This window comes from Lysinibacillus sp. NPDC094403 (assembly GCF_050278745.1).
Taxonomy (GTDB): Bacteria; Bacillota; Bacilli; order Bacillales_A; family Planococcaceae; genus Lysinibacillus.
In genome coordinates this window covers 171661-229331 of sequence record NZ_JBNNTL010000005.1, presented here as the reverse complement: position 1 = coordinate 229331, position 57671 = coordinate 171661, and the positions used below count along the sequence as shown (strand labels likewise).

Annotated in this window: 53 protein-coding genes, 1 pseudogene, 1 riboswitch and 1 other annotated feature (1 of these 56 running past the window's edge); of the genes and pseudogenes, 44 read left to right on the top strand and 10 right to left on the bottom strand. The window is 38.6% G+C overall.

Translation table 11 applies throughout. From position 1 onward, the window contains the following. Positions 1-763, top strand: partial view of an ornithine carbamoyltransferase gene (argF, locus tag ACQKMV_RS11030; RefSeq protein WP_427503922.1) — the 3' portion only. Its footprint begins 203 nt before the window's first position; 763 of the gene's 966 nt are visible here — the last part of the coding sequence; the start codon falls outside the window, past its left edge; it ends in the stop codon at positions 761-763. Between the two features lie 382 nt (positions 764-1145). Next, the gene (locus ACQKMV_RS11025; RefSeq protein WP_427503921.1) at positions 1146-2045 is read left to right on the top strand and encodes a LysR family transcriptional regulator; all 900 of its coding nucleotides are present in this window, start codon (positions 1146-1148) and stop codon (positions 2043-2045) included. Between the two features lie 169 nt (positions 2046-2214). Here the strand turns inward: ACQKMV_RS11025 and ACQKMV_RS11020 are convergent, their stop codons facing one another. Continuing rightward, positions 2215-2376 (bottom strand): hypothetical protein, encoded by a 162-nt coding sequence (locus ACQKMV_RS11020; protein WP_427503919.1) that lies wholly within the window; start codon positions 2374-2376, stop codon positions 2215-2217. A 351-nt stretch (positions 2377-2727) separates the two neighbouring features. Here ACQKMV_RS11020 and ACQKMV_RS11015 point away from each other — a divergent pair, with 351 nt between their 5' ends. The 7 genes and pseudogenes from ACQKMV_RS11015 to ACQKMV_RS10985 all read left to right on the top strand — a co-directional run bounded on the left by ACQKMV_RS11015 (position 2728) and on the right by ACQKMV_RS10985 (position 8348). Next, complete coding sequence (locus tag ACQKMV_RS11015; protein WP_427503918.1) at positions 2728-4056, top strand: LLM class flavin-dependent oxidoreductase; 1329 nt, start codon at positions 2728-2730, stop codon at positions 4054-4056. 46 nt (positions 4057-4102) lie between these two features. Next, complete coding sequence (locus ACQKMV_RS11010) at positions 4103-5110, top strand: LLM class flavin-dependent oxidoreductase (protein WP_427503916.1); 1008 nt, start codon at positions 4103-4105, stop codon at positions 5108-5110. A 229-nt stretch (positions 5111-5339) separates the two neighbouring features. Beyond that, positions 5340-5519 (top strand): annotated as a pseudogene (locus tag ACQKMV_RS11005) (glutaredoxin family protein); the annotation flags it as partial. 15 nt (positions 5520-5534) lie between these two features. After that, complete coding sequence (locus ACQKMV_RS11000) at positions 5535-6359, top strand: transporter substrate-binding domain-containing protein (protein ID WP_427503915.1); 825 nt, start codon at positions 5535-5537, stop codon at positions 6357-6359. Positions 6360-6385: 26 nt separating this feature from the next. Beyond that, positions 6386-7090, top strand: a complete 705-nt coding sequence (locus ACQKMV_RS10995) for an amino acid ABC transporter permease (RefSeq protein WP_427503913.1) — start codon at positions 6386-6388, stop codon at positions 7088-7090. Positions 7091-7101: 11 nt separating this feature from the next. Further along, positions 7102-7809, top strand: a complete 708-nt coding sequence (locus tag ACQKMV_RS10990) for an amino acid ABC transporter permease (RefSeq protein WP_427503912.1) — start codon at positions 7102-7104, stop codon at positions 7807-7809. A 26-nt stretch (positions 7810-7835) separates the two neighbouring features. Continuing rightward, a complete protein-coding gene (locus tag ACQKMV_RS10985) occupies positions 7836-8348 on the top strand; it encodes an N-acetyltransferase family protein (RefSeq protein WP_427503911.1) in 513 nt (170 codons plus the stop codon). Positions 8349-8408: 60 nt separating this feature from the next. Here ACQKMV_RS10985 and ACQKMV_RS10980 read toward each other — a convergent pair whose 3' ends face one another. Further along, positions 8409-9788, bottom strand: a complete 1380-nt coding sequence (locus tag ACQKMV_RS10980) for an FAD-binding oxidoreductase (protein WP_427503909.1) — start codon at positions 9786-9788, stop codon at positions 8409-8411. A gap of 78 nt (positions 9789-9866) precedes the next feature. After that, entirely contained in the window at positions 9867-10076 is a 210-nt protein-coding gene (sspI, locus tag ACQKMV_RS10975) for a small acid-soluble spore protein SspI (protein ID WP_132357157.1), read from the bottom strand. 547 nt (positions 10077-10623) lie between these two features. Between sspI and ACQKMV_RS10970 the strand changes: the two genes are divergently transcribed. Both ACQKMV_RS10970 and ACQKMV_RS10965 read left to right on the top strand, forming a co-directional pair. Beyond that, complete coding sequence (locus ACQKMV_RS10970) at positions 10624-11142, top strand: sigma-70 family RNA polymerase sigma factor (RefSeq protein ID WP_427503908.1); 519 nt, start codon at positions 10624-10626, stop codon at positions 11140-11142. A gap of 264 nt (positions 11143-11406) precedes the next feature. Further along, complete coding sequence (locus tag ACQKMV_RS10965) at positions 11407-13491, top strand: bifunctional diguanylate cyclase/phosphodiesterase (protein ID WP_427503970.1); 2085 nt, start codon at positions 11407-11409, stop codon at positions 13489-13491. Between the two features lie 234 nt (positions 13492-13725). Here the strand turns inward: ACQKMV_RS10965 and ACQKMV_RS10960 are convergent, their stop codons facing one another. The 3 genes from ACQKMV_RS10960 to ACQKMV_RS10950 all read right to left on the bottom strand — a co-directional run bounded on the left by ACQKMV_RS10960 (position 13726) and on the right by ACQKMV_RS10950 (position 15692). Continuing rightward, entirely contained in the window at positions 13726-13917 is a 192-nt protein-coding gene (locus ACQKMV_RS10960; RefSeq protein ID WP_427423493.1) for a small, acid-soluble spore protein, H family, read from the bottom strand. Positions 13918-13929: 12 nt separating this feature from the next. Next, a complete protein-coding gene (locus tag ACQKMV_RS10955) occupies positions 13930-14091 on the bottom strand; it encodes a YfhD family protein (RefSeq protein WP_427503906.1) in 162 nt (53 codons plus the stop codon). Between the two features lie 185 nt (positions 14092-14276). Beyond that, the gene (locus ACQKMV_RS10950) at positions 14277-15692 is read right to left on the bottom strand and encodes a LysM peptidoglycan-binding domain-containing protein (protein ID WP_427503905.1); all 1416 of its coding nucleotides are present in this window, start codon (positions 15690-15692) and stop codon (positions 14277-14279) included. 253 nt (positions 15693-15945) lie between these two features. On the opposite strand from ACQKMV_RS10950, the gene ACQKMV_RS10945 reads away from it, so the two are divergent. After that, on the top strand, positions 15946-16737 hold the full coding sequence (locus ACQKMV_RS10945; RefSeq protein WP_427503904.1) for an alpha/beta fold hydrolase: 792 nt from the start codon (positions 15946-15948) through the stop codon (positions 16735-16737). Positions 16738-16761: 24 nt separating this feature from the next. Then, on the top strand, positions 16762-17757 hold the full coding sequence (locus ACQKMV_RS10940) for a sensor domain-containing diguanylate cyclase (protein ID WP_427503903.1): 996 nt from the start codon (positions 16762-16764) through the stop codon (positions 17755-17757). Here the strand turns inward: ACQKMV_RS10940 and ACQKMV_RS10935 are convergent. Beyond that, complete coding sequence (locus ACQKMV_RS10935) at positions 17754-18191, bottom strand: (deoxy)nucleoside triphosphate pyrophosphohydrolase (protein WP_427503902.1); 438 nt, start codon at positions 18189-18191, stop codon at positions 17754-17756. The genes ACQKMV_RS10940 and ACQKMV_RS10935 overlap by 4 nt on opposite strands. A gap of 236 nt (positions 18192-18427) precedes the next feature. Between ACQKMV_RS10935 and ACQKMV_RS10930 the strand changes: the two genes are divergently transcribed. The 5 genes from ACQKMV_RS10930 to ACQKMV_RS10910 all read left to right on the top strand — a co-directional run bounded on the left by ACQKMV_RS10930 (position 18428) and on the right by ACQKMV_RS10910 (position 25925). After that, positions 18428-19192: a TrmH family RNA methyltransferase gene (locus tag ACQKMV_RS10930; protein WP_427503901.1), complete on the top strand. Its 765-nt coding sequence runs from the start codon at positions 18428-18430 to the stop codon at positions 19190-19192. Positions 19193-19990: 798 nt separating this feature from the next. After that, positions 19991-20263, top strand: a complete 273-nt coding sequence (locus ACQKMV_RS10925) for a hypothetical protein (protein WP_427503900.1) — start codon at positions 19991-19993, stop codon at positions 20261-20263. A 17-nt stretch (positions 20264-20280) separates the two neighbouring features. After that, a complete protein-coding gene (pheS, locus tag ACQKMV_RS10920; protein ID WP_197144733.1) occupies positions 20281-21318 on the top strand; it encodes a phenylalanine--tRNA ligase subunit alpha in 1038 nt (345 codons plus the stop codon). A gap of 12 nt (positions 21319-21330) precedes the next feature. Then, positions 21331-23748 carry a phenylalanine--tRNA ligase subunit beta gene (gene pheT, locus ACQKMV_RS10915; protein ID WP_427503899.1) on the top strand — a complete coding sequence of 806 codons (2418 nt, stop codon included), beginning with the start codon at positions 21331-21333 and terminating at the stop codon, positions 23746-23748. A gap of 209 nt (positions 23749-23957) precedes the next feature. Beyond that, positions 23958-25925 (top strand): methyl-accepting chemotaxis protein, encoded by a 1968-nt coding sequence (locus ACQKMV_RS10910; RefSeq protein ID WP_427503898.1) that lies wholly within the window; start codon positions 23958-23960, stop codon positions 25923-25925. 293 nt (positions 25926-26218) lie between these two features. Here the strand turns inward: ACQKMV_RS10910 and rnhC are convergent, their stop codons facing one another. Beyond that, positions 26219-27145 carry a ribonuclease HIII gene (gene rnhC / locus ACQKMV_RS10905; RefSeq protein ID WP_427503897.1) on the bottom strand — a complete coding sequence of 309 codons (927 nt, stop codon included), beginning with the start codon at positions 27143-27145 and terminating at the stop codon, positions 26219-26221. 124 nt (positions 27146-27269) lie between these two features. Between rnhC and zapA the strand changes: the two genes are divergently transcribed. The 15 genes from zapA (at position 27270) to ACQKMV_RS10830 (ending at position 46759) form a co-directional block, all read left to right on the top strand. Next, the gene (gene zapA, locus ACQKMV_RS10900) at positions 27270-27530 is read left to right on the top strand and encodes a cell division protein ZapA (protein ID WP_427503896.1); all 261 of its coding nucleotides are present in this window, start codon (positions 27270-27272) and stop codon (positions 27528-27530) included. 5 nt (positions 27531-27535) lie between these two features. Beyond that, positions 27536-28075 carry a CvpA family protein gene (locus ACQKMV_RS10895; protein ID WP_427423483.1) on the top strand — a complete coding sequence of 180 codons (540 nt, stop codon included), beginning with the start codon at positions 27536-27538 and terminating at the stop codon, positions 28073-28075. A 59-nt stretch (positions 28076-28134) separates the two neighbouring features. Then, positions 28135-29844 (top strand): DNA polymerase/3'-5' exonuclease PolX, encoded by a 1710-nt coding sequence (polX, locus tag ACQKMV_RS10890; RefSeq protein ID WP_427503895.1) that lies wholly within the window; start codon positions 28135-28137, stop codon positions 29842-29844. An 18-nt stretch (positions 29845-29862) separates the two neighbouring features. After that, on the top strand, positions 29863-32229 hold the full coding sequence (locus ACQKMV_RS10885; RefSeq protein WP_427503893.1) for an endonuclease MutS2: 2367 nt from the start codon (positions 29863-29865) through the stop codon (positions 32227-32229). Between the two features lie 21 nt (positions 32230-32250). Continuing rightward, positions 32251-32664 carry a DUF350 domain-containing protein gene (locus ACQKMV_RS10880; RefSeq protein WP_427503892.1) on the top strand — a complete coding sequence of 138 codons (414 nt, stop codon included), beginning with the start codon at positions 32251-32253 and terminating at the stop codon, positions 32662-32664. A 1170-nt stretch (positions 32665-33834) separates the two neighbouring features. Beyond that, positions 33835-35526, top strand: a complete 1692-nt coding sequence (locus ACQKMV_RS10875; protein ID WP_427503891.1) for an AMP-binding protein — start codon at positions 33835-33837, stop codon at positions 35524-35526. A gap of 216 nt (positions 35527-35742) precedes the next feature. Then, a complete protein-coding gene (locus tag ACQKMV_RS10870) occupies positions 35743-36324 on the top strand; it encodes a TetR/AcrR family transcriptional regulator (RefSeq protein WP_427423514.1) in 582 nt (193 codons plus the stop codon). A gap of 15 nt (positions 36325-36339) precedes the next feature. Continuing rightward, complete coding sequence (locus ACQKMV_RS10865) at positions 36340-37113, top strand: enoyl-CoA hydratase (RefSeq protein ID WP_427423477.1); 774 nt, start codon at positions 36340-36342, stop codon at positions 37111-37113. A 117-nt stretch (positions 37114-37230) separates the two neighbouring features. Continuing rightward, positions 37231-38004: an electron transfer flavoprotein subunit beta/FixA family protein gene (locus ACQKMV_RS10860; RefSeq protein ID WP_427423476.1), complete on the top strand. Its 774-nt coding sequence runs from the start codon at positions 37231-37233 to the stop codon at positions 38002-38004. Positions 38005-38055: 51 nt separating this feature from the next. After that, positions 38056-39033: an electron transfer flavoprotein subunit alpha/FixB family protein gene (locus tag ACQKMV_RS10855; protein WP_427503890.1), complete on the top strand. Its 978-nt coding sequence runs from the start codon at positions 38056-38058 to the stop codon at positions 39031-39033. A 148-nt stretch (positions 39034-39181) separates the two neighbouring features. Then, positions 39182-39415: a binding site (T-box leader), on the top strand. A gap of 192 nt (positions 39416-39607) precedes the next feature. After that, on the top strand, positions 39608-40957 hold the full coding sequence (locus ACQKMV_RS10850) for an amino acid permease (RefSeq protein WP_427503888.1): 1350 nt from the start codon (positions 39608-39610) through the stop codon (positions 40955-40957). A gap of 128 nt (positions 40958-41085) precedes the next feature. Further along, a complete protein-coding gene (gene trxA / locus ACQKMV_RS10845) occupies positions 41086-41397 on the top strand; it encodes a thioredoxin (protein WP_004226420.1) in 312 nt (103 codons plus the stop codon). Between the two features lie 301 nt (positions 41398-41698). Beyond that, complete coding sequence (uvrC, locus tag ACQKMV_RS10840) at positions 41699-43489, top strand: excinuclease ABC subunit UvrC (protein WP_427503887.1); 1791 nt, start codon at positions 41699-41701, stop codon at positions 43487-43489. Between the two features lie 137 nt (positions 43490-43626). After that, positions 43627-43805, top strand: a riboswitch (Lysine riboswitch). Positions 43806-44148: 343 nt separating this feature from the next. Continuing rightward, entirely contained in the window at positions 44149-45375 is a 1227-nt protein-coding gene (locus tag ACQKMV_RS10835) for an aspartate kinase (RefSeq protein ID WP_427503886.1), read from the top strand. Positions 45376-45499: 124 nt separating this feature from the next. Then, positions 45500-46759, top strand: coding sequence for a methyl-accepting chemotaxis protein (locus ACQKMV_RS10830; RefSeq protein ID WP_427503885.1), 1260 nt, complete (start codon positions 45500-45502; stop codon positions 46757-46759). A 260-nt stretch (positions 46760-47019) separates the two neighbouring features. On the opposite strand, the gene ACQKMV_RS10825 is transcribed toward ACQKMV_RS10830, so the two are convergent. Next, positions 47020-47454, bottom strand: coding sequence for a YslB family protein (locus tag ACQKMV_RS10825; protein ID WP_427503884.1), 435 nt, complete (start codon positions 47452-47454; stop codon positions 47020-47022). A gap of 272 nt (positions 47455-47726) precedes the next feature. Here ACQKMV_RS10825 and ACQKMV_RS10820 point away from each other — a divergent pair, with 272 nt between their 5' ends. The 11 genes from ACQKMV_RS10820 to ACQKMV_RS10770 all read left to right on the top strand — a co-directional run bounded on the left by ACQKMV_RS10820 (position 47727) and on the right by ACQKMV_RS10770 (position 57189). Further along, the gene (locus ACQKMV_RS10820) at positions 47727-48341 is read left to right on the top strand and encodes a succinate dehydrogenase cytochrome b558 subunit (RefSeq protein WP_427503883.1); all 615 of its coding nucleotides are present in this window, start codon (positions 47727-47729) and stop codon (positions 48339-48341) included. A 66-nt stretch (positions 48342-48407) separates the two neighbouring features. Next, positions 48408-50162, top strand: a complete 1755-nt coding sequence (sdhA, locus tag ACQKMV_RS10815) for a succinate dehydrogenase flavoprotein subunit (RefSeq protein WP_427503882.1) — start codon at positions 48408-48410, stop codon at positions 50160-50162. Between the two features lie 5 nt (positions 50163-50167). Next, positions 50168-50947: a succinate dehydrogenase iron-sulfur subunit gene (gene sdhB / locus ACQKMV_RS10810; protein WP_427423466.1), complete on the top strand. Its 780-nt coding sequence runs from the start codon at positions 50168-50170 to the stop codon at positions 50945-50947. Between the two features lie 395 nt (positions 50948-51342). After that, entirely contained in the window at positions 51343-51801 is a 459-nt protein-coding gene (locus ACQKMV_RS10805; RefSeq protein ID WP_427423465.1) for an acyl-CoA thioesterase, read from the top strand. Between the two features lie 215 nt (positions 51802-52016). Further along, the gene (locus tag ACQKMV_RS10800) at positions 52017-52238 is read left to right on the top strand and encodes a helix-turn-helix domain-containing protein (RefSeq protein WP_004226437.1); all 222 of its coding nucleotides are present in this window, start codon (positions 52017-52019) and stop codon (positions 52236-52238) included. A 75-nt stretch (positions 52239-52313) separates the two neighbouring features. Further along, on the top strand, positions 52314-52766 hold the full coding sequence (locus ACQKMV_RS10795) for a MarR family winged helix-turn-helix transcriptional regulator (RefSeq protein WP_053484913.1): 453 nt from the start codon (positions 52314-52316) through the stop codon (positions 52764-52766). A gap of 10 nt (positions 52767-52776) precedes the next feature. Next, the gene (racE, locus tag ACQKMV_RS10790; RefSeq protein WP_427503881.1) at positions 52777-53574 is read left to right on the top strand and encodes a glutamate racemase; all 798 of its coding nucleotides are present in this window, start codon (positions 52777-52779) and stop codon (positions 53572-53574) included. A 132-nt stretch (positions 53575-53706) separates the two neighbouring features. Beyond that, positions 53707-54456: a ribonuclease PH gene (gene rph, locus ACQKMV_RS10785; protein ID WP_427503880.1), complete on the top strand. Its 750-nt coding sequence runs from the start codon at positions 53707-53709 to the stop codon at positions 54454-54456. A gap of 1 nt (position 54457) precedes the next feature. Continuing rightward, positions 54458-55051 carry an XTP/dITP diphosphatase gene (locus tag ACQKMV_RS10780; protein WP_427503879.1) on the top strand — a complete coding sequence of 198 codons (594 nt, stop codon included), beginning with the start codon at positions 54458-54460 and terminating at the stop codon, positions 55049-55051. A gap of 12 nt (positions 55052-55063) precedes the next feature. After that, complete coding sequence (locus tag ACQKMV_RS10775; protein WP_427503878.1) at positions 55064-55567, top strand: metallophosphoesterase; 504 nt, start codon at positions 55064-55066, stop codon at positions 55565-55567. Between the two features lie 161 nt (positions 55568-55728). Continuing rightward, positions 55729-57189, top strand: a complete 1461-nt coding sequence (locus ACQKMV_RS10770; protein WP_427503877.1) for a protein adenylyltransferase SelO — start codon at positions 55729-55731, stop codon at positions 57187-57189. Positions 57190-57402: 213 nt separating this feature from the next. On the opposite strand, the gene ACQKMV_RS10765 is transcribed toward ACQKMV_RS10770, so the two are convergent. Then, positions 57403-57671 (bottom strand): hypothetical protein (locus ACQKMV_RS10765; RefSeq protein WP_427503875.1); only part of this gene is annotated, 269 nt, incomplete at its 5' end.

The window sequence follows — 57671 nt, the reverse complement described above, 5'->3', positions numbered from 1 at the left end:
TCGTACTCGTATTTCTTTTGAAGTAGGTATGAACCAATTGGGTGGAAAAGGTATGTTTATGCATGCTCGTGATTTACAGATTGGTCGCGGTGAATCGATTTATGATACAGCACATGTGTTATCAGGGTATTTAGATGGTATTATGATTCGCGCGAACTCACATGCAATGGTGAAGGAGCTTGCAGAGAATGCATCTATACCAGTTATAAATGGACTAACGGATATTTATCACCCATGTCAAGCTCTAGCGGATTTAGAAACAATCATTGAAAATAAAGGTAAACTAAAAGGACTAAAAATTGCATATGTTGGAGATGGCAACAACGTGGCGCACTCATTAGTAGTCGCTTCTGCGCATGTAGGAATGAACGTGGCAGTGGCAACACCAGTTGGTTATGAATGTGATGCCGAAGTAATCGCAAAAGCACAGGCTATCGCAGCAGCAAATGGTAGCACAATTATAATTACAAATGATCCTGTAGAAGCGGTTTTAAACGCGGACGTAGTATACGCTGATGTATGGACGTCAATGGGGCAAGAAGAGGAAACTGCAAAACGTCTACAAGACTTTGCGGGTTATCAAATTAATGATGAGCTTGTCGCATACGCAAAACCGAATTATATGTTCCTACACTGTTTACCAGCTCATCGTGAAGAGGAAGTAGCGTCATCCGTTATTGATGGTCCGAATTCCTATATCTTTGAGCAAGCAGAAAACAGACTCCATGCACAAAAAGCGGTGCTTGCATCAATTCTAGCTTAATGCAATGAATGAAACTTTTCGAGCAAGCTAATGCCATGCACAAATTTGCTTTATGGCACAATGCTTCTCAGCAGTTTGAGAAGTAATATACAGAGTTCACATTGGCAACAGGGGGTGTCAATATGAATAACATAACAGTGGTGTGCAGACAGAGGGATGTAAGCCACGCGCGATGTATGTAATCAAGATGGATGACCACATCGCTACATAATAAAGTAACCTGGGAGACGCTGGGTTACTTTTTTCTTGTTGCGCTACTTTCGCGGATTTTTTATTTCAAATACATGATGAAAATTTAATACCTAGTTTTCCAATCTTTTATAGAGAATAAAAACGATTATATATATAATAGGATAAATAAGTAATTTGAGGAGGGCTCCAGTTGAACATTGACCATATCGAAGCATTTTTATATGTAGTGCATTATAAAAGTATTCATAAGGCCGCAAATGCATTGTTTTTATCTCAACCGACTGTAACAGCTCGTATTAAATCATTGGAGCGAGAGTTAAATGTAGAGTTATTTCACCGCGATGGGCGAAGTGTAATATTATCAGATAAAGGCAAGGACTTTGTACCGTTTGCGACACAGATTGTGCAAACCTTCCAACAAGGAAAGAAACAATTAGAGGAAGCGCAGGAGTCTGATGAGGTGTGCATTGGTACAAATGGAGTCACAGCACAATATTTTTTAGCTTACGCATTGCCAAAATGGAAGAAAGACTTTCCACATTTGCGTTTTCAGATCATGACAGGTTCAACGGCAGTGATTTTAGAGAAACTACAAAGTCATCAAATCCATCTTGGTCTTATTCAATATGTGCATTGCGAAGGAATTTCCAATGAGCTATTGCTAGATAATGCAGTTAAACTTGTGATGCATCAAGAGCATCCCTTTATACAACAAAATCTAATTAAAGCAAAGGAACTGGCACAACAGAAAATGGTGTTTTTTGAATGTGGGGCTTTTGATTGGAATTACGTGCATAAAATGTTTGAGGTAGAGGGCGTATCAGCAAATATTGAGGTGCGAACGGATCATTTAGAGGTTGCGAAAGAATTTATCCGTACGAGAGAATATATGAGCTTCTTACCACATCTCTGCGTAAAAAAAGAGCTTGAAAGTGGTGAATTTGTTGAGATTGATGTTAAGCATTTACTTGATATGAATCAACACATTTTTTTAACGTATAAAAGTAAAGAAACGCTGCCACCAGTCTTTTGGAAAACAATATTAGAAACAGCTGAACGATTTGAAAGCCTTCGAGAAAATCTGAATTGATAAAATATTTTTTAAGTCAGTAAATTTTTTTCTATTATGTAGACTATTGCAAATTGTATAAATGGACTGTATTATCTTCCTCAACCCTATTTTATCTTCATTCAGCAAAAGACACCTACCTCTGAGGACGGTGAGATGAATGCGGATGTGATTACTTTTCAGTAGGTGTTTAAACACTTACTGAAATAGAGGAACTCAGTCTAAGAACGCCACGTCCTGTGGCAACGACTGAGTGACCAACATCGTGCTGTGTTGCTGCCGCTTCGCTTTCGCACAGACAAAAACACGTTGCTGACGCTGCGTTAGCACTACGCTTTCGCGCAAAAAACATTTGTTGGCCTAGAGTCTCCGGCGGATGTCATGGATTTTGAAAGGAGTGAATAAAGGATGTTAGCCTAAAACCTTCGCATCCTGCGAAAACGGCTAACTGACCTGCATCGGTAAAAACGCCACGTCCTGTGGCATTACCGAAATGACCGACATCGTGTCGGCCCTCGTGCAGGCCTGGGCACAATTAAAAACCGGACGCATTGTTTATCTGCGCGAAAGCGAGGCGACAGCTACAATTACGCCAAGGCGAAATTGATTTATTTGTGAGTATCCATAAATAAAATATTTTTTTAATCATAAAACATACTTAACCACTATGTTTAGTAAAAATAAAATTTTAGGAGGAATAAATATGGTGAGACAGGACAAAATTCGATTCGGGGCTATTATTCATGGTGTAGGTGGCAATATTTCAGGTTGGCGTCATCCTAAGGTGGCTAGCAATCAAAGTGTAAGCTTGCCGTTTTATATTCAACAGGCACAAAAGGCGGAGCAGGGGAAATTTGATGTTGCTTTTATTGCAGATGGTTTGTTCATCAATGAAAAATCGATTCCTCATTTTTTAAATCGTTTTGAGCCAATAACAATTTTATCGGCGCTAGCAGTAGCGACTAAAAATATTGGGTTAGTAGGTACTGTATCAACCTCCTATAGCGAACCATTTACAGTGGCGCGCCAATTTGCCTCTTTGGATCATATTAGCGGGGGGCGTGCAGGTTGGAACGTTGTAACGACACCATTAGAAAGCACAGCCTTGAACTACAATAAAACAATTGAGCAGCATCCTAGTCACGCAGAGCGCTATCAAATTGCTGAGGAATATTTAGAAGTGGCAAAGGGCTTGTGGGATTCATGGGAAGATGATGCTTTCATTGCAAATGTAGAAAATGATGTATTTTTCGATCCAGAAAAGCTGCACACATTAAATCATAAGGGTAACTATTTTACAGTACAAGGCCCGCTAAATATTGCACGCTCTAAGCAGGGGCAGCCTGTTATTTTCCAAGCGGGTTCTTCAGATGCAGGTATTCGATTCGCGGCAAAGGATGCAGATGCAATTTTTACACATGGTGCGTCGTTAGAAGAGTCACAGAAATTTTATAAAAGGGTGAAGACTGAGGTTGCAGCATTTGGACGCAATCCAGAGGAAGTTAAAATTTTTCCAGGAATCTCTCCAATTATTGGCGATACGCTTGAGGAAGCGGAAGCAAAGTATCAGGAGATCGTTGAGCTAGTTTCGATAGAGCGTGCACTTGCTTATCTTGGTCGATATTTTGATCATCATGATTTTACACAATATGATGTAGATGCATCGTTCCCAGAGCTTGGTGATATTGGAGCGAACAGCTTTAGAAGTACAACTGATTATATTAAAAAATATGCCAAACAAGAAGGGCTAACATTGCGACAAGTTGCTTTACGTGAAGCAACCCCAAAAACAGCATTCTTTGGTACAGCAGAGCATGTTGCTGATCTCGTGCAGGAATGGTTTGAGCAAGAGGCGGCTGATGGCTTTATTATAGGCGTTACTGTACCAGGAGCACTTGAGGATTTTGTAGATAAGGTTGTGCCGATTTTACAAACGAGAGGGCTATACCGTGAGGATTATGAGGCAGACACATTACGCGGTAACTTAGGTTTACCATTTAAAGAAAGCCGTTATGTCAAGCAGTCTGTCTAAAAACCTAGTAAATATATATGAATAAATGTAATTAAGGAGGCATTGTATGAGCTATTCAATAGGTATATTAGATCAAAGTCCTATCATTGAGGATTCAACAAATGAACAGACCTTACAAAAAACAGTGGCTCTAGCACAAAAAGCAGAGCAATTGGGCTACTCACGTTTTTGGGTGTCAGAGCACCATAATACAGATACATTAGCGGGGTCATCTCCAGAGGTATTAGTATCTTATCTCCTTGCTAAAACAAAATCTATCAATATCGGTTCGGGTGGAGTGATGCTACAGCACTACAGCCCTTACAAGGTAGCAGAAAATTTTCATGTTCTCGCATCGTTGGAGCCAGGGCGAGTTGATTTAGGCATAGGGAAAGCACCGGGTGGTTTACCTCTCTCTACGAAGGCATTGCAATATGGCACGCTCAATAAAGGAGAAGATTTTGAGGAAAGATTAACATTTTTACAGCAATTAATTGAGCAAACAGTACCAGCAGAGCACGAGTTATATGGAGTACAGGCAACACCGATTCCAAAGGTAAAGCCAGCATTATTTTTACTTGGGGCAAGTCCACAAAGTGCCGCTCTTGCAGGCACACTAGGCATTGCGTTCGTCTTTGCGCGATTTATTAATAGTGATAATGATGTATTAGCACAAGCAGCTACAGCTTATCGCAAGCATCATCCAAACGGTCATTTTGCCGTTTCCATCGCAGCCATTGCAGCCCCTACAAAAGAGGAGGCGAAAGAGCTTATTGGCGATCAAAAAATTACGAAGGTGCATTCAGCAAGTGGCAAAAGTCTAACATTACAATCGGTAGAGCTAGCAGAGAAATTTGGTCAGGAATCTGGAGAGTCATTTACGGTGAAGCAATATGATGCAGATATTTTATATGGTACTCCGGAAGATATTAAAACGATCTTAGATGACTATCATGTGCGCTATCAAATCGATGAGTTTATCTTGCATACACCTGTGTTGAAGGAATTTGAACGGGAACGATCATTTGAGCTATTAAGTCCAGTCTATTTACAGCAAAAGGAAGCGGTAAGCTAAGGAGGAAATGAATATGGTAAAAAATATAGATGTAATTGTTTGGTCAAAGGAAGGCTGTAGTTATTGTGTTGAAGTGAAAACATATTTACCTTCTTTCAGCGGGTATTCAAACACCCGCTGAAAGAAGGTAAAGCCCCGGCGGATGTCACGGAATCGGCTTTGTGCAAGCACAAAGCCGATTCCGGACGCAATTATGCCGAGGCATAATTGATAACAACAATGCATTTCTTACAAAACAGTGGATGTGACGCATAATGACGCATTCCGTGACATCCTTGAAACAAAATATGGTGTCCGCTATGTTCCGGTTGTCGAAATTGGATCAAATGGTGTTTTTAAAGCAGTAACAGAAATTGGACTGGAACATTTAAAAACAGCACTTGCTGTTGATATACCGTCGCACACATAAGAAGAGAGGGATTCTATGAAAAAATTATCATGTTATTTACTATTGATACTAGCTTTACTTTTAACAGCTTGTACAAGTTCTGAAAAGTCCGAAGGGGATACTAGTGAAAATAATGCAGCACAAGGTGGAAAGGGTGTTCAAAAAATTATTGTTGGTACCGGTACTCAATTTCCAAATATCTGCTTCATTGATGACAAGGGGAATTTAACAGGTTATGATGTGGAGCTTGTTCGCGCTATTGACGAGAAGCTACCAGAATATGAGTTTGAATTTAAAACAATGGAATTTTCAAATTTATTACTAAGTTTAGAGACAAGAAAGATTGACTTTATTGCCCATCAAATGGAAGTCAATAGTGAAAGAGAGGAGAAATTCCTATTTAATAAAGAGCCTTATAACGTATTCCCATTAAAAGTAACAGTCAATGCAAAAAATAATTCTATTCAATCCATTGATGATTTGAAGGGGAAAAATGTTAGTGTTTCACCAACGAGCAATTCTGCTGTCTTTCTCGAAAAATATAATAAGGAGCATAATTTAGGTGCTAATATCGTGTATTCGTCTGGCTCGGTCGATGTTCACAATCAACTAGCGACAGGTCGAATTGATGCAATCATTACAACACCATTTGCAGTGAAGTACTATAACGAAAGCAATAAAGCACAGGAGAAGGTTGTAGGAGATCCTTTATTAAATTCAAAAGTTTACTTCTTATTAAATAAAGACGAGGTTGTCTTACAGGAGCGACTTGATGATGCCATTCGAGAATTAAAGGCAGAAGGTGTCATTAGTAAGCTAAGCAAAAAATGGTTAGGTGACGATTATACGGTGGATTTCTAAACGAAACAGGAGAGGAAGAAGGAAGTATGGCTAATGACTTTGACTTCACGCTAATTGCAAAAGTACTTCCTATATTGCTTCAGTATTTGCCAGTAACACTCGAAATTTTAGTGTTTGCCATTCTTTTTGGCATGCTGCTTGGTATAGTGATCGCTATACCAAAGCTGCTACACATACCAGTTTTGAAGCAAATCATAACGATTTATATTTCGTTTATTCGAGGTACGCCGATATTAGTACAATTGTTTTTAGTGTTTTATGGTATACCAGCATTATTAAAGCTTGTGCATATTGATGTAACAAGAATGGATGCTATGTATTTTGTAATTATTACTTATACTTTGAGCAATGCTGCATCGTTTGCTGAGATTTTTAGAGCGGCTATTTTAACAGTTGATCGTGGACAAATGGAGGCAGCTTATTCAGTTGGATTAAGTGGAATACAGGCATTTTTACGTATTGTGCTCCCTCAGGCGATTCGTGTTGCCTTTCCAAATATGGCAAATACGATGATTAGTTCATTAAAGGATACCTCTTTAGCATTTTCAATTGGTGTCATGGATATGGTGGGACGTGGAGAAACTCTTATCGCTTCAACGACAAGGGCGCTGGAGATTTATTTGGCGCTGTCCATCGTTTATTATGTCATTGTTATGCTGGTAGAAAAGGGTTTAAAACGCAATGAACGATATCTTAATCGATATATGCCAAAGGAAGCTGCATCTAGCTAGGGGGATATGCTATGACGATAGATTTTGCTTTTATTTTTAAAGCTTTAGTAGAAATTAGTAAAGTATTGCCGTTAACTTTGTTCATGACAGTTACGCCTGTCTTATTGGGCATTTTAATCGGCATAATAGTTGCTTTTGTTCGGATACAACAAAAAAAATTTCTCGCACCATTGTTGAATTTTTACGTATCTTTTTTTAGAGGCACACCAATTATTATGCACATTATGCTTGTTTATTTTGGCATACCAATTGTTGTTGATGTCATTGCAAAAGCTTTGAAGATAGAGTTTCAATCAAGCTCTATCCCTATTTTATTTTTTGTTATTTTGGCTTTGACGCTAAGTGCAGGAGCGTATGCCTCCGAAATAATTCGGTCTGGTATTTTAAGTGTACCTAAGGGACAACTAGAGGCAGCTTATGCAGTCGGGTTAACATTTTCACAGGCGATGCGACGCTATATATTACCCCAAGCATTTAGTAAATCCATACCTAACTTCACAAATGTTTTTATTGGGTTCTTACATGCCACGTCATTAGCTTTTTTTCTTTCGGTTAAAGAGTTAACAGGAGTTGCGAATATCGTTGCTTCTATTAATTTAAAGTTTTTGGAGGCATTTATTGCTGTCGGGTTAATTTATTGGAGTGTTTCAGCTATCGTCGAATGGCTGGCACATCGTATTGAAAAAAGAGTAATTGCCTACAGTAGGGGCGGCATTTAAATAGAGTCTAGAAAGGGGTTAGAACGATGACAGTAGCTGAAATAGTGATTGAGCATTTGAAAGAGGAAGACTATGCAAGGTATTTAGAGGTTCTAGTAGAAAGTTATGCACAATATGAAAAAGAATATGAAAACCCAGAGAACTGGGCTTCGTACTTAAGTGATATTCGGGCATCTGTTGGTAATCCTAATGCAGAAACAATTTTAGTGGCAAAGCGTGGCGATGAGATTTTAGGGGGACTGCAATTATTTACAGATTCTGAAAAAGCATATGGTTTACCAGAGCTTAACATAAAGTCTACCATTGTGCGCTTACTTGGCGTGCATCCTAAAGGAAGAGGGCTAGGTGTTGCTAAAAAATTATTACATGAAAGCTTTGCCTTTGCACGCAATCGTCATGACCAAGCGTTATATTTGCACTCAGGTGATATTATGCAGGCTGCTATTAATCTTTACTTATCGCTAGGCTTTGTAAGAGATGAATCTAAAGAATTTTATAAGGGAGATAAGCTCGTAAAAAGTTTCCGCTATGATTTATAAAAATGAACCCGTTGATATTGGACATCAACGGGTTCCCTATGTTTGAAAGTAATAATGAAATTACATGTTGAAAATTTTCCCTGGATTCATAATATTATGTGGATCAAGTGCTGTCTTTATGCTCTTCATTACTAAGAGAGATGTTCCGTGCTCTGTAGACTGATATTTCATTTTTCCAATACCAACACCATGTTCACCAGTACAAGTCCCACCACGAAGTAAAGCAAATTGGACAATATGTTCATTGAAACGGTTGGCTTTTGCTTGCTCCTCAGCATCGTTTGAATCTAACATTAACAAGGCATGGAAGTTACCGTCTCCAACGTGGCCTACAATTCCTCCTGCAAGGCCAACTTCCTCAAGCTGCTCACGCGCGTATAAAACGGATTCAGCAAGCTTAGATATCGGCACACAAACATCAGTCGACATAAGCTTTTTCCCTGGATAGGCATGGATATATGCATAGGCCAGTGAATGGCGTGCCTCCCAGAGCTTATTACGTCCTGCATTGTCTTGTTCAAATTCAACCAAAAGACTACCAAAGTCCTCAAAAATTTCTCTAGCAAATTCTATATCGGCATGCATACCTGCTTCATTTCCGTGGAATTCTAAAAATAGTGTTGGTTTTTCATCATAGGACGTTTCATTATAAATATTTGCTTGTTTGATAGAGGCTTCATCGACCAGTTCAACACGGCCAATTGAAATGCCCGCTTGTAGCAATGCGGTTACTGCACTGACAGCATCGCCAACTGTCGCAAAAACTGCACGTCCCGCCGTGACAAATTCGGGTATACCATAGACTTGTAAAGTTAACTCTGTAAAGCAACCTAGCGTACCCTCGGAGCCAATGAAAAGGCCATTCAAATGATAACCAGAAGAAGATTTTGCTGCTAAGCTACCGGTATGAATGACTGAACCGTCTGCGAGTACAACCTCTAAATCTCGTACTTGATCGCGCATGACACCATAGCGCACTGCTGTTGTCCCGCTGGCATTAGTTGCGGCCATCCCACCAAGTGTAGCATCAGCACCAGGGTCAACTGTGAATTGAAGTCCATGTTTTTTTAATTCTTTATTCAATTGGGCACGTGTGACACCCGGTTGTACTTTCACAAGCAGGTCATCTGGTCGAATTTCTAAAATAGTATTCATTTCAGAGAAATCGATAGAAATGCCATTTGCAATGGGAATTGCATTTCCTTCCAAGCTTGAGCCAACACCAAAAGGTACGACTGGTACACGTTCCGCATGCGCAATTTTCAAGATGGCACTGACATCGGCCGTAGAACGAGGAAAGACAACGATATCTGGTAAGCTCATTGTATGATGAGATTCGTCCCTTCCATGTAGCTGTCGCACCGTTTCGTTTGTTGACACCTGTTCTTCAGATAATACCTTTTTTAGTTGATTAACTATTAATTCTACAGCAACAGTCATTCCAATCCCTCCTAATTTTCTGATAAATTAAACTTTATCATGCATTTATTGGAATTGGAATGAACTGTCTATAAAAAATTAGTGAGCAAATGCTTTTTCTAGTTTTTGAACAAATGCATCCTGCTCAGTAGGACTAGATTGCTGCCACCATTTTTCGAAAAACACACCAAGCCCTGGAAGTAAATGTTCTTCACCACGGCTAATTGCATCCTCGACAATATCCTTAAATTCGGCCGCTGATTGACCATGTACGTTTGTCGTAATCGCATCTCTTATTTGAAAATTCATCTATTTCGCCTCCTTAGTAGTAATTTGTCCAACCTTTTAAGAAATATGTATAGATAGACAAATCAATTATGCCTCGGCATAATTGCGTCCGGAATCGGCTTTGTGCTTAGGCCTGCGTGATGCAGGTCAGTTAGCCGTTATCGCATGGATGCGATAACGGCTAACATCTTTTATTGAACTCCTTTCAGATTCCGTGACATCCGCCGGAGGCTTTAGGCCAACACGATGTTGGTCACTCAGGCGTTTTCACAGGATGTGAAGCTTTTAGCCTAAGTTCCATTATTTCAGCGGATGTTTGGACACACGCTGAAAAGTAACTTAGCCAGCATTCATCTCACCACTTATAGAGGTAGGAGATGAATGCTTAAGGAAGTTAAACATATGATTTTTGAAATATCATACTGTTCTTATGTATAAATATTAAAAAGGATTTATAAAAACTTTCTGATCATAATGACAAAAGGGCTGTTCGACATCCACGTAGTATAATAACTAAGATAGAGGCACCTAGGAATAATGGACTGTGCACAGTCGACAGGACAATAGGATGACAACACAACATAATAAACAGTTATCGCCCGAACAACCATTTGATGAAGTGTTAGAATTAGTCCAGCCGATGATAACGTCGATTTTGTTAAAGTGCCATATTTATAAGGATTATGAGTATTATCGTCATATAGCATCCATAGCCGTGTGGGATGCTTGGCGCAAAGCGGATCAATCAAAAGGTGTGTTTTCTGCTTATATTTATACAACCGTTAAAGGAGAAATTTTAAAAGAGCTTTCAAAGGAAAAGAGTTTTGAAAATATTAATACACCTATGGATGATGAAACGATTAACTATTTTCGAGAACATGAAATGAGTGAAAGAAATCCAACTTTAGAATGTATAATGTCTCATTTAAAATTTGAAGAAAGAAAAATATTACAACTTTTTTATGTAGAAGGATATAGTTACTTGGAAATAGCTAAAGAGCTAGGTTTATCTATGGATGCAGTTAAAAAAAGACGTACAAGAATAATGATTAAGCTGCGCGAGTTGTTATATTCTAAAGACGAATAGTGCGATAAAGCATCAAAGGTATGCTAATATCGATGAATATTAGCATACTTTTAATAATTGCATACAACTTCCAATGAAAATGCTATGATTTGTAAGAAGTCAAAAAAATATACAAGTTTTAATTTAATATATCAAATTAGATAGATAATATTACCTATCTAAATTGATATATTAGGTGGAGGGTTTCTGTTGGAGAAAAGGTTGGATCAATTAGAGATAGAAAAGAAAGAGATTTGGTATATAGTATTGCCATTATTACTAGTCATGCCGCTATTAAGTTTAAGTAATCAAGTATTTGGTATTTTTGAGGAAGAAAGATACAGTTTGAACTTGATAATACACATTTTAATTATTGTTTTTACAATGGCAATCGCTATTCAATCGTGGCTCGTTTTTTCATATTTATTATCAAATCAAACATTATACATAGGTAATTTATTTTTTATTATTTCCTTGTTGGAAACAGTGAGCATAATTATTTCTCAATTTCCAACGGCTGAAACAAAATACATGGAAACGTGGTTGCATTTAATAATGCGTTTTTGCTTATCAATCGGTTTCCTCTTTATTATTTTAAAACCAAAAAAACGCTTAACGATGAATGATCGTATTTATACATATGGTAGTTCCCTATTATTTGTACTATTGTGCCTTTTAATAGTGTATTTCTCTGCAAAATATTTTTTACATGAAGAACAAATGTTGTTTAAAGTTAGCGCTATTGTTCATTTATTGTCTGCTGCCTTACAAGGTGCAACGATAGTAATTTTAAGTAAGTATATAAAAAAGATGCCCAAACGGGTTATCTGGCTTATTAGCGCTGCAATTTATTTAATTATTAGTGATATTTTCTTTGTGGTCATCAAAGATTTGAATGCAATTTGGGGCTTTTCAGCATTAATTTATCAATTTTTTGCATTCTTCTTTTTCTTAAAAGCAATTTACTATACAACTGTTGAAAAACCATATAAGCAACTTTTAAAAATAAAGCGAGACCTTGAGTATTCTCAGAAGGAACTTAATTTTCAAGCTTATCATGATGATATTACAAAGCTTCCAAATGAACATTTATTATTGAAAACCTTAAAAGAGGATTTACATGCCAACAGTCATCAAAAAGCAATCATTGCGATTGAGATTGATCGACTTACAGCTATCCGTTCATCTATAGGTATTAGCTATTCTAATACAATGATGAAGCTTGTGGCTGAGAGAATACAAGCCATATTACCTCCTCATTACTTTGCTACAAAGCTGCATGAGGGGCAGTTTATTATTTATATTAATCATGTGAAGGCAAGAGAAGAGTTGTTACAATTTTGCTTAAACTTGAAGAGTGCTATGAAAAAACCATTACAAGTACAACTATTTTCACTCAACGGGAATCTCAATATTGGAATTGCCCTACATGAAGAAAATTGCTCAGGTGAAGAGCTTTTAATGCATGCTCAGATAGCTATGAAGGAAGCGATTCAAATTCCCCAAAGTGTTCTTTTTTATAAGTCACATATGTCAAATGGCATTGCTGATCGTATATTGATTGAGCAAGAGCTCCATAAAGCATTAGCTAATGAAGAAATTTACTTGGATTTTCAGCCTCAAGTAAATTTGAAAACTGGTGAAATTGAATCGGTAGAAGCGCTAGTGCGTTGGTGTCATCCAACCCGTGGATTTGTTTCACCTGAGTTGTTTATTCCGGTTGCAGAAGAATCTGGGCTAATTATTCCTTTAGGGAAATGGGTTTTAGAGACGGCGTGCTCTCAAGCAAAGACATGGAAAGAGCAAGGTTTGCCACCAATGAAGGTAGCTGTTAATTTATCTATTGGTCAACTATTCCAGCAAGATTTTGTGCATATGGTGCAAGAAATTTTACAACGTACAAATTTAGAACCAAAATATTTACAATTAGAAATTACGGAAAGTATGACGATGAACATCGATCATATAACACAATTACTTCATGAACTAAAGGCAATTGGTATCCAGATTGCTGTGGATGACTTTGGGACAGGGTATTCGTCGCTTTCTTATTTAAAAGATTTTCCGATTGATTGCTTAAAAATTGACCGAGCGTTCGTTCGAAACATTCAGCATAATCCAAATGATGAAGCGCTCGTTTCTATGATTTTATCAATGGCGAAGCATTTGAGATTAAAGGTTGTTGCTGAAGGAATTGAAGAAGTGGAGCAACTTGCTTTCCTTATCAATGGTGATTGCGATTATATACAGGGCTATTTATTTAGCAAGCCAATTTCTGCTGAACAGATATCCAATACCTTTAACGAGTTACACAATCGAGCAAGTGATATTTTAACAGAGTTTAAATATGTAGAGGATTATGTCATTTAAAGTTGAATCTTAATGTTGGCGATATTTGAGGTTATTAATTTCATGGAGTAAGTAGTTAATAGTATTTGGATAAAATATTAAAAAAATCCCTTTATAAGGGTGATTTCCGTTCCAGGCTACTCGATTTGCCGAAATGCCATACTTTATCTATTAGGAATTTTATTGATATGAATAAACAAGAAAACTGCTTACTTCATCACAGGAAGTAAGCAGTTTTTTATTTGATGATAAAGTTTAATGTACGAGGTACTCTTCTTTTAATTCTCCTATATCCACTTCAGATCGTTCCTCTAAAGAACGACGTAAATGGACAGTTGCTGTTTTACCATCTTCATGAAGCTTGTCAATCCAAATAGATACGCCATTATAGCTTACTTCATATTCCTTTGGTGAGGCTACAATTTCTTGTGCACGATTATAATCCACTTGAAGCCCCCCTTATTTCTTTGTCTTGCCTTCTTTAGTAACCGAATTAATCAGGTTCATAAACTCTTGAGAAAATTCTTCACTAACTTTGTTTGGCGCTATTTTTTGGTTTTTTGGTGTTTGGGGCAATGACCCCTTGTTTGCGCTAGTACCTTGTTTATTGTCTCTTCCCATGTTTAGTTTCTCCTTTCGTTTTGATATTTCTTAATATGGCTTTGAATTGATTTTTTATTATGGGAAAAACTAGGGAAAGGTAAGAATTTATTGTAGAATTGTTTAGACTTTTTGGATTAATAGTACATTCTAAACTGCGTATACTAAGCTAATTAAGTTCATTGATTGCCAAAAAGTTCCCCGCTTTATAATGAAACTTTTTTGATGGAAAAATCATTATTTAATAGCGCCCAGTTTTGTGGGAAAGGGAAACCTAATGCCCAATAGCTAATACCTCGAAGATTATATTGCTTCGCCAAGTCAAACTTAGCTTGTGCACTTCTAGCATCTTCAAACCATACCTCATGATTTCTACCTTGTTCATCGACATAACGGAAATATGGGGACTGTGCGGTCCTATCATATTGAATGATTGCGCCATACTTTAGTGCTCTATTAATCGCTTCTTGAGAGCTAAATGTTTCTGCCTCTTGCCCTTTAACATGCGGTAGAAGCCAATCGCGAGCATAAATTTGAAAGCCTAAAAATATTTTGTCAGCAGGCATAACTGATAAAGCATATTCCACAACTTTTCTCATTTCGTTAATGGGTGAAATTGCTTGAGGTGGACCGAGTCGGTATCCCCACTCGTATGTCATCAAAATTACAAAGTCTGCAATTCTTCCATGTGCTTCATAATCATGTGCCTCATATAAAGTTCCTGCCTGAGTTGCGCTCGTTTTTGGCGCAAGTGCTGTTGATACTAGGTATCCTTTTGGATGAAGACGATCAACAGCTAATTGGAGGAATTTGTTATAATTCTCTCGATCTGCCGGTAGAACGTTCTCAAAATCAACGTTTAGAACTTTATAGCCCTTTTCTTGCATCACTTTCAAAGTATTGTTAATGACCTTTTCCTGTAATTCTGCACTAGATAAAATAACATGTGATAGGTTGGAGCCGGCTTTTGTGGAAGAGAAATTTGTAAGGGTCAACATAGGAGTAATGTTTTTGGCATTAGCTGCATCGATCATTTCTTTATCATTTATAGGTTGTAGTGTTCCATCCTCTTTCACCATATAAGCAAAGGGGCTAAAATAAGTTAGTAGATGACCGATTGCGTTAATCGACTGCACAGCTTCTTTAGGCTCTTGATACGTATAAGCATTTACTTCAATGGAAGGCTTTGCTCTTGGAATAATCAAATGCGTACCAACATAAATCATGTTTGGATCTGAAATTTCATTTTCCGAAACAATTGCTTGAACAGTCGTTCCATAATACGTGGCAATTTGCGATAGAGTCTCTCCTGGCAATACAATATGTGTAGTGGGTGGAATAACCAGTCTAGTTCCAGGTGTTAAAACATCTGGATTTGTTAGATGATTTTCTGTGATAATCGATTGCATAGACACACCATAATGTTGGGCTATCGACCATAAGGTGTCACCCCTTTTTACAATATGGGTTGTGTAAGGAGAGGGAATAACGAGTGATTGTCCGATTACTAATTGATCTGGTTTAGATAATGCGTTTAATTTGATAATGGAATTGATAGGTACAGAATAGCTGTTTGCAATTTGCCAAAGTGTTTCACCTGCGCTCACCACATGAATAATCATTAGGACACCTCCTTAATGGGTTTCAATATAGCATCATATGTATGAATCAAGAAATTGAGTATTTATCTTTAATTTTTAAATGATAAAATTTCAATCTTCATATTCTTTCCAAGTGCAATGCATCATTTGAGAAAGGGCTGTATGTTGAAGAAAGTAAAGCTCACAGCAATAATAATCCTTCATTTATCTTGATAATTATTGCCCTCAAGGTCAAAATGAATGTAATACATAAATTCTAAAGGGAGTAAATGCGATGATGGATGTTATTGTTCGTAATAATGTAAAAATAATAGGCAAGGGGGATCAAACTATTATTTTTGCGCACGGCTTTGGATGCGATCAAAATATGTGGCGCTTTATCACACCTGCATTTGAAGAAAATTTTCAAATAATATTGTTTGATTATGTTGGTTCGGGAAAATCGGATTTAAACGCTTATAAATCTGAAAAATACAATACTTTGCACGGTTATGTACAAGATCTACTAGACATTATCGAATTTTTAAATTTGAACGAGATTATATTTGTTGGACATTCTATTAGCTCAATGATAGGAATGTTAGCATCAATAAAACGTCCTGAATATTTCAAAAAATTAGTGATGATTGGGCCATCTCCATGTTATTTAAATGACGGTGCTTATCATGGCGGTTTCGAATTAAGTGATATTACAGAACTACTGGATATGATGGAAATGAATTTTTCAGGATGGGCAAGTTACTTGGCTCCTATAGCTATGAAAAATCCTGAGGTTCCTAGATTATCACAGGAATTGGAGCAAACATTTATTGCAGCTAATCCTGTTATTGCTAGAGAATTTGCTGAAGTAACTTTTTTATCTGATTATCGTGACGACTTAGTAAAAGTGACAGTTCCTTCACTTATTATGCAATGTTCAGATGACAGCATTGTACCGATTGAGATAGGAGAATTTTTACATATTCACTTGAAAAATAGTACATTGATATTAATGGAGGCAAAAGGTCATTACCCACATATTAGCCATCCAGAAGAAACGATTCGCTGTATCAAAGGCTTTTTGTAAGAAACATGAAAGGATATTCAAAAAATGGATAAACAATTGAACTATGCGCCTTGTGGTTTTCTTTCCATTACACATGAAGGGATTATAACAGAAGTAAATCAAACTTTTCTCAAATGGATAGGCTATGAACAGGCGGATGTGTTAAATAAACATATTGAATTTCTCATGTCTATACCTAATAAGCTGATTTTTCATTCTTATTTTTACCCTACTATTAATTTACAAAGGTGTGTAGAAGAACTATTTATTAGTTTTAAGCATCAGGATGGTGTTTCTAATCCATATTTGTTGAATGCTAGGATGTATACTGAGGATGAGATGGAGCGAATTGATTGTATTTTAGTGAAGATGAAGAAGCGAATTGATTATGAACTAGAGTTACGATCAGCTAAAAAACAAGTGGAAGCAGCTTATATTGATAAGGAAAGAGCATTAGCAAAATTAGAACAGATTCATTTAGAAATCGAACAAAAACAAGCAGAGCTATTAGAAATGAATGCTACATTAATAGAATTATCAGTAACAGATAAGCTAACTGGTTTGAAAAATAGAAGGTTCTTTCAAGAAAAACTAGAAGAACAGTTTTCTATTTTCGACAAAACTGCAAAATCATTTTCACTCTTTATTTTAGATATCGATCATTTCAAAAAAGTAAATGACACATTCGGGCATCAAGTAGGAGATGAAGTCCTTGCACAATTAGCACAAATATTAAAAACTCAGGCTCGTTCAGAAGATACAGTCGCACGTTATGGTGGAGAAGAATTCGTTGTTATTTTACCTGAAACTAATGAGGACGAGGCTAAAGATATCGCTGAGTATTTAAGACGGGCTGTTGAATATGCAAAATGGCAAACTGGAAAAATAACAGTGAGTATCGGAATGGCGACAGCCACCTTAAAGGATAGTGAGGCTACAATATTAAAAAGAGCTGATGAAGCTTTATATGCCTCTAAGGAGAATGGGAGAAATAGGGTAACTCATTGTAGAGATTTGAGTAAACAAAAGGATGACAATTAAGGCATTTTTTTAATGTCATCCTTTTGTTTATGAATAGTATTATCTTTCAGCAAGTATTTTTTTATCGCTGGAATATCGGCAGGAGCGAAATTAAGATCTAGAAGTTGATGTCGAGGAATCCATCTAATTTCAGCATGTTCTAGCATGACCGGCTCTCCCTTTATAATCGACGCTTTAAATGTTTCTAAGCGTACTATAAATTTTTCGTATTCATAAATGGTATCCTCAACCTTGTCCCCGACGTCTATAGAGCAATTAAATTCCTCTAATATTTCACGAGATAAAGCTTGTTCCGGCGATTCGCCCTCTTCGATTTTACCACCAGGAAATTCCCAATAATTTGCTAGTACCATATTAGGATTTCTTAACGCACAAAAAATTTCATGCTTGTCATTTTCAATAATGGCACCTACTACATGTACATTTCTTTTCATTTATTTTCACCCTCAAATTTATTTCTCCATCACCCAAAATGGGAATCATTTGTATTTCTGAAATATTGAAAATTATAACATGTATTTCTGTGATTTTGTAATTATCTGGGGGTGAAAAGTTGATTATAAAAGAAAAAGATATAACAATTAAACTGTTTTTTGCATGACTATGTAATTTGTAGTTTTCTACTGTATAATAATGAACAGTAAATAGGAAAAAGGCGGTACGAGGTACGATGAAAAGAATTGAATCTACGCAAAATGCTTTAGTGAAATATTGGAAGAAGCTAGCGACAACACGTAAAGAGCGTGAAAGATCCGGAGAATTCATAGTAGAGGGATTCCATTTGGTAGAGGAAGCATTAAAAAATAACGAACAGGTGCTACAGCTAATTGTACGTGAAGGTGTAGATTTACCAATGCTTTGGCCGATTGATAATGTAGCTATCGTTGAAATAACAGCGGCTGTTGCCAAGGAGTTTGCTGAAACGGAGACATCTCAAGGTGTATTTGCAGTTTGTAAGCAACCTTTGTTAGAAGAAGATGTAATGGCTTCGTGGCGCAAGGTGCTACTAATTGATGCCGTCCAAGATCCAGGGAATATTGGGACGATGATTCGTACTGCGGATGCAGCTGGTTTGGATGCAGTAATACTCGGCAAGGGTTGTGCGGATATATATAATCCTAAAACGCTTCGCTCTGCACAAGGCTCGCATTTCCATATTCCTGTCCTTCGTGGCAATCTAGAGGAATGGATTGAGCAGCTACAGGATAATGATGTACCAGTATTTGGAACTGCTTTGGATGAAGATGCAGTTGTCTATAGTGATGTTGAGCATACCGGTGCATTCGCTATTATGATGGGCAATGAAGGTAGTGGCATTCATCCACAACTACTTTCAATGACAGATCAAAATATTATCATTCCGATATTGGGGCAAGCAGAGTCTCTAAATGTAGCAGTGGCAACAGGAATTGTTTTATATGGATTTGTTAAGTAGTTAATAAAAGCAATCACATTTAGAATAACAATGGTGTTGTAAAATTGTTAAAATTTGGACTATCACCAAAAGTTGTATTACATTTTTGGGATGTATACACTGTATGTTAGTTGATTGGAGTGGAGAATGGGCGACTCCTTGGGGATCAGCAATAGAGGAACGAAGGCTAAAAGCATCACATCCTGTGATAACGCCTTCGTGACCAACCTCGGTGCTGCTACCGCTTCGTTAGCACTACGCTTTCGCGCAAAAAACATCTGTTGGCCCGAGACCCTGGAGCGAGCACCGCGAGTGAAGCGGCTCATCGGACGCCCCCAGGAAGCTCTGCTCTGCGCGAAAGCGAAGCGTCAGCGATAAAAGCGCCCAGTCGGAACGGAAATCAACCACACGCTATGGTGATGAACCTAAAACTGCCGATAGAATCATCAATATCGCTAGTAATGGGCACATGGCTCTTGATTTGAATTGGTATAGTATTGTATAATCACTGTTAAAATGTAAACTAAAATGCTTTGACCGGGAAGTAGTAAAGATTGTGAATGGACGACAGGGAGCACAGGACGAAGATTGAGAGCCAGTGCCGTACCAATGCAGTTTTGAATTCACCCCGCGAGCAGCTACCGGGACCAGCTAAATGCTGTAAAGGTACGCCGGCTTTAATCTAGTCGTTATGTCAATGAAGTGATTGCTAGGAGTTTTCTATGCAATAACTAGGGTGGTACCGCGAATATGTCCTCGTCCCTTTTTTAGGGGCGAGTTTTTTTATGCCATCAAAGGATGTTTTGGATTTTCAAAGGAATGAGTTGTGCTGGCACAATTCAAAATCCGGACGCATTGTTTATCTGTAGCGAAAGCAAAGCGACAGCTACAAATGTTTTCTGCGCGAAAGCGAAGCGGCAGCGGCAAATGTTTTCTGCGCGAAAGCGAAGCGGCAGCGGCAAATGTTTTCTGCGCGAAAGCGAAGCGACAGCGGCAAATGTTTTCTGCACGAAAGCGAAGCGGCAGCGGCAAATGTTTTCTGCGCGAAAGCGAAGCGACAGCGGCAATTACGCCAAGGCGAAAATGATTTAATCAAGGAGGGTTTATAAATGGAAGAGCAATTAAAACAATTAGAGCAAGAAGCACTTGCTAAAATTGAAGCGGCAGCAAATTTAAAGGAATTAAATGATGTGCGAGTAGCATATCTAGGAAAAAAAGGACCTATCACTGATTTATTAAAAGGTATGGGGAAATTATCAGCTGAGGAACGCCCGAAAATGGGTGCCTTAGTCAATACGGTTCGTGAAAATGTAACTGCTGTATTAGAGGAAAAGGTAACTGTGCTAGAGGAAGCTGCAATTGCTGAAAAATTAGCAAGTGAGTCGATTGATGTCACTTTACCTGGCCGTGAGATTAAAGTCGGCAATCGTCATCCTTTAACACGTGTTATTGAAGAAATTGAAGATTTATTTATCGGTATGGGCTATGAAATTGCCGAAGGTCCTGAAGTGGAAAAGGATTATTATAACTTCGAGGCGCTGAACTTGCCGAAAGGACACCCTGCTCGTGATATGCAGGATTCATTCTATATTTCCGAGGAAATATTATTACGTACGCATACTTCTCCTGTGCAAGCTCGCACGATGGAAGAGAAGAAAGGTGAATCAATTCGCATTATTTGTCCAGGGAAAGTATTCCGTCGTGACAACGATGATGCTACACACTCTCACCAATTCATGCAAATTGAAGGGCTAGTGATTGGTGAAAATATTCGCATGAGTGACCTTAAAGGTACGCTTGATACATTAGCGAAAAAAATGTTCGGTGCTGACCGCGAAATTCGACTTCGTCCAAGTTTCTTCCCATTCACAGAGCCATCTGTTGAAATGGATATTTCTTGCTTCAAATGTGGTGGTTCTGGCTGTAACGTATGTAAAGGTACAGGCTGGATTGAAATTTTAGGAGCAGGTATGGTTCATCCAAATGTTCTTGAAATGGCAGGCTATGATCCGAAAAAAGTGTCAGGCTTTGCATTCGGTATTGGTGCTGAACGTATCGCAATGTTGAAATATGGTGTCGACGATATTCGTCATTTCTATACGAGTGACACACGTTTCTTATCACAATTCGAGCGAACAGAGGCGTAAGGGGGATAAAAAATGTTAGTATCATTAGAATGGTTAAAAGATTATGTAAGTACACAGGATTTAACGCCTGAGGAGTTAGCTGAAAAAATTACACGCTCTGGAATTGAAGTAGATGCAGTAATTGACCGTGCTAACGCAATGGAAAAAGTTGTTGTCGGCTATGTCGTATCAAAAGAGAAACATCCTGAAGCAGATAAATTAAATATTTGCCAAGTGGATGTTGGTGAAGCTGAGCCACAACAAATTATTTGTGGTGCTCCAAACGTTGATGCTGGTCAAAAAGTTATTGTTGCTCGTCCAGGTGCACATTTACCAGGCGGCATTAAAATAAAAAAAGCAAAACTTCGTGGACATGAATCAAACGGTATGATTTGTTCATTACAAGAGTTAGGAATCGAAGGAAAGCTTGTTCCTAAAGCATATTCTGAAGGTATCTATGTACTTCCTGAGGATGCTGAGGTCGGCTCGGATGCCCTTGCTATTTTAGGTCTACGTGACACAGTATTAGAGCTTGGTTTAACACCAAACCGCTCAGACGCGTTGTCAATGCTAGGCGTGGCGTACGAAGTTGGTGCAATTCTATCTGAAGAAGTGAAATATCCAGAAATCGCCTACAGCACATCTTCTGAAAAAGCAGAAGACATGTTAAAACTTCGAGTAGAAGATTTACAAGCAAACCCAATGTATGTAGCAAAAGTTGTGAAAAACGTAAAAATCGCGGAATCACCGATGTGGCTACAAAATCGTTTAATGGCAGCAGGCGTACGCCCACACAATAATGTAGTCGATGTAACAAACTACATTTTAATGGAATACGGCCAACCGCTTCATGCCTTTGACTACGATAGCCTAGCAACAGGTGAAATCGTAGTACGTAAAGCAACAGAGGGCGAAAAAATTACAACTTTAGATGACCAAGAGCGTACATTAAAAGCAACAGATTTAGTCATTACAAATGGCAAAGAGCCAGTAGCTATCGCAGGTGTAATGGGTGGTGCAAACTCTGAAGTAAACGATTCTACAACAACGGTTGTAATCGAATCTGCTTATTTCGACGGCTTAACTGTACGTCAAGCATCACGTCATCTTGGACTTCGTTCAGATGCTTCTGCTCGTTTTGAAAAGGGTGTTGACCCTAACCGTGTGTTACCTGCTGCAGAACGTGCCGCAGCGCTACTAGCTGAATTAGCTGGCGGTGAAGTGTTAGAGGGAACATGCATCGTGGATGAACTAGATAAATCTCCAGCACGAGTGGTCGTTTCTCCAGATTTTATTAATGAACGTTTAGGAATGAAAATTTCATTAGAAGAGATGCTGTCTATTTTAGAGCGTCTTAAATTTGGCGTAGAAGCAGCAAACGGTTTACTAATCGTTGATGCGCCAACACGTCGTCAAGATATTAAAATTGAAGAAGATATCGTAGAGGAAATTGCTCGTCTATACGGCTATGATGAAATTCCGATGACTTTACCAGAGGGAGCAAACCAAGTAGGCCGTTTAACGCCATATCAAGCAAATCGTCGTGTAGTTCGTAATTACATGGAAGGGGCAGGTCTTTACCAAGCTGTAACTTACTCATTAACTTCAGAGGCATTGTCACAACGCTTTGCATTAAAAGCTGAGCCAGTTACACGTTTACTTATGCCGATGAGTGAGGACCGTTCAACACTACGTCAAAGTCTTATACCGCATTTAATTGAAGCGGCTGCTTATAATGTTGCACGTAAAGCTGACAATGTGGCATTGTATGAAATTGGTTCAGTATTCCTTGGTCAATCAGAAGAGGGGCTACCATATGAGGAAGAGCATATGGCAGCAGTAGTAACAGGAATATGGCTTGACCATGCTTGGCAAGGTGAGAAAAAAGCAGTAGATTTCTTCGTCTTAAAAGGCATTGTAGAAGGTGTTATTGGTAAGCTTGGTCTAGAGGATCGTATTTCATTTGTGAAAGCTGAAGTAGATGGTTTACACCCAGGACGTACGGCTAGCATTCTTTTAGACGGTGAACAAGTCGGCATTATCGGTGGATTACATCCTGCAGAACAAAAAGCATGGGGTGTAAAAGACACTTATGTAATGGAGATGAATCTAGTAACATTATTAAATGCTACTGCTAAAGAAGCACCACTTGCCTATACACCAGTACCACGTTTCCCAGCAATGTCTCGTGATATTGCCCTTATCATGGACCGTGCAACAACAGCTGGAGAAGTCATTACTGCTATTCGTTCGGCAGGTGTGAAATTATTGAAAGACGTTCGCGTATTCGACGTATACGAAGGTGAAAAAATGGATGCTGGTAAAAAATCAGTGGCATTCTCCCTAACATACTTCGATCCAGAACGTACCTTAACAGATGAAGAGGTTGTTGCAGCACATAATAAAGTGTTAAAAGCTATTGCAACAATTGAAGGTACAGAAGTACGCTAATTTAATAATTTTTTTATGAGCTGTCTCGTAATGAGGCAGCTTTTTTAGTTGGAAGGCACTTATTAACGTTTATATGATTAATCAATACATAATTTTTGGATATTTTAAGTTTTTAATAATATTTTGAAATAACAAAAAATGAATCTTAAGTATTTATTATGTGTATAGTAGAAACTGGATAGAAAAAATAGTAAGAGGAGATAACGATCTTGAAAGATTATCGAAAACGAAAAAGCTTATCCGTACGTGCTCGGTTAATCTGGGCATTTACAATGACACTCTTAATTCCGAGTATTGCAATTGGTACATTTTCATACATGAAATCAGATAACCTATATTATAACGAATTAAGTGATAGATCACGTGAGAATGTCGATTTAATTAATTCTTTAGTGACAAAAGAAATTTCTCCAATCATAAGTGATGCAGAATATTTGGCAGCTTATTTTAATAAGGATTGGAAAGATGCAGATGCATTAAAGGAATTAGATAAATACAATGCTTTACATAATAGTGTTTCGGTAGTTGCTTTAACATTAGAAGGCCATGGTTTTTTACGTAATCCATATCATGAAATGCCGTCTGATTATAATCCGTTTCTGCGTCCCTGGTATTTAAAGGCTATGGAGTCGCCAGGTAAAGGGGTCGTGATGGACCCATATAAATCAAATATCTCAGGCGATTTAACTTTAACTGTAGCTTCGGGATTACGTGACAAATCCGGGGTTGTTTCTATAGATTTGAATCTTGCTGAAATTGCGAAGCTTGTAGATAATGTGGTGATTGGGAAAAGTGGCTATGCTTCATTAGTGAATGCCAATAATCTTACAATAGCAGATCCGAATGTTGAAGTGGGAACCAAGCTGAAAGATTCGTATATAGAAAAGATGCAAGGTAAAGAAGAAGGTAGCTTTAAAATTAAGGAAGATGGCAAGGAGCATCAAGTATTTTTCACTACTAATAAACTTACAGGGTGGAAAATTATCGGTATTATGGATTTAACGGATGTAACAGCTGTCACTGCTCCAATTTTAAAATCGACAACAGCAGTCATTGCTATCGCTTTAATTATCTGTGGGATAATCGGTGGCATGATCATTGCCTCAATCACTCGTCCACTGAAAGAGCTATCTACAGTTGCTGAACAAGTAGGTGAAGGCGATTTGCGCAACCTGATCGACATAAGAAGAAATGATGAGATTGGAAAACTAGCTAATATTTTTAATAAAATGATCTTCTCTTTACGTGGGGTAGTTGGTAATATTGGCGAGAAATCAAATTTATTGGCCAATTCTTCAGAGCAGCTAACTGCAAGCACTGCAGAAAATAAGCGAGCAACATCGCAAATTGTTGATTCCATTCAAACATTTGCTGAGACGGTTGACATGCAGGGAGAAACTATTCAGGAAAGTAATAATGCTGTACTTGAAATGTCATCATCCATTCAGCATATTTCAGCAAAAGCTGGTGCTGTTAATGAGATGTCTAATAAAGCTATGGGTGCTGTTATGATTGGTGATGAGACTATTCAAACAGCTGTGCAACAAATGACCATGATTCAAAATACTGTACAAGCCCTTGAAAAGACAGTGCAAACATTAGACAAGCGTTCTCACGAAATTGGGCACATTGTGGAGGCTATAACCCAAATTGCTGATCAAACGAACCTACTAGCTTTAAACGCAGCAATCGAAGCTGCCCGTGCCGGTGAGCATGGAAAAGGTTTCGCGGTCGTAGCTGAAGAGGTACGAAAGCTAGCAGAACAATCTGCACAATCCACACTGCAAATCAAGGATATTATTTCACAGATTCAAGCTGATACAGAATTAGCGGTTGAATCAATGGCTGCCGGTTCAGCTGAGGTAGTAAAGGGAATTGATATAACAAATACGGCAGGAAAGTCATTTGAAGAGATTCGTACAAATGTGCAAAGTGTAACCTATGAAATAGGACAAATTTCGGAGGCATCTAAAGTTATTTCTGAACACGCCCATCAAGTGGAGATGGGAATTGAAAGTGTACTTGAACAAACCAATGAAAATACAGCAAGCGCACAAAATATTTCCGCTGCAACAGAGGAACAGCTTGCTACTATCGAAGAAATCGCTGCATCGGCCGAAGCCCTTGCTAAAATGTCTGAAAATCTACAAGAAACGATTCAACAATTTAAATATTAAGTTGGAATCAAAAATCCTTCTAAAATGATTATGATAACTTTTTGATATAAAAAATTCGCTAACTACAGTAGAGAACAAGTAGTGTAAATTAGTTCTCTGCTGGAGTATAGCGAATTTTTTTTTGTGGTCTATAATACCAAGTATATCCCACATTAACGGGCGTATTACTCCCACCTCAAAATTCGGCAATAGCAAAGAAGTTAGGGGGGAGATAAACTGCCCGTAAAAGCCCGATTCGTTCAACTAATAATCAGCATGGGATGAAAAAAACCCCCACTGATAAAAGTTTCACTTTATTTCATCTTCTTAGCTTTTTCAGTATTAGCAAAATGCCATTTCGTAATGGAACGTAAAAATTCCTCACCTTGTTTTCGCCAAATACGTGCTGCTAATGCATCTACTTTCGCTGAAGCTCCCTTCAACAACTCTATCCCAGCAATCTCACTTAGTCTGTCCATTTCTTTTAAAAATGCAGCACGAGCTAATATCGATGCAGTTGCTACTGAAACGTGTAGTTGCTCGGCCTTCGTAGAAAATAGTACATCTTCTCGAATAATTTCTCGTTCATTTTTTAAGTAATTGTAATACACGCCACGTTCCGCAAACTGATCTATTAATATATGCTCTGGTTTTTCGGGTGCCATTTTTGACAGTGTGTTTTTAAGTGCCCTATTGTGCATCATAGCTTTCATCTTTCCTTGAGAGTAGCCTCGTGATTGTAATTCGTTATATTTTTCATTACGTAGTACAAGCACACTATGGACGCAAGCTGCACGTAAATCTGGCGCTATTTTGCGCATGTAATCATCCGTTAGCATTTTCGAATCCTTGACACCAAGTTCGTTTATAAGCGCAATTTTTGATGAAGGAACGTATACCGCTGCAACTGTTATTGGACCGAAATAATCACCAGTACCCGTTTCATCTGAGCCTAGCACTGACATCGCAGCAAAACCTTCTGGCAGAACGTCGCCCTTTGCTCCAATCGACGATGATTTTTTTGTATTTGTAACTTCTATGTTTCCCCAACGTGCAGCTTCTCGCTCAGCTCCTCCCCCTTGGAACATTAATTTACCTGATTTGTACATTGTGATTGCTGTATCTGGGAGCTTTGCGGCAAAGATTACTCCTGGTGCTTTCCGTTCTACAAAATGATTTGCGTAGTAGGACATCACCTCTTTTTGTATTTTTGTTGATATTGAAAGTACAATATTTGACATTTACTCGTTCCTTTCTGTCCTCATTGTTCACAATTTTATACCTTTCATGGTATGATAATAAATAGCTTTTTTGTGTATGCTGCTCACAATCAAAAAAAATCGTGAGTACAAGGAGGGTGCGACTATGGAAAATCAAGATAAGAATAAAATTTCTGTGGAAATATACGGCCATACATATAAAATGGTCGGCTCTGAATCCATTGGACATATGCGACTTGTCGCTTCGATTGTTGACGACCGTATGCGCGAAATGAATGTACATAATCCCTCACTTGATAGCACAAAGCTTGCCGTTCTTACAGCAGTAAATACCGTTCACGATTATTTACTATTAAAAGAACAAATGGAGCAACTAGAAGATGAATTGAAAAAATTAAAGGGTTGAAGTGAATGTTAGATTTAATCATATTAGTGGTGCTATTAGCTGGGCTCATCGTTGGAGCAAAACGTGGTTTCATTGTACAGATGATGCATATTGTTAGCTTTATAGTTGCCCTAATAGTTGCGTATATCTATTATAAACCATTAGCACAAAAATTTGTTTTTTGGGTTCCGTACCCTGGTGTAACGGATTCAGGTAGTCTTGGAGTAGTCATTGATAGCCTGGATTTAGACCGCACTTTTTACCGTGTCATTGCCTTTGCTGTAATTTTCTTTGCTGTGAAAATTACATTGCAAATTGTAGCATCGATTTTTGATTTTATAGCGTATTTACCTGTGTTAGGTACATTGAATCGTTGGCTTGGAGCATTGTTTGGCATGATTGAAAACTATTTAATAATGTTTATTTTGCTGTACATTCTTGCCTTATTGCCAGTTGATTTTATCCAAAGTTTAATGTCGAAGTCGTTGTTAAGTGGTCTCATTTTGGAACACACTCCAATTATTACAAGTATGTTCCAAAACTGGTGGTATATTTATATGCAATAGCAAACTGTGCACTTCTCTCGGTTTTGAGGGAAGTGTTTTTACGATAGGAGGAATTCCCAATGAACAAAAAAACAATTATTCGAACACTTGAAAAAATTGCATTGTATATGGAATTACAAGGGGAAAATCCATTCAAAGTGTCTGCCTTTCGAAAAGCTGCTGCTGCACTTGAGGGGGACGAGCGCTCATTAAGTGAGATGGAGGATGTAACAAAGCTTAAAGGTATTGGTAAAGGTACAGCTGCGGTTATTGAGGATTTAATGACAAATGGTGAATCAAGCTTATTAAAAGAATTAGAAGAAATTGTGCCAAAAGGATTGCTTCCGTTATTAAAACTTCCAGGCTTAGGTGGTAAAAAAATCGCAAAGCTTCATCAAGAATTAGGGATCGATTCTGCGGAAAGTTTAAAGGCTGCATGTGAGGCATGTAAGGTTCGAGAGCTAGCAGGCTTTGCAGCAAAAACAGAAGAAAAAATTTTAAAGGAACTTGCAAATTTAGCAAATCGTTCAGAACGTTTGCCGATTTGGCAGCTAGAGCCAGTTGTTTTACAAATTGAAGCTCTTCTAGGTAGTATGGAAGAAGTGGAACGTTTTTCTGTTGCTGGAAGCTTCCGTCGTGCAGCTGAAACAAGTAAAGATATTGATTTTATTGTTGTCACTGAAGTAGTTGAAACTGTACGTGAAAAGTTACTAAATGAGCTTTCGGTACAAGAAGTCGTAGCAGCTGGTGATACAAAGATTTCAGTTATTTTAGATCTAGATGAGCCTGTAAGTGTAGATTTCCGATTAGTAAAAGATGCTGAATATGCAACGGCCTTACATCATTTCACAGGCTCGAAAGATCACAATGTCCGCATGCGCCAAATTGCTAAAGCCCGTGGTGAAAAGATTAGTGAATATGGTGTAGAGCAGGCTGATGGTACCGTATTAACGTTTAAGGATGAAGAGGAATTTTTTGCGCATTTTGATTTACCATTTATCCCGCCTAGCTTGCGTACAGGAACAACGGAATTTGACAAAACGGATGACATTAAAGGTCTAGTGAAATTAGAAGATATTAAAGCAGATTTGCATATGCATACGACATGGTCTGATGGTGCGTACTCTGTAGCTGAAATGGGCGAGGCATTGATTGCGCGAGGCTATCAGTATAGCGTTATTACTGACCACTCACAATTTTTAAAAGTAGCGAATGGTTTAACGCCAGAGCGCTTAACAAAACAACGTGCTGAAATTGAGGCGTTTAATGAAACACATCCAGATTTCCACTTATACGCAGGGACGGAAATGGATATTTTGCCGGATGGTTCCCTTGATTTCGAAGATGATGTACTAAGAGAGTTAGATTTTGTCATTGCTTCAATTCACTCTAGCTTTACACAATCGCAGGACAAAATTATGGCGCGTTTGCTTACGGCGATGCAAAATCCATACGTTCATATGATTGCACATCCAACTGGTCGCATTATTGAGGATCGTAATGGCTATAATCCTGATATGGGGCAATTAATTGCGTGGGCAAAGGAATATGGTAAAATTTTAGAGTTAAATGCGAATCCATATCGTCTTGATTTATGTGTAGAGCATTTAGAAATGGCTTTGGCAGCTGGTGTGCCCGTGGCAATCAATACGGATGCCCATGATATCGCTCATTTACGTTTCATGGATATAGGGGTGCGCTACGCAAACAGAGCATGGTTGAAAAAGGATATGATTGTGAATACATGGACGCGAGAACAATTTGAAGCGTTTATTCGACGAAATAAATAGGTTGAGGAGGTGTTCTCAGTGATCGCCGAACGCGCATTGAAAACACTAGAATATGATAAAGTACGTCAACAAGTGGCTACATACTGTACTTCTTCAATCGGCAAATCAGCCATTGATGAGCTTGTACCACAGACAGATTATGAAAAAGTTGTACAATTATTAGAGGAAATGGATGAAGGACTATCCATTTTACGTGTAAAAGGCAATGTACCGATGGGTGGAATTTTTGATGTGCGACCGGCTGCAAGGCGTGCCCAAATCGGTGGCATGCTTTCAGCAATAGAGTTAATGGAAGTTTCAAGTACGATTCGAGCTAGTAGAATTCTTCGCAATTTTATTGAAGATATAGAATCAGAAGAAGTGATTGAGATTCCTCATTTCATCGCCAAAAAGGAGGCAATGCCCGTTTTAACTGGCTTGCAGCATGAAATTAATAACTGTATTGATGACAACGGCTCAGTGCTAGACTCTGCAAGCCAAACTTTGCGTTCAATTCGCCAATCTTTGCGCGCTGAGGAAGCTAAAGTACGGTCTAAGCTGGAAAGTCTTACACGTGGGAGCAATGCTTCAAAAATGCTCTCAGATACGCTTGTAACGATTCGTAATGATCGTTTTGTTATCCCAGTTAAGCAAGAGTATCGTCATCATTATGGTGGAATTGTGCATGACCAATCATCTTCTGGTCAAACGTTATTCATCGAGCCTGATTCTGTTGTACAAGCGAATAATGAAATTCATCGTTTAAAAATGAAAGAGCAGGCTGAAGTTGAACGTATTTTACTTGCTCTAAGTGCAATGGTAGAGGAAGTAGCTCCGGATTTATTTAATTTAGTAAAAGTACTAGGTGAGATTGACGTCATTTTAGCTAAAGGCAAGTACGGTCAAGCGAACAAATGTACAATGCCTAAAATGAATAATGATGGCTATATTCGACTTGTGCGTGCACGTCATCCACTTTTACCAATTGAAATGGCGGTTGCTAACGATATTGAATTTGGTAAAGACATTACGGCAATTGTGATTACAGGACCAAACACTGGCGGTAAAACTGTCACTTTAAAAACAGTCGGACTGTGTACATTAATGGCACAGGCAGGGTTACCAGTGCCTGCACTTGATGGTTCAGAGCTTGCCGTTTTCAAGCAGCTTTTTGCGGATATTGGAGATGAACAGTCAATAGAACAATCATTATCAACATTCTCCTCCCATATGGTCAACATAGTAGATATCTTACAAAAGTTTGATTACGAGTCACTCGTTCTATTTGATGAATTAGGTGCTGGGACAGATCCTCAGGAAGGTGCAGCTCTGGCCATCTCCATTTTAGATGAAGTACATGGTCGTGGTGCCCGCGTTATGGCAACAACGCATTATCCTGAGCTAAAAGCATACGGCTATAATCGTCCAGGAGTTGCCAATGCAAGTGTAGAGTTTGATATCGAGACATTGAGCCCAACATATCGCCTACTAATTGGTGTACCAGGTCGCTCCAATGCATTTGAAATTTCAAGTCGCCTTGGCTTACCAGAGTCGATTATTGACCGTGCGAAAAGCTTTACAGGCACAGATCGTCATGAGGTGGAGTCAATGATTGCTTCACTTGAAGAGACTCGTCGCCAATCCGAAGATGATGCAGAACGCTCTCATGAATTACTGATGGAGTCTGAAGACCTTCGTAAAGAGTTACAAGGAAAATTACAAGCTTACGAGGAACGCAAAGAGGCACTCGATAAAAAAGCGAAAGAAAAAGCTCGTAAAATTGTTGATGAAGCCAAAAGAGAAGCAGAATCAATTATTGCGGAGCTTCGAGAAATGCGCAAAAATGCAGACCAAGTTGTCAAGGAGCATGAGCTCATCGAAGCTCGTAAACGACTGGAAGAAGCTACACCGCTTGAAAACAATAAAGTGCTGAAAAAAGCGGCACAAGTAAAGGCCCGTGCACAAAACTTAGTTGTCGGAGACGAGGTAAAGGTGTTAAGCTATGGACAAAGAGGTACATTGCTCGAAAAAGCATCGAATTCCGAATGGATTGTCCAAATGGGTATTTTGAAAATGAAAATCTCAGATAGTGATCTAGAGTACATTAAACCTGAAAAAGAACCTGTGCAACGTATTGCTGGTGTGAAAAATCGCAGTAGCCATGTAAAATTAGAATTAGATTTACGCGGCGAACGATATGAAGACGCCATTATACGTACAGAAAAATATATTGATGATGCCTTGCTTGCTAACTATGGGCGTGTATCAATTATTCATGGTGTCGGTACAGGTGCATTACGTCAAGGAATTCAAACCTATTTGAAAAAACATAAGCGTGTAAAATCCTTCCGTTTTGGTGAAGCCGGCGAGGGGGGCTTAGGCGTCACGGTTGTGGAATTGAAATAAGCTGTAAAGGGGACGGAGAAAATGCTGAATTCTAGCTTTTGGCGATACCCAATTATCGAAACGGCAGGATACTTTAGTGTTGTTGTATTATGTTTAGTCGTCTCGATGGCATTGTTCGAAGTCGTTACGAAATATAAAAATTGGGAAGAAATTAAAAATGGTAATATCGCTGTGGCACTCGCAACAGGTGGGAAAATACTGGGGATCTGTAATATTTTTCGTTTTTCCATTGCCCGCCACAGTACTTTAAGTGAAATGATTAGCTGGGGCCTTTTTGGTTTTACATTACTGATTGTAGCGTATTTCTTATTTGAATTTTTGACACCACGTTTTAATGTCGATCAAGAAATCGCAAATGATAATCGCTCAGTTGGCTTCATTTCCTTTACCATTTCAGTCGGTCTATCGTTTGTTATTGGGGCAAGTATTGCATAGGAGTGTAATGACATGGAAAAATTAGCAAAAGTACTAATCGTTGTCTGCATCGCATTTTTGGCAGTCGGTGTCTATTATATGATGACCCTTTAAACTTAGAAACGCATCCTTTTATGAGGATGCGTTTTTTTCATAGTAATTGGTTAAGGAGAAGAACTTCTCGGGTAGCTAGCGACGGAAAAAAGAGCCAGAGCGACGGAAAGGAAAGCAAAAGCGACGGTAAGAAGTATCAGAGCGATGGAAAGAAGCCAGAGCGAAGGAAAGGAAAGCCAGAGCGACGGAAAGGAAAGCAAAAGCGACGGTAAGAAGTATCAGAGCGACGGAAGGAAGAGCCGAAGTGACGGAAAGAAGCCAGAGCGACGGAAGGAAGAGCCAGAGCGACGGAAGGAAGAGCCGAAGCGACGGTAAGAAGTATCAGAGCGACGGAAAGAAGAGCCGAAGCGACGGAAAGAAGCCAGAGCGACGGAAAGAAGAGCTAAAGCGACGGTAAGAAGTATCAGAGCGACGGAAGGAAGAGCCGAAGTGACGGAAAGAAGCCAGAGCGACGGATAGGAAAGCTAAAGCGACGGTAAGAAGTATCAGAGCGACGGAAGGAAGAGCCGAAGTGACGGAAAGAAGCCAGAGCGACGGATAGGAAAGCAAAAGCGACGGAAAGAAGAGTCAGGGCGACGGAAGGAAGAGCCGAAGCGACGGTAAGAAGTATCAAAGCGACGGATAGAAGAGCCATATCGACGCAAAAAAGTGAAGAACTGCTCTAGCCCGGGGAGATACTACTCAGGCTGAATGTATGATCGCTCCAATTAAATAATAAAAAACTTCAATACCTTCGAAAAAATCATAAGTTACATCAGCCTCACACCAAACCATCACAAAATACTACTAAAATCTATTAATATTCCCCCAGCTTCTAAAAAGTTATCATTAAAAAATTATTTTTGGAATATAGAAATATAAACTCAACCCTGTGCATAAAAAAAGAAAGAATGAATGAGTATTCATAAGGCGCATTGATCTAAAATCCTGAGAAATACAGTTATATAAATGTTGTTAAATGCATAATAATTAATCGAAAATGCATTTTTTTTCTATTTTTGAGTTTGAAAGTATATTTCTTTTTCATTATAATTAAAATAAGAATTTACAAAGTATGGGACAAAGGGGAGAGGACGTATGACAATAAAACCATGGCTAAAAAATTATCCTGAAGAAGTACCATCGTCTTTAACGTTTGAAGAAATTCCTGTGCAAGAGTTTTTGACACGTGCCTATAAAAAGAATCCATCCAAAGTTGCGATTCATTTTATGGGAAAGGATTTGACGTACACCGAGCTATATGAGTCGGCGCTAAGGTTTGCAAACTATTTACAAGCCCTTGGGGTGGAAAAGGGAGATCGAGTAGCTATTATGCTGCCAAACTCACCACAAAGTGTAATCGCTTACTACGGGGCAATGTATGCTGGAGCAATTGTCGTACAAACAAATCCACTTTATACTGAGCGTGAACTTCAATATCAAATGGCTGATTCGGGTGCGAAAGTTATTTTACTGATGGATATTTTGTATCCACGTGTTATGAAAATTATAAAAGAAACTGCACTTGAAAATGTCATTGTCACAGCTATTAAAGATTATTTACCATTTCCAAAAAATTTAGTTTACCCATATATTCAAAAAAAGCAGTACGGTTTTAGTGTAAAGGTTGAACATAGTGGTCAAAATCATCTATTTACAGAAATTATGCGCTCGTCGCCAATTAAAATGATTGATACCCCATTTGATTTTGAAGAGGATATTGCGTTGCTGCAATATACAGGGGGAACTACTGGCTTCCCTAAGGGTGTGATGCTGACCCATAAAAACTTAATTGCCAATACAACAATGTGTGATGCATGGATGTATAAATGTGTACATGGTGAGGAAACCATTATGGGCGTACTTCCATTCTTCCATGTTTATGGTATGACTACCGTTATGTTATTATCAGTTTCCACGCAAAATAAAATGGTGCTATTACCAAAGTTTGATGTAGAAACAGCGTTGAAAACGATTGAAAAGCAAAAACCAACACTTTTTCCAGGTGCACCGACCTTATATATTGGTTTATTAAATCACCCGGATATTACAAAGTACGACTTATCGTCCATTAAAGCATGCTTAAGTGGCTCCGCTTCACTTCCAGTAGAGGTGCAGGAGAAATTTGAAGCGGTAACAGGGGGGAAACTTGTAGAAGGATATGGATTAACAGAAACTTCTCCTGTTACGCATGCTACGCCTATTTGGGATAAGCGTGTTATCGGTTCAATTGGTTTACCATGGCCAAATACAGAGTCAGTAATTTTACGTACCGGGGATGTAGAGGTGCTTCCGGTCGGTGAGGTTGGGGAAATAGCTGTTAAAGGGCCACAGGTTATGAAAGGCTATTGGAATCGACCAGAAGATACGGCAGCAGCGTTCGTAGATGGATGGTTTTTAACTGGAGATCTGGGCTATATGGATGAAGAAGGATTTTTCTATGTAGTTGATCGTAAAAAAGATTTGATTATCGCAGGTGGTTTTAATATTTACCCTCGTGAGGTAGAGGAAGTACTATATGAACGAGAGGAAATCCAGGAATGTATAGTTGCGGGTATACCGGATCCGTATCGAGGAGAAACAGTAAAAGCTTATATTGTTTTAAAAGAAGGATATTCGATTACAGAAGACGAATTAAATAAATATTGCCGTCAACACTTGGCTGCTTTCAAAGTTCCTCGCTATTATGAGTTTAGAGAAGAACTACCGAAAACAGCAGTTGGAAAAATTTTGCGTCGTGCGTTAGTGGATGAAGAAAAAACAAAATTGGCGAATAAAGAAGCAAAATAAATACGTGATAAAGTATTGACAAGCAAAGATGTAAAATATAATATGAAAATATGAATGAATGACCATTCATATTTTCATATTTTTTTTAGTTATCATGTCACATCCTTATAAGAGATTTGCTGGTTATTGAAGGATGACATCATGTGGAAAAACATAGAAACTTTAATCGAGCATGAATGTAGACGTGTGCAAGTTTTTTTAGGTGGTGATATAAAAGTGAAACGTGATAAGCCAAAATATAAGCAAATTGTTGATGCAGCTGTCATCGTTATTGCAGAAAATGGGTATCACCAAGCACAAGTATCGAAGATTGCAAAACAGGCAGGGGTGGCTGATGGAACAATCTATTTATATTTTAAAAATAAAGAAGATATATTAATTTCTGTCTTTAATGAAAAAATGGCTGTTTTTGTAGAGTCATTACAAGATATAATAGAAAATGGAAGTACGTCTAAAGACAAACTTTCACGAATGATAGAAAATCATTTTAATGTTCTAGCGACAGATCGATACCTAGCAACCGTTACACAATTGGAACTACGACAATCGAACAAAGATTTACGTTTAAAGATCAATTCGGTGTTAAGAGAGTATTTACAATTACTTGATCAAATTTTGATCGAAGGTATGCTATCAGGTGAGTTCAATCAAACGATGGATGTACGCTTGGCACGTCAAATGGTATTTGGAACAATTGATGAAACCATTACATCGTGGGTTATGAATGAATATCGATATGATTTGATAGAACAGGTTCCGAAAGTTCAGGCATTAATCCTGAACGGCATTAAAGCTTAAAAAGGATGTGGAGAAATGGAATTTCTAAGTTGGAAAGTAGAAGATGGAGTAGCGATTATTACGATTGCACGCCCGCCAGCAAACGCATTATCTCGCGGAATCATTGCTGAAGTAAATTCTGTGCTAGATGCTGTGGAAAATGATGACACTGTACGTGTCCTTGTACTTCATGGCGAAGGTCGTTTCTTCTCAGCAGGTGCAGACATTAAAGAATTTACCGAGGTTGAATCTGGTGATGAATTTTCAAAGCTAGCGAACAATGGTCAGCAAGTTTTTGAGCGAGTTGAATCTTTCTCTAAACCTATTATTGCTGCAATTCATGGTGCGGCACTAGGCGGAGGCCTTGAACTAGCGATGAGCTGTCATCTGCGCTTTGTGACAGAATCTGCGAAATTAGGGCTACCTGAATTACAATTAGGTCTAATTCCAGGTTTCGGGGGTACACAACGCCTACCACGATATGTAGGAGTAGCGAAAGCTGCAGAAATGATGTTTACAAGTGAGCCGATTTCTGGTACAGAAGCTGTACAATGGGGGTTAGCAAATCGTGCATTTACAGATGAAGCATTACTGGAAGAAACGCTAAAGGTCGCGAAGAAAATTGCGAAGAAGAGCCCGGTTGCTTTAAAAGCAGCTATTCAAACATTGCAATATGCTAAGCATGCTTCATTCTATGAAGGTATTCAGGCAGAAGCAAAATCCTTTGGCACAGTTTTCGTTTCGGAAGATGCAAAAGAGGGAATTCAAGCATTTATTGAAAAACGCGAGCCTGTGTTTACTGGTAAATAATATTCCATCAGTGTCGATAGCGACTTGAAAAAGTGTTATCGACGTTATCGACATTGAAAATATATAATATTTATAAGTTTACTTAGAAATAAAAAACGTTTCAGGAGGTATGGATATATGAATATTTTTGCATTAATTAAACGTACGTTTGATACAGAAGAAAAAATCGTTGTGTCGGGTGGTAAAATCCAAGAGGATGGCGCAGAATTCATCATCAATCCTTACGATGAATATGCAATTGAAGAGGCAATCCAAGTACGCGACGCTGCTGGCGGTAAAGTAACAGTAGTTTCGATTGGTGGCGAAGATGCAGAGAAGCAATTACGTACAGCTCTTGCAATGGGAGCAGATGAAGCGGTTCTTATTAATACAGAAGACGATCTAGATGAACTGGATCAAAATGCAGCAGCGTATATTTTAGCTGAATATTTAAAAGATAAAGACCCAGATTTAATTTTAACAGGAAATGTTGCAATTGACGGAGGCTCTGGTCAAGTAGGACCTCGTGTTGCAGATTTACTAGGCATTAATTATGTAACAACAATTACAAATCTTGAAATCGATGGAACATCTGCGAAAATTGTGCGCGATATCGAAGGTGATTCAGAAGTTATCGAGACATCTTTACCACTTTTAGTAACAGCTCAGCAAGGTTTAAACGAGCCGCGTTACCCTTCTTTACCAGGTATCATGAAAGCGAAGAAGAAACCGCTTGCAGAACTTGAGTTAGATGATTTAGATATCGATGAAGATGATGTAGAAGTTAAGGTAGAAACAATTGATATTTTCTTACCAGCTCAAAAGTCAGCAGGTCGTATTCTTGAGGGCGAACTTTCTGCTCAAGTAAAAGAGCTAGTAAACCTACTTCATACAGAAGCGAAAGTAGTTTAAGTCATCTGATGACGAAAATCGAATCTTAAAGGGTAACGGAGGGAATATACTATGTCAAAAAAAGTATTAGTGTTAGGTGAAGTTCGTGAAGGAAGCTTACGTAATGTTTCTTTCGAAGCAATTGCAGCTGCAAAGCAAATCGCAGATGGTGGTGAGGTTGTTGGTGTTCTTTTAGGAGATGCCGTGGAAAACTTAACAGGTCCATTATTTGAATATGGTGCTGACCGTGTTGTAACGGTGGAGCATCCACATTTAAAACAATATACATCTGATGGCTATGGTCAAGCTTTATTAGCAGTTATTGAGCAAGAAAACCCAACTGGTATCGTATTTGGACATACTGCAAACGGTAAAGATTTATCACCAAAAATTGCAAGTAAATTACAAGCAGGTCTTGTATCTGATGTAACGTCTATTGAAGGTGCTGGCGATGATGTTATATTCATCCGTCCAATTTACTCTGGTAAAGCTTTTGAAAAAGTAAAAGTAAAAGACGGCTTGGTTTTAGCTTCAGTTCGTCCAAATAATATTGCACCATTAGAAAAAGTAGCCGGTAAATCAGGTGACGTAACTTCTATTACTGTAGATATTACAAACCTTCGTACAATCATTAAAGAGGTTGTACGTAAATCTTCAGAGGGTGTCGATCTTTCAGAGGCAAAAGTAGTTGTAGCAGGTGGTCGTGGCGTAAAATCGGAAGAAGGCTTCGAACCATTAAAAGAGCTAGCGGATTTACTTGGTGGTGCAGTTGGTGCTTCACGTGGTGCATGTGATGCTGAATATTGTGATTACTCACTTCAAATTGGTCAAACAGGTAAGGTAGTAACACCAGACCTTTACATCGCGGCGGGTATTTCTGGAGCTATTCAGCACTTAGCAGGTATGTCTAACTCAAAAGTAATCGTTGCGATTAATAAAGATCCGGAGGCAAATATTTTCAAAGTTGCTGACTACGGTATCGTAGGTGATTTATTTGAGGTAGTGCCTCTTCTAATTGAAGAATTTAAAGCATTAAAAGTGAATGCATAATTTGTAGCAGGGGAGTTATATCTTCCCTGCTTTTTTGTTGAATTTTTTGACTTTTAAAAGTTATTGCAAAATAAAATGTTGACATAGTTAATTTTAGAACGTATAGTGATGAATATTAATTTAAATCTTTAAAAAACTTAAATCTTTAAAAAACGCAAAGATTAGGAGTAGTAAAAGCTCATTATTTGGTGAAGAGAGCTGCGGGTTGGTGCAACGCAGTCCAATAAGACTTTGAACTTGCCTAGGAGCGGTAAGATAAATAGAATTTGCAGAATATTCTATTTGTTGGACGGTTAACCTTCGTTACTAGGTTTTTAAGTAGGGTTCTTAAAGAACCAATTAGAGTGGTACCGCGGTTTGCTTAAGGCATATCGTCTCTTCTTTCATTTGATAATGAAGGAAGAGACGATATGCCTTTTTTGTTTTCATCTAGGCTAAAGAGCTACATCCTCGAGGTCGCTTCAATCCCTCGGGCAAAAGTGGAGGAGCGCTTACTTTTTTCTTCGGGCTCTCCAGCGCTTGTCGGATGTAAACGAGCACTTTAGCGCATTTGTTCATTTTAGGAGGTAAGGAAATGGAAAACGACAATCAGAAATTAAAGAGAACGATGACCTCACGTCATATTACGATGATGGCTTTAGGAGGTGCCATTGGTGCAGGGTTATTTAAAGGAAGTAGTACAGCCATTGATATGGCAGGACCATCAGTACTTTTAGCGTACTTAATTGGTGGGATTATTCTGTTATTTGTTATGCAAGGTTTAGCTGAAATGGCAGTCCGTAATAGCGAAGCAAGAACATTTAGAGATTTAGTGCAAGCTATTTTAGGAAAGTATCCAGCGTATTTCCTAGATTGGATCTATTGGAAAATGTGGGTTTTAAATATTGCTGCAGAATCCATAGTTGCGGCAATTTTTATTCAATATTGGTTACCAGATTATCCAATTTGGATACTTGCATTATCTGTTTCGGTGTTAGTTACAGCCATTAACTTGTTATCAGTGAAAGTTTTTGCTGAAACTGAATATTGGCTGGCGTTAATTAAAATTACCGTTATTGTGGTGTTCATCATAGCGGGATTAATTTTATTGCTTGTTACTTTTGGTAATCATACAGCTGTTGGCTTTTCTAATTTAACGGAGCATGGTGGTTTCTTACCGAACGGACCAATGGGGTTAGTTGCTGCAATGCTTGTAGTTATTTATTCTTATGGTGGCACTGAAATTATTGGTATTACATTAGCTGAAACGAAAAATCCTGAGAAAGTAGTGCCAAAAGCTGTTCGCAGTACATTAGTACGTATTGTAACTTTTTATTTAATTCCTTTCTTTATTATCGTAAGCTTGATTCCTTGGAATGAAGTAAACGGGGTGCCAGAAAGTCCGTTTGTGATGGTTTTTAAAATGATTGGGATTCCAGGTGCTGACCATATTATGAATGCTGTCGTTTTACTAGCCATTATTTCATCAATGAACTCGGGACTTTATGGTTCATCACGCGTTCTGTATACACAAGCTGTGGACGGGCGTGTTCCTAAAATCTTTGCACATTTATCAAAAGGAAAAGTTCCGGTATATGCCATATTAATGTGTACTCTAGCTTTATATTTAGCCGTAATATTTTCTTTATTTGCTGGAAGTAAAACCTTTGATTTCTTAATGGGTTCACTTGGATATACCGTGTTATTTATTTGGCTAATTATTGCGATTGCGCATTTGAAATCGCGTAAAAACCAGCCTGAAAAAACAAGTGCATATTCAGTAAAATGGTTCCCTTATACAACTTGGATAGCAATTATTGCGTTAAGTGCAATCCTGATCGGTATTATTTTTACAACATCTATTATCGTAACAGGTATTACATTAGCTATTTATCTCTTTATTACATTAACTTATTTCTATAATGGTCGTTTAAAAGAAGATTAAGCTAAATAGCAGATTAATGCCTTTTTCGACCATATTTTTCATAAATATTGCATACTAGGCAGATTGTTCGCTCAAGAGAATTTATCCATGCTATACTACAAACATAGTAAGTTTAAGGAGGATTTCAAATGGCAATTGTACATGCAACAGATGCAACTTTCCAAGACGATATTAAAGAAGGATTAGTGCTAGTAGACTTTTGGGCTGCTTGGTGCGGACCTTGTAAAATGATTGGACCAGTTCTTGAAGAAATGGATGCTGCAGGTAGTGCGGCTAAAATTGTAAAAGTAGATGTAGATAACAACCAAGGTACTGCAGCTCAATACCAAATTATGTCTATTCCATCTTTACTATTATTCAAAGATGGTGAATTAGTAGACAAAACTGTTGGCTTCCAACCAAAAGAAGCGTTAGAAGCATTTATCGCAAAACATGCTTAACTTCTTTCAGCACAAGTCTCCCACCTCTACAAATGGGAGATGAATGCGAATTTAAGCTACTTTTCAGGGGTGTCCAAACACCCGCTGAAAGAAGTTAAAGCCTCCGGCGGATGTCACGGAATCGGAAAGGAGTTCTTTGTGCAAGCACAAAGCCGATTCCGGACGCAATTATGCCGAGGCATAATTGATCCTGTAAGAAAAAAAGAGTCGAGCCATCTATAGATGTGCTCGGCTTTTTTTCGTTATATAATAAAGAGAAAAAGCGAACGCTAGTTTTAACAAAAAGGGGGGCAGGTAGGCGATGAATGATTTAATTAAACGAAAGCTTGAAATTTTACCAGATCAGCCTGGCTGCTATTTGATGAAAGATCGACAAGGAACAATTATTTATGTCGGGAAAGCAAAAGTGCTGAAAAATCGAGTACGCTCGTATTTTACTGGTTCGCATGAAGGGAAAACACAGAGGCTTGTAAGTGAAATAGAAGATTTTGAGTACATTGTGACATCTTCCAATATTGAAGCTTTAATTTTAGAGCTTAATCTTATAAAACTACATGATCCGAAGTACAATATTATGCTGACGGATGATAAAACGTATCCGTATTTAAAAATTACGAATGAAAAACATCCACGTCTTATTACAACGCGAAAAGTGAAAAAGGATAAGGCGAAGTATTTCGGTCCATATCCAAATGCATATGCAGCAAGTGAGACGAAAAAGCTGTTAGATCGTTTATATCCTCTTCGCAAATGTGTACAACTCCCTTCCAAGGTTTGTTTGTATTATCACATGGGACAATGTCTAGCTCCTTGTGTGAAAGAAATTGATGCTGAAATTTACCACGATATGATTGAGGATATGACAAAATTTTTAAATGGTGGGGTTGAGGAAGTCAAAAAGGAGCTAGAGGTAAAAATGCTAGCGGCTGCAGAAAATTTGGAGTTTGAGCGTGCAAAGGAATTTCGCGATCAAATTGCACATATTGATACAGTTATGCAAAAGCAAAAAATCGTATCAAGTGATACAACGAACCGCGATGTATTTGGCTATGCAGTCGAAAAAGGCTGGATGTGTGTTCAAGTTTTCTTTGTTCGTCAAGGAAAGCTCATTGAGCGAGATGTGTCGATTTTCCCAATTTACCAAGAGGCAGAAGAGGAATTTTTAACGTTTGTTGGACGATTTTACGAAAAGTTAGAGCACATTAAGCCTAAGGAGATTTTTATCCCACAATCTATTGATGCAGATATTTTAACGGAGTTATTAGAAGTTAAGGTACTGACACCAAAACGTGGGCAAAAAAAGGAGCTAGTTGAATTAGCGACGAAAAATGCTGAAATTGCTGTAGCAGCGAAATTCCAGCTTATTGAACGTCAGGAAGAACGAACAATAGGAGCATGTGAGGCTCTTGGTGAAGCTATGGGTATTTCTACGCCGTTACGGATTGAAGCCTTCGATAATAGTCATATGCATGGGACAGATGCTGTATCTGCAATGGTAGTATTTATCGATGGAAAACCTGCAAAGAAGGAGTATCGAAAGTACAAAACACGCACTGCTGCCAAGCACGATGATTACGGTGCAATGCAGGAAGTAATCCGTCGTCGATATACGCGAGTTTTAAAGGAAGGTCTGCCTTTGCCAGATTTAGTACTAATTGATGGTGGGAAGGGGCAAATGGAAGTAGCGCGAGAAGTATTAGAGGATGAGCTAGGCCTTGTCATTCCAATAGCTGGATTAGCAAAAGATGACAAGCACAATACGTCACAGCTTCTATTTGGTGATCCGCCTGAAGTAATTACATTGAAGCGCACAAGCGATGGCTTCTATTTACTGCAACGAATTCAGGACGAAGTACACCGCTTTGCTATTACCTTCTTACGACAGCAACACGAAAAGCATGCTATCCAATCTGTCCTCGATAATATAGAGGGTGTTGGTCCAAAGCGAAAACAGCAATTACTTAAGCATTTTGGCTCAGTCAAAAAAATTCGTGAGGCTAGTGAGCAGGCATTACAGGAAGCAGGAATGCCTGCTAATCTAGCTAGTAATATTCACGCCTATTTTCAACAGGAGACATTGTCAAAGGATTAGACATATGCTAAGGTTGTATATAACATTGATCTACAATATAGCAATGTTATATACGATGCCTTAGTTTTTAGTAGTTTCTATTTATACATAAACTAGAAATTTTTTCGCTAAGGTTCAATTAAATACATTCACTATTTAGTGATGATAGAGGTGCAAGATTCAAGAGTAGTGCATTAGAGGACGGACAAGTCCAGTGAAAATGTATGAAAGGGGAGCTTGCCGAAGTAGAGCATCGTTGTTTCCGATGCTTAGCTGGTTTTACATTTAAGAGATGTAGGACTGTCGATTCTAAACGTTTCGGAGAGCTATCACACATGCACAAGTTACTTTTATTGTACATGTTATAAGCAGCTTTCACGTTATGTGAGAGTTGCTTTTTTAGTTCTCTAGAGACAACATTTTCTCAAAGCAATTCTTACTATTATGGAATGATGCCAAAAGATTTTCCGTATAACCCCCGAGAGTAAAAGCTATTAATGCAAAAGTGGATCCATATTAAAATCTGTTCTTGATTAAAAAATTTAGAGCGGAGAACGGTAAGTGCTCACGCCGCTTTGCTTTTGTCTCATGCATGTCCCTGAAAATTGTTATTTTGGTGAAGAACCGCAAAAGTATAGCTACTTTATAATCAACGAAAAGTACGAAGGAGAATGATGAAGATGGCGAGAATTGTGATGAAATTTGGTGGTGCCACATTAGTATCAACAGAGCACATTCAAAATGTTGCTAAAAAGGCGATTGCAGAAAAGCAAAGAGGTTTTGATGTTGTCGTTGTCACTACAGCTATGAGGGATATGGCAAAAGAATTAGCAAAAATGGCTCGTGATCTATCAGACAATGCATCTAAGCGTGAACTAGACGCACTATTTTCAACAAGCTCACAACTATCAAGTGCGTTAGTGGCAATTGCTTTGCAGGAAGAAGGATATGATGCAGTGTCATTAACAGGCTGGCAGGCAGGTATTCAGACTGATGCTATACATGGCAATGCACGTATTGATGAGATTGATGTAAGTCGAATTGACGAGCATTTTACTCAGGGGAAAATTGTAATCGTTGCTGGGGAACAGGGTATCGATAATTTACGGAATATTACGACGCTTGGTAAAGGTGGGGCGGAAACGGCGACTATAGCTATTGCTGCAGCATTGAAGGCGGAGCGCGTAGATATTTACACGAATGTGGATGGAGTCTATACAGCTGATCCAAGTTACGTTGCTGGGGCACAAAAACTAAAAGAAATTTCCTATGATGAGATGCTAGAGTTATCAAACTTAGGATCACAAATTTTACACCCGAGAGCTGTTGAGTTAGCAAAGAAGTTTCAAATCCCGGTTATAATTCGGTCGAGCGAAATAGATACAGTAGGTACTTTATTGAAGGAGGAAGTTGAAATGGAGAAAAATTTAATTGTACGTGGTGTTGCCTATGAGTCAGACGTTATTCGTTTAACGGTTGGCTATGATGCTTATTCTAATGCTTCGTTAGCAGATATGTTCACAATACTTGCAGAGAATCGCATAAACGTCGATATAATCGTACAAGCAATAATTGATGGTTTAAAGCCAACTGTATCATTTACCATTTTGAAAGAGGAGTTCGCCGAAGCATTACGTGTTCTAGAAGATAGCAAATTATCACTAGGGTTTAGTTTTGCTGATTTTGAAATCGGCTTAGCAAAAGTCTCTATAATTGGCTCAGGTATGGCATCTAATCCAGGGGTGGCTGCTCGTATGTTTGATCGTCTACGTCGTGAAGGTATCCCTGTGAAAATGGTAAGTACTTCTGAAATAAAAGTGTCTGTCGTTGTTCCTCAAAACGAAATGATTCGTGCAGCAAATGCATTACATGATGAGTTTAATTTAGAACAAACACTTTACATATAAAATTGAATAAGATGTGTCAGTAATTGGCACATCTTTTTTTGTTTACAACAATTTAATACTTTATCCAATTTTATTATTATATAATAAAATGTGACATGTTTTACCAAGGGAAAGGTGGGTTTGTATGGTCTTATTCGGTTTATTTCAAAAGCCAATGGATGAAACCGTTGAGAAACACAACGATTTAGAAATACAAATTTTAAAAAAGCGAATTCTGGAATTGGAACTAGAGCAGGAAAGCATTGATGTGAAAAATGCGATTTTAGACTTTGTACTAGCGCACATGGAGTTAATTAATTTTCAAACGGCTTTAAAGGTTAAAAATGTCTCAACGAGTGTAGGGGATATTTCTTCGATGAGTGAAGAAATGTCGTCAAATACAGAAGAGATGCTTGCGGTTGAGCAAAATGTAAATGCAAACATTCAAGAAATAAAACAGCATTCATTACTACTTGTAGAGGAAATGGAATCATCCATTACAAAAGGGGAGATAGTTCAGGAGTTGTTGATCAAAGGAGCTCGATCAACAGAGCAGTTGAATGATGAAGTAATTAAAATGGATGATATTAGTAAAAGTGTAACCGGGCTTGCCGATCAAACACAACTACTAGCCTTAAATGCCTCCATTGAAGCCGCACGTGCTGGTGAGCATGGGAAGGGCTTTAATGTTGTCGCGATGGAGGTAGGGAAGCTAGCCAATAGCTCGAAAGGTTCATTGCAAGAAATGACGAAAATTCGATCAGTAATTGATAAGAAATTACATAACACAATAACAAATATCAAACAAGTCGAACATTATTTAACTGATTTTTTAAGTATCATGAAAGACAATATTGCTAATCTGACTGTAACAAGTAAAAATATTGAAGAAGCAGCACTTGGAATTCATCAAATAACAGCCGCATCAGAAGAAAATGTAATAGCTGTAGGTCGTTTAGCGGAAACAACGACGGAATTATCACATACTAGTAACTTCTCGGATATAATACAAAATCAAGTTTCTGAAATGTTAAAAGCTATTGCACCGACAATTCGAAAGCCTTCAGAGCAAACGGTAGTTAGCCAATTGGCAGCAAGATTAATGGATCATGCTAACTTTTTACGAGCTGCTATCCAAAAGGCGGGCCATAAAGAGACAATAAAAACGCATCATCAATGTACGTTTGGAAAATGGTATTATGGACATTTTGAGCAATATCAGAATTTACCAGAATATCGTCAAATAGAACAACCTCATGAATTGGTACATATGGCTGCACAAAAATTAGTTAATGAACTGTCAATTATTAACCTAGAGGAAATGATTCAACACTCGCTTAATATTTTAGAAGCGTTTATTTCATTAATAGATGTGCTTTTAAAAGAAAGACATGCACAACTATAAATATAAAAGAGATCCGTGACCATAACGTGGGGTGATTTCCGTTCCGACTGGACGCTTGGGCCAACACGATGTTGGTCACGAAGGCGTTATCACAGGGTGTGATGCTCTTAGCCTTCGTTCCCCTACTGGCTCGCTCCATGGTCTCATCTGTGACGCTAATCCCAAAGGAGTCGCCCAGTCACCACTACAATCAACTTATATATAAAGTATACATAAAAAGGATTATCATCCATAAATCCGGAATGACAATCCTTTTCGTTTTAGTCTGTAGGAACGGTGTTCATGATTCGTTCTTTGACGTCCCATTTTACTGTAAACATAACGTTCTGATGCTTTTCACTTTTTTCATCATAGCATTCTGTTAAATAACCTTTTGCTTGCTGGATTTGTTCAGCTATAAATCCTGCTTCAAGTCTAAAGCTACGAAGACCGATTTGTAACAGTTCTGGATCATTTGTCAACTGGAATATGCGCCCATCCTTTGATTCTTTGACAAGCTCTAAATTACCCCAACAGGCATCTGCGAAAAATGCGATAAGTTCTTCTTGACTTTTACATGGGAACTTCCGAGCTAGATCTTTTCCTGCCCAGTAAAGGACATCTCCTTCATGTTTACCAAGAATAGAAGATAAAATATAATCGCGAATTATCTCATAGCCAAATGCTGAGATTGTAGGAGATGAAGTGTTTAACATTGAAAGCCTTCTTTCTTAGAATTTTCTTATAATTTGACACTGATAAAGTAAAGATAGAATTTTCGAGAAAAAACGACGCATCATGTACTAGATTGTTTCTTTAATAAGGATTGCGAAAAACTGCTAGTTGCCTTGACGCTCGTAGCTCTTGAGAGTACAATAAACATGTCATAATATTGTACCATGATGAAATACACAGTCAATGAAGTATCAGTTACAAAATGATGACTTCTTTTGTTGTGCTATTTTAAGTACTAAGGGGGGTAACAGTCTTGTCGAAAGATCGAGAGTTTTTATGGCGTCGTTTACATTCTCTACTTGGTGTGATTCCAGTAGGTCTGTTTCTGATGTTCCACTTGTCAATGAACTTCACTGCTGTTGGTGGTGAACAAGCTTACAATAATGCAGTAGGTAAGATGGATTTAATTCCACACAATCTTCTGTTAGTAATTGAATGGGTAGTTATTTATATCCCATTACTGTTCCACGCATTCTATGGTGTCTTCATTGCATTCACTGCTTCACCAAACACAGGGCGTTTCAGTACATACCGTAACTGGATGTTCTCATTACAACGTTTCACTGGTGTATTCTTAGTGATTTTCATTGCATGGCATATTTTCGAAACGCGTATCCAAAAAGCGTTAGGTGCAGATGTTGAATTCAATATGATCGCAGATATCGTATCGAATCCATTTATGCTTGGATTCTATATTGTTGGTATTTTATCAGCAACTTTCCACTTATCTAACGGCTTATGGGCATTCCTAGTAAGCTGGGGTATTACACAATCTCCTCAGTCTCAAAAGATTGCTACTTATGTAACAAACATTATTTTCGTAATTCTAAGTGTAGTTGGTGTGGCTGCTATTTTATCTTTCGTTTAATTTAATAGAAGCTACTATAGAGGACATGCAATCATTGCAATTTTTTAAGAGGAGTGAGAAATAATCATGGCGAAAAGCAAAATAATTGTTGTCGGCGGCGGTCTGGCTGGTCTGATGGCAACGATTAAAGCAGCTGAAGTTGGTACTGAAGTTGATTTATTCTCATTAGTTCCTGTAAAACGCTCACACTCTGTATGTGCGCAAGGCGGAATTAATGGTGCGGTAAATACAAAAGGTGAAGGGGATTCTCCTTGGATCCACTTTGATGATACAGTATACGGTGGGGACTTCTTAGCAAACCAACCACCAGTTAAGGGTATGTGTGATGCAGCCCCTGGTATTATTCACTTAATGGACCGTATGGGTGTAATGTTCAACCGTACACCAGAAGGTCTTCTTGACTTCCGTCGTTTCGGTGGTACTTTAATGCACCGTACAGCCTTCTCTGGTGCAACAACTGGTCAGCAATTACTATACGCACTAGACGAGCAAGTTCGCTCTCACGAAGTAGCTGGTTTAGTGAACAAATATGAGCACTGGGAATTCCTTGGTGCAGTAGTCGATCCTGACGGCGTTTGTCGTGGTATCGTAGCGCAAGATATGCGTACAGAAGAAATCAAATCATTCCGTGCAGACGCTGTTATTATGGCGACTGGTGGCCCTGGTATTATCTACGGTAAAACAACAAACTCTGTTATTAATACAGGTTCTGCTGCTTCTATCGTTTACCAACAAGGTGCCTCATACGCGAATGGTGAGTTCATCCAAATCCACCCAACAGCGATTCCTGGAGATGACAAAAACCGTCTAATGTCAGAATCAGCTCGTGGCGAAGGTGGCCGTATTTGGACTTACAAAGACGGTAAACCTTGGTACTTCTTGGAAGAGAAATACCCAGCATATGGTAACTTAGTACCACGTGATATTGCAACACGTGAAATTTTCGACGTTTGTGTGAACCAAAAACTTGGTATCAACGGCGAAAACATGGTATACCTAGATCTTTCACATAAAGATCCACATGAATTAGACGTTAAACTAGGTGGTATCATCGAGATCTACGAAAAATTCGTAGGGGATGACCCACGTAAATTACCAATGAAAATCTTCCCAGCAGTTCACTACTCAATGGGTGGATTATGGGTTGACTACAACCAAATGACTGAAATTCCTGGTCTATTTGCAGCAGGTGAATGTGATTATTCTCAGCATGGTGCAAACCGTCTTGGTGCGAACTCATTATTATCTGCTATCTATGGCGGTATGGTTGCTGGACCAAACGCAGTAGATTACGTTAAACATCTTAAAAAGCATGCTGAAGATCTTCCGCAAGAAATTTATGATGCTCGCGTAAAAGAAGAGCAAGCAAAATGGGATGCTGTCATGAAAATGGATGGCACAGAAAACGCTTACTTGATTCATAAAGAGCTTGGCGAAATGATGACAGCTACTATGACAGTAGTACGTTACAACGATCAACTTGAAGATACATTGAAAAAACTTGATGATCTTCTAAAACGTTGGGATAACATCAACATCAACGATACGCAAAAGTGGAGCAACCAAGGTGCACACTTTACACGTCAGCTTAAAAATATGTTACTACTTGCGAAAGTAATGACAAAAGGTGCATTATTACGTAACGAATCTCGTGGTGCACACTACAAGCCAGATTTCCCGAACCGTGATGATGAGAACTTCTTAAAAACAACAATGGCGAAGTTTGATCCAACTACTGGTAATCCAATTATCACGTACCAAGAAGTCGACGTTTCATTAATTCCACCACGTAAACGTGATTACTCTGCGAAAGGAGACTAAGAATTATGGATATCGCAGCTAATACTGGAAGAATGGTAAAAGTTGAAATTTTACGTCAAGATACAAAAGGTGGCAATGGCTACTGGCAGAAATTCGAAGTTCCTTACCGCCATGGTATGAACGTTATTTCTGTATTAATGGAAATTCAAAAGAATCCAGTTATGTCAAATGGTGAAAAAACAACACCAGTTGCATGGGACATGAACTGTCTTGAAGAAGTTTGTGGTGCATGTTCAATGGTTATCAATGGCCGTCCACGTCAATCTTGTTCAACACTGATTGATCAATTGACTGAACCAGTGCGCCTAGAGCCTATGAAAACATTCCCAGTTATTCGTGACTTACAAGTTGACCGTGAACGTATGTTCAATGCACTTAAAAAAGTTAAAGCATGGGTTCCAATCGATGGTACTTATGATTTAGGTGAAGGTCCACGTATGCCAGAAGGTAAACGTCAATGGGCTTATGAATTATCTAAATGTATGACTTGTGGTGTATGTATGGAAGCATGTCCAAACGTGTCTGAAAAAGCTTCATTCATCGGACCAGCACCATTATCACAAGTACGTCTATTCAATACTCACCCAACTGGTGCAATGATTAAAGACGAACGTTTAAATGCAATCATGGGCGATGGTGGCCTTGCAAACTGCGGTAACTCGCAAAACTGTGTAGCTGCTTGTCCAAAAGGTATTCCTTTAACAACATCTATCGCATCATTAAACCGTGCAACTACAGTGCAAATGTTCCGTAACTTCTTCGGTTCTGACCACTACGTTGACTAATAGTACAAGCTTTACTCCCAACTCCCTTACACTCAATGTGTGAGGGGGTTTTTTCTATGTAAAATATTAAATAATTTTGGAGATTAACTACTCATAAATGCCTGATTGGTGAAGACTAATACAGTGGAGATGAAGAAACTCCTAAGTGATTCAGGTTTCGCATTATATGGAGTTCTGAATAGGGTCATTTTCAGGAAAGATTAATAAACTAAATATGATGATTTCAAAACAGTAGAAAAATAGAATGGTGAATGCCGAGTTGTACGAAAGACAAGGAGTTTTTAAATAAATCGAGCGAAAACTTGAATTTTCTATGATAATATAGTATTTTCCTTTATAATGAATACATATTCATTTTCGGAAAGAAGCGAATGAAAATTAGGGGGATGGTTTAGATGAAGGCAAATTATATCGAAGATTTTCAGGAATGGGCAAAGGATTTTGCATTTTTTATTGAGGTCCGTGTACGTTTTTCAGAGACGGATATGTACGGTCATATGAATAATACAGTTAGCTTTACATATTTTGAACAGGCACGAATCGATTATTTCCGCCATTTAGGTGTTCTAATGCCATCAGCAATTGATGAAAATGTAGAGGGGATTCCGATTGTAGCCGATTTACAATGTGATTACGTGAAGCAGGTTTTCTTTGATGATGTGCTAAGAATTTATACAAAGATAGCGACAGTAGGGAACTCATCAATGGATATCCATTACTTAGCGAAAAATCAACATGATGAGGTTTGCTTTACGGGTAGAGGGACGGTCGTGCAAATGAACCCACGAACTGGAAAGAGTGTACCTTTATCTGAAGAAGAAAAAGTTCAGTTAGCAAGATTGGCATTCATATAATATTGGAAACGGATGATTATTGTAAAATGCTTTCACAGAGTAAAAACATTGATTTTGACAGTTGAAATGGCATTTGTACATAAAATCCATTGATTTATGGAAGCAATTTCCGAATTTTTTTAAGAACCAAGAGATATTCATGAAAATAGCCGTCACCGCTCCTCATTCCTTAACATAAGTTACAATACGTGCGGGGGAGGAGGGTGTAACTGAAAATGAATGGCTCTCATCATCGTTCTCTTTTAACAAACCGAGAACGTGAAATATTTGCGCTTTTATTAGCTGAAAAAACAACGAGGGATATTGCAGAGCAACTTGGTATTAGTGAAAAAACAGTGCGAAATCACATTTCCAATACAATTCAAAAGTTAGGTGTAACGAATCGATCTCAGGCGTTAATTGAGCTGTTACGCTTAGAAGAATTCAAATTAGACTAAATGGACACTTGCTATTTCAGAAAAAAAACGACAAAATAGAACTATTCAACGTATTTTTAGGAGTGAAATAGTTATATGTCGGATGAAGTAACAAAGCACTCACCTGAAACCGTTGCAACGGTTGAAAAGGAATTACGCTATATAGCGGCGATTGTGAAGCAAAAAGGAAGAGAGATTGTTTCACAATATGCGATTACGCCGCCACAATTTGTTGCATTACAGTGGTTAGAAGAGCTTGGAGATATAACAATTGGCGACCTGTCAAATCGATTATACTTAGCTTTTAGTACAACAACAGATTTAGTGGACCGAATGGAGAAAAATGAATTAGTTAAGCGAGTGCGTGACGAAAATGATCGTCGTGTCGTTGTTGTTCATCTTCTCGAAAAGGGCGAACGTATTATTCAAGAGGTTATTGAAAAAAGACAGCAATACTTGCAAGAGAAGCTTGTTGGTTTTAACGAACAAGAAGTCGCGCAATTATCAAGCTATTTAGAGAAACTACATGTACACATGAAACAGGATTGAGGCGGAAAGTATGAATGCCCCGATAGGCGTTATTGACTCAGGAGTAGGCGGTTTAACCGTAGCAAAAGAAATAATGAAGCTATTACCAAATGAAACGATTTATTATATTGGTGATACAGCAAGATGTCCGTATGGTCCAAGAAGTCGTCAAGAAGTACGAAATTTCACTTGGCAAATGGCAAAAGCACTAGAGAAAATGAATATCAAAATGCTCGTCATTGCTTGTAATACAGCGACTGCAGTAGCACTCGAAAGTTTACAAAGAAATATGCCTTTTCCGGTACTAGGCGTTATTAATGCTGGCGCACGTGCAGCTGTAAAGAAAACGAAGCGACATGAAGTCGTTGTGCTTGCAACAGAAGGAACGATTAAAAGTGGGGCATATGAAGAAGCCTTACTATCACTGAATACGTCAACTCATATTATTCCGTTGGCCTGTCCAACATTCGTACCACTTGTAGAAAGTGGCGAATATAAAGGCGAATTTGCAAATAAATTAATTGCGGAAGGCTTAAAACCGTTGAAAAATGAACAATTCGATACGGTCATACTAGGATGCACGCATTATCCAATATTGCAAAAACAAATTGAAGCTGTTGTCGGAGATGAAGTTTTTGTGTTATCTTCCGCAGAAGAAACAGCAAAGGATGTTCAAGAAATGCTTGCGTATAATGGCACTTTGGCTGATTCAGATGCAGTGCCTGCTCATAAATTTTATGCCACTGGCTCTGTTCCAATTTTCCGTTCGATTGCTGAAAGTTGGCTTGAGCAAGGTACTCTTAATATAAAACGTATTACATTAAAATAAAAAATCAGCTTAGCTATGGGCTAGGCTGATTTTTTACGTTTTTAGCAAGTACATAAGGGACTGAGCACTTTTTTGAAGGTGAAAATTATGTTAAGATGAGGGCGCGAAAGTTTTTAGGAGGAACGAAAAAAGATGACAAGATTTGATGGAAGAAATGTAAATGCACTACGTCCTGTGAAAATAGATAGTGAGTATCTATTGCACCCAGAAGGCTCGGTTTTAATTCAAGTAGGCAATACAAAAGTAATTTGTACGGCAACGATTGAGGATAAAGTTCCTGGTTTTTTACGTGGACAAGGCAAAGGTTGGATCACTGCAGAATACTCAATGCTACCTCGTGCAACAGCACAGAGAACAGCACGCGAATCATCTCGTGGCAAAGTCAATGGCCGGACAATGGAAATCCAACGTTTAATTGGTCGTGCATTACGTGCTGTCGTTGACTTAGAAGCACTTGGGGAGCGTACTGTGTGGATTGATTGTGATGTGATTCAAGCAGACGGAGGGACGCGTACAGCTTCAATAACAGGAGCATTTGTAGCGATGACACAGGCAATTGCTAAGTTTGCTGAAGAAAAACCATTTAAAAAATTCCCAGTGACAGACTATTTAGCTGCAACAAGTGTTGGTATTGTAGAGGAACACGGGGCAATTTTAGACTTAAACTACGTTGAAGATGTCGCTGCTGCAGTAGATATGAATATCGTCATGACAGGAGCAGGTCAATTTGTTGAGCTTCAAGGGACAGGTGAAGAAGCAACATTTACTCGTGAAGAGTTAAATGAACTGCTGGCGTTAGGTGAAGAGGGCATTCAACAATTGATTGCACTTCAAAAAGAGACACTAGGTGAATTGGCTAACAAAGTGGGAGGAAATGAATAACATGAAACAAGTAGTCATTGCAACTAAAAATAAAGGAAAAGTAAAAGATTTCGAAGCGTTATTTGGTCCACTTGGCTATGAAGTAGTAACGATGTTTGATGTTGCCCCAGAGATGGAGATTGAAGAAACCGGCACTACCTTTGAGGAAAATGCAATCTTAAAGGCAGAAGCGTTGGCAAAAGAGTTAAACACAATTGTTATTGCTGATGATAGTGGCTTAGCTGTTGATGCATTAAATGGTGAACCAGGTGTATATTCTGCACGTTATGCTGGTGATCATGATGATGAAGCAAACATGGTTAAACTCTTAGAAAACCTAAAAAATGTCGAGGATGAAAAGCGTACAGCTCGCTTCTGCTGTTGCATTGCTATTGCAGGGCCTGATTTTGAAACGACAACAGTTTTTGGTACTTGTGAAGGTGCTATTGCACACGAAAAACGTGGTACAAACGGATTTGGTTATGATCCAATCTTCTTTGTCCCAAGCTTAAACCGTATGATGGCAGAGCTAGCAGCCGATGAAAAAGCAGCAATTTCACACCGCGGGAATGCTATTCGTAAGTTGAAGGAACAATTACCTAATCTTGTGAAATAAGAGGTGATATCCATGCAAATACTGGTCATGAGTGATACACATGGCGATAGTAATGTGATTGAAAAAGTTCGTGGCTTTTACCCAAATGTCGATGCTTTCATTCATTGTGGAGATAGTGAGCTTCCTTTCTCCCATAAAGCATTGGATGGCATGAAGAAAGTAAGAGGAAATTGTGACATCGATAAAGCCTTTCCGGATGAAGTGGTATACGATTTAGCGGACGTCACAGTCTTTGTCACACATGGCCATTTATTCAATGTAAAAACCTCGGTCTTGTCATTATCCTATCGTGCCAAAGAGGTAGACGCACAAATAGCGTGCTTTGGTCACTCCCATATTCTTGGGGCGGAAATGATTGATGATGTGTTATTTTTAAATCCGGGGAGCTTATTAAAACCACGTGGTCGTAAAGAAAAAAGCTTTGCCCTAGTAGAGGCCGAAGACACACATTTTGAAGTGAAGTTCTTTACGGATGATAATAGCCATATTTCCACCCACAAGTTTATGCGAAAATGATGTAACAAAAACGCTTAAGTTCTAGAAACTATAAGCGTTTTTTGTTTTATCCCGATTTGTAAGACATAGCTGCCCTGAAAGCATCCTAAATGGAAAAAATGGCTATGAATTGTTTATGATGAAGTAGAAAAAATAAATATAAACGTAACAAAGGAGAAAACATGGACAATACAATAGGATGGAATTTTGATAATAGCTATACTCGCCTACCGAACATTTTTTATACAGCAATCAATTTAAATCCAGTTCGTTCACCAAAGTTAATCATGTTAAATGAATCAGTTGCCAATGCACTTGGCTTAAACGTCGATGCTTTACAAAGCGAGGAAGCGGTAGCGATTTTTGCTGGTAACAACAACCCGACTGGTGGCATGCCCATTGCCCAAGCTTATGCAGGTCATCAATTTGGTCACTTTAATATGCTTGGAGACGGAAGAGCACTGTTGTTAAGTGAACAACTAACACCAACTCATGAACGCTTTGATATCGCGCTTAAAGGCTCAGGAAGAACGCCTTATTCCCGTGGCGGAGATGGCAGAGCAACACTTGGTCCAATGCTACGTGAATACATTATTAGTGAAGCCATGTATGCACTTGGCATTCCAACTACTCGAAGTCTAGCTGTCGTGACTACAGGCGAAACGATCCTTCGTGAAACAGAGCTTCCAGGTGCAGTTTTAACGCGTATTGCAAGCAGTCATTTGCGAGTTGGAACTTTCCAATATGCAGCGAACTTTGGATCGGATGAGGAGCTAAAAGCTTTAGCGGATTATGCTTTGGAACGTCACTTTCCTAATGCTGATGTAGCTCAAAATCGTTATCTGACCCTTCTACAGGAAGTTATAAAGAAACAAGCATCTCTCATCGCAAAATGGCAGCTAGTTGGTTTTATTCATGGCGTCATGAACACGGATAATATGACTATTAGTGGTGAGACGATTGATTATGGTCCTTGCGCTTTCATGGATACGTATGATCCAGCGACAGTATTTAGCTCTATTGATCGACAAGGACGTTATGCATATGGTAACCAGCCTAATATCGGAGGATGGAATTTAACACGACTGGCTGAATCATTAATACCGTTAATCCATGAAGATCAGGAAGAAGCTATACACTTAGCTCAAGAGACTCTAAAGCAATATCCTGAGCTGTATTATGCAAACTGGCTAACAGGTATGCGAGCAAAGCTTGGGATATTTAACGAAGAAGATCAGGACGAGGCACTAATTGAAGAACTTCTAAAGTTAATGCAGCAACATCAAGCAGACTATACGAATACATTTATCGCATTAACCTTCGATAAATTTGCTGACTCAACGTTATTTAGTACAAATGAATTTAAAGAATGGCATAAGAATTGGCTCGCTAGGCTGGAAAGACAGCAAGAAACAAAAGACATGTCCCAACAATTAATGCGTGATCATAATCCAGCAGTAATTCCACGAAATCACCGTGTAGAAGAAGCATTAGAAGCTGCTGTTGAACAAGGAGACTATAGCATAATGGAGCGATTACTGGATGCTCTTGCTCAACCTTTTGCACATTGTAAGGAGCAGCAGGAATATGCAACATTACCAACACCATCTAACCAACCATATCGAACGTTTTGTGGCACATGAGGTGAAAACCAAGGGAATAAAGCTATATTAAATAAAGTATGGCTCTTCGGCAAAACGAGGGGTTGATTTCCGTTCCGACTGAGCGCTTTCCTGGGGGCGTCCGATGAGCCGCTTCGCTGCAGGGTCTCATCTGTGACGCTGATCCCCAAGGAGTCGCCCAGCCTCCACTCCAATCAACCAACTCACATAGTATGTATCTTCTGACATATCACTTTAATTTATGGTTATAAAACGAAACTTTAGCAATAGAGTTTTTTGTACGAAAGCGTAGCGGCAGCAACGTAGTGAAGGAAGCGGCTCGACGCTCGCCCACAGGAAGCTTTGCTCTGCGCGAAAGCGAAGCGTCAGCGACAATGTTTTATCTGTGCGAAAGCGAAGCGTCAGCAACAATGTTTTATCTGTGCGAAAGCGAAGCGTCAGCAACAATGTTTTATCTGTGCGAAAGCGAAGCGTCAGCAACAATGTTTTATCTGTGCGAAAGC

Bases quoted from the DNA above. Each gene is read 5' to 3' on its own strand.
- ACQKMV_RS10965 (WP_427503970.1), top strand. From the start codon at position 11,407: ATGCCGCTATTAAGTTTAAGTAATCAAGTATTTGGTATTTTTGAGGAA.
- ACQKMV_RS10955 (WP_427503906.1), bottom strand. From the start codon at position 14,091: ATGGGAAGAGACAATAAACAAGGTACTAGCGCAAACAAGGGGTCATTG.
- pheS (WP_197144733.1), top strand. From the start codon at position 20,281: ATGGAAGAGCAATTAAAACAATTAGAGCAAGAAGCACTTGCTAAAATT.
- sdhA (WP_427503882.1), top strand. From the start codon at position 48,408: ATGGCGAAAAGCAAAATAATTGTTGTCGGCGGCGGTCTGGCTGGTCTG.
- pheT (WP_427503899.1), top strand. From the start codon at position 21,331: ATGTTAGTATCATTAGAATGGTTAAAAGATTATGTAAGTACACAGGAT.
- sspI (WP_132357157.1), bottom strand. From the start codon at position 10,076: ATGAATTTTCAAATAAGAGATGCGATTACGACAAACGTACATGGTCAA.
- ACQKMV_RS10980 (WP_427503909.1), bottom strand. From the start codon at position 9,788: ATGACTGTTGCTGTAGAATTAATAGTTAATCAACTAAAAAAGGTATTA.
- uvrC (WP_427503887.1), top strand. From the start codon at position 41,699: ATGAATGATTTAATTAAACGAAAGCTTGAAATTTTACCAGATCAGCCT.
- racE (WP_427503881.1), top strand. From the start codon at position 52,777: ATGAATGCCCCGATAGGCGTTATTGACTCAGGAGTAGGCGGTTTAACC.
- trxA (WP_004226420.1), top strand. From the start codon at position 41,086: ATGGCAATTGTACATGCAACAGATGCAACTTTCCAAGACGATATTAAA.
- ACQKMV_RS10875 (WP_427503891.1), top strand. From the start codon at position 33,835: ATGACAATAAAACCATGGCTAAAAAATTATCCTGAAGAAGTACCATCG.
- ACQKMV_RS10995 (WP_427503913.1), top strand. From the start codon at position 6,386: ATGGCTAATGACTTTGACTTCACGCTAATTGCAAAAGTACTTCCTATA.
- ACQKMV_RS10850 (WP_427503888.1), top strand. From the start codon at position 39,608: ATGGAAAACGACAATCAGAAATTAAAGAGAACGATGACCTCACGTCAT.
- ACQKMV_RS10990 (WP_427503912.1), top strand. From the start codon at position 7,102: ATGACGATAGATTTTGCTTTTATTTTTAAAGCTTTAGTAGAAATTAGT.
- ACQKMV_RS10930 (WP_427503901.1), top strand. From the start codon at position 18,428: ATGAAAAGAATTGAATCTACGCAAAATGCTTTAGTGAAATATTGGAAG.
- ACQKMV_RS11020 (WP_427503919.1), bottom strand. From the start codon at position 2,376: ATGTTTTTTGCGCGAAAGCGTAGTGCTAACGCAGCGTCAGCAACGTGT.
- ACQKMV_RS10985 (WP_427503911.1), top strand. From the start codon at position 7,836: ATGACAGTAGCTGAAATAGTGATTGAGCATTTGAAAGAGGAAGACTAT.
- ACQKMV_RS10860 (WP_427423476.1), top strand. From the start codon at position 37,231: ATGAATATTTTTGCATTAATTAAACGTACGTTTGATACAGAAGAAAAA.
- ACQKMV_RS10950 (WP_427503905.1), bottom strand. From the start codon at position 15,692: ATGATTATTCATGTGGTGAGCGCAGGTGAAACACTTTGGCAAATTGCA.
- rnhC (WP_427503897.1), bottom strand. From the start codon at position 27,145: ATGTCAAATATTGTACTTTCAATATCAACAAAAATACAAAAAGAGGTG.
- ACQKMV_RS11015 (WP_427503918.1), top strand. From the start codon at position 2,728: ATGGTGAGACAGGACAAAATTCGATTCGGGGCTATTATTCATGGTGTA.
- ACQKMV_RS11010 (WP_427503916.1), top strand. From the start codon at position 4,103: ATGAGCTATTCAATAGGTATATTAGATCAAAGTCCTATCATTGAGGAT.
- sdhB (WP_427423466.1), top strand. From the start codon at position 50,168: ATGGATATCGCAGCTAATACTGGAAGAATGGTAAAAGTTGAAATTTTA.
- ACQKMV_RS10940 (WP_427503903.1), top strand. From the start codon at position 16,762: ATGGATAAACAATTGAACTATGCGCCTTGTGGTTTTCTTTCCATTACA.
- ACQKMV_RS10865 (WP_427423477.1), top strand. From the start codon at position 36,340: ATGGAATTTCTAAGTTGGAAAGTAGAAGATGGAGTAGCGATTATTACG.
- ACQKMV_RS10945 (WP_427503904.1), top strand. From the start codon at position 15,946: ATGATGGATGTTATTGTTCGTAATAATGTAAAAATAATAGGCAAGGGG.
- ACQKMV_RS10855 (WP_427503890.1), top strand. From the start codon at position 38,056: ATGTCAAAAAAAGTATTAGTGTTAGGTGAAGTTCGTGAAGGAAGCTTA.
- ACQKMV_RS10835 (WP_427503886.1), top strand. From the start codon at position 44,149: ATGGCGAGAATTGTGATGAAATTTGGTGGTGCCACATTAGTATCAACA.
- ACQKMV_RS10970 (WP_427503908.1), top strand. From the start codon at position 10,624: ATGACAACACAACATAATAAACAGTTATCGCCCGAACAACCATTTGAT.
- ACQKMV_RS10805 (WP_427423465.1), top strand. From the start codon at position 51,343: ATGAAGGCAAATTATATCGAAGATTTTCAGGAATGGGCAAAGGATTTT.
- ACQKMV_RS10770 (WP_427503877.1), top strand. From the start codon at position 55,729: ATGGACAATACAATAGGATGGAATTTTGATAATAGCTATACTCGCCTA.
- ACQKMV_RS10780 (WP_427503879.1), top strand. From the start codon at position 54,458: ATGAAACAAGTAGTCATTGCAACTAAAAATAAAGGAAAAGTAAAAGAT.
- ACQKMV_RS10795 (WP_053484913.1), top strand. From the start codon at position 52,314: ATGTCGGATGAAGTAACAAAGCACTCACCTGAAACCGTTGCAACGGTT.
- ACQKMV_RS10880 (WP_427503892.1), top strand. From the start codon at position 32,251: ATGCTGAATTCTAGCTTTTGGCGATACCCAATTATCGAAACGGCAGGA.
- ACQKMV_RS10925 (WP_427503900.1), top strand. From the start codon at position 19,991: ATGAGTTGTGCTGGCACAATTCAAAATCCGGACGCATTGTTTATCTGT.
- rph (WP_427503880.1), top strand. From the start codon at position 53,707: ATGACAAGATTTGATGGAAGAAATGTAAATGCACTACGTCCTGTGAAA.
- ACQKMV_RS10800 (WP_004226437.1), top strand. From the start codon at position 52,017: ATGAATGGCTCTCATCATCGTTCTCTTTTAACAAACCGAGAACGTGAA.
- ACQKMV_RS10935 (WP_427503902.1), bottom strand. From the start codon at position 18,191: ATGAAAAGAAATGTACATGTAGTAGGTGCCATTATTGAAAATGACAAG.
- polX (WP_427503895.1), top strand. From the start codon at position 28,135: ATGAACAAAAAAACAATTATTCGAACACTTGAAAAAATTGCATTGTAT.
- ACQKMV_RS10895 (WP_427423483.1), top strand. From the start codon at position 27,536: ATGTTAGATTTAATCATATTAGTGGTGCTATTAGCTGGGCTCATCGTT.
- ACQKMV_RS10825 (WP_427503884.1), bottom strand. From the start codon at position 47,454: ATGTTAAACACTTCATCTCCTACAATCTCAGCATTTGGCTATGAGATA.
- ACQKMV_RS10830 (WP_427503885.1), top strand. From the start codon at position 45,500: ATGGTCTTATTCGGTTTATTTCAAAAGCCAATGGATGAAACCGTTGAG.
- ACQKMV_RS11000 (WP_427503915.1), top strand. From the start codon at position 5,535: ATGAAAAAATTATCATGTTATTTACTATTGATACTAGCTTTACTTTTA.
- zapA (WP_427503896.1), top strand. From the start codon at position 27,270: ATGGAAAATCAAGATAAGAATAAAATTTCTGTGGAAATATACGGCCAT.
- ACQKMV_RS10775 (WP_427503878.1), top strand. From the start codon at position 55,064: ATGCAAATACTGGTCATGAGTGATACACATGGCGATAGTAATGTGATT.